The organism is Pseudomonas syringae (assembly GCF_001698815.1).
Taxonomy (GTDB): Bacteria; Pseudomonadota; Gammaproteobacteria; order Pseudomonadales; family Pseudomonadaceae; genus Aquipseudomonas; species Aquipseudomonas syringae_A.
The window spans coordinates 1-57,067 of the sequence record NZ_LGSI01000012.1 but is presented as its reverse complement, the minus strand read 5'-3'; the positions used below and the strand labels follow the sequence as shown (position 1 = coordinate 57,067).

Genomic DNA, 57,067 nt, shown 5'->3' with positions numbered 1-57,067 from the left:
CACCCCAATCAAGCCGGGCTTTTACGCGCCCTGCCGAGTCGCGAGCAACAGGCTCGTCCGCCGAGCCAACGATGCATGCCCGCTGGATATCCGGCATTGACGGGCGGGCCACGCGCTCAGGCTTGAACACGATTTCCCAGGGCGTTGCCTGAAAGTGGTTGATGTAGAGCGCCGCGTCGTTGCTGCGCCGCGCGCCCAACTGCCGAGGATCGAAGCCGCGATGCTTCACGGCGGTAACCAGCCACAGATGATTGAATGCATCATCGGGATGCCCCTTGAGCGGCAACAGATGCCCGGCCGCCACAAACGGCAACGTGCTTTCACCCGTCGCCACCTGTTGCGATCGATCAGCGCCCGCGATGCCCACGGAAAAACGGCCGACACCGTCCTGCATGGGCATGCCCGAATAACTAGCCGTCGGAGTCGGCCGAAAGCCACGCAAGCCATCACCGAAAATAAGTTCATGGCCGTGAGGCGAATGTCGGAAATGGTAGTGGATGCCCTCTTCACTGCACAGCCGCTGGACCAACTGCAGATCGGTTTCGCGATATTGCGCGCAGTAGCCTCTGACCGGACATTCAGTCTTGAGATCAAAGCGATAGCTGTCATCGCGAATGCCATGTTCCAGCAATACCCGACTGATGATCTGCGGCGTCGTCATGCCCTGAAAGATTCGCGGGTTATATCGCTGGCCCAGACAGGCAAGGCGCGGCCCGATGCTCAGTCGATAACAGGCGGGGCCGGGCCTGAAGTGGCTGCGTTCGGCGCCGTGGATCTGCCCATGAATTCCTAACGTGCGGCCCATGAAATGCAAAAAAACCGCCCGGTACATCAGGCCGTGCAAATCCAGTTCAGGGTCATCGATCAGCACTTCCAGCTCAAAGGCAAACAGTTGGCTGATTGCTTCTGTCCCGGCGAAAGACAGCACCTGCAAGCCGTCCAGCAGATTGGCGACGTCCAGGCGAAAGTGAGGTTCGTCATGCATTGGTCGGTTTCTCTACGTGCTAGCGGCCGGGAATTCTGGCCGAGAACATGCGCGAGGTAGAGAGCCAAACGCAGATTAGGAAGTTGCCTACAACGGAAAGGGGATGGGGATTACACGGTGGGATAGGGCATCGGGCCGTGGGAACGGATTCATCCGGGAAAGCGGTGGTTCAGCCGACAAATAAGTGTCGTCTGAACCACCGCTTTCGGGAATAAATTCCCTCCTACAGGGAATCGAGCAGGACGCCTACATCAAGACGACAGGTACGAGGACCGCGTCAACCCGAGGCGCAATGCGTCCAGGTACTGAGTACGCTCACGCGGGGTGATCTTGGCGCTGGCGACTTTGTCCCGGTAATGGGTCATCAGTTCTTCCGGCGACAAGTGCACGTAACGCAGCATGTCTTCGATGGTGTCGTGGGTTTCGATGCCTGCGTGGTAAACGCTGCCGTCCGGGTTCTGGTAGATGTTCACCGAGTCGGTATCGCCGAACAGGTTGTGCATGTCACCGAGAATTTCCTGATACGCGCCGACCAGGAAGATGCCCAGCAAGTAATCTTCGCCTTCGTTCAAGGCGTGAACCGGCAGGCTGGTTTCAATGCTTTGCTCATCCACGTACTGCTTGATCTTGCCGTCGGAGTCGCAGGTCAGGTCTTGCAGCACGGCGCGACGCAGCGGCTCTTCGTTCAGGCGGTGCAGTGGCAGAATCGGCAGAACCTGGCCAATAGCCCAGGTGTCCGGCAGGCTCTGGAACACCGAGAAATTGCAGATGTACTTGTCGGCGAGCTTGTCGTTGAGTTCGTCCAGCACCTGGCGATGCGAACGCTGGCGTGCTTTGAGCGAGTTATGCAAACGGCGGCAAACCGCAAAGTAGCACTGCTCGGCCAGGGCTTTCTGGGCCAGACCGATCTTGCCATCGGCGTACTGGGTGGCGATGTCGCTCATGTAGTGCGTCGCGCGCCAGTAGGTTTCGGTGACCATTTCAATGTCGGTCGGACCCAGCAGGTCCACCAACCATTGCACGGTTTCCGGCAGGCTTTCCTTGTCTTCGATCTTCGGCACTTCGTCGTTGTGCTTCTCGACGTCAGTGACCTGCACCACCAGAATCGCGTGGTGAGCGGTCAGCGAGCGGCCGCTTTCAGAGAAGATGTTCGGATGCGGCAGGCCCTGCGCGTCGCAGAACTCCTTGAGCATGCCGACCACGACACCGGCGTAATCGTCCATGTCGTAGTTGATGGAGCTGGCGTTGCGCGAGTGAGTGCCGTCGTAATCCACGCCCAGACCGCCGCCGACGTCGATGTGATCCACCGGCAGGCCGAGGTTGCGCAGCTCGCCGTAGTAGCGAATCGCTTCCTTGAAGCCGTGCTGATAGTCAGCCAGGTTGGCGATCTGCGAACCCATGTGGAAGTGCAGCAGACGAATGCCCTGATCCAGACCGGCCTTGCGGAAACGCTCGACCACCGAAAGCAGTTGCGCGGCCGACAAGCCGAACTTGGATTTTTCGCCGCCGGTATCCGCCCATTTGCTGGACGCCAGGGACGACAGGCGCACACGCAAGCCGACTTGTGGCGCGACCTTGAGCTCGGCGGCTTCTTCTATCACCAGCTCAACTTCGGATTCTTTCTCGATCACGATGAACACATTGTGGCCAAGCTTCTGGCCCATCAGCGCCAGACGAATGAACTCACGGTCCTTGTAACCGTTGCAGACGATGGTCCCGCCTTTCGGCGCCAGCGCCAGCACGGCCATCAGTTCAGGCTTGGAGCCGGCTTCCAGACCGATGGAAACGTTCTGCGTGGCGATGATGTTCTCGACCACGGCCTCCTGCTGGTTGACCTTGATCGGATACAGCGCGGTGTATTTGCTCTGGTATTCCAGACGCGCGATGTTCTCGTCGAACGCTCCGGTCAGCTGACGCACACGGTCTTGCAGAATGTCGGGAAAACGCACCAGCAATGGCAGAGACAGGCCGCTTTTACGCAAATCGTCGACCTGCTCGTACAAATCGATGGGCGAGCTTTTCGGCCCATTAGGGCGAACTTCAACGCGACCGGCTTCGTTGATCGCGAAATAACCGGCCCCCCAATGGCGGATGCCATAAACACTGCGGCTGTCCGCCACGGTCCATTGGCTGCCATCGTCTTTGCGTGTGCGTCGTACGGACATCGAAGTCCCCTATAAAAGTCAGATAGCGCCAGCCGGAAATCGGGCTGGGCGCAGTGTAAAGAGTGGAAATGACGATTTGGCGCCAACTCGCTACCGGCAATAGACCGGCAGCGAAGGTCAGAGTTTAGAAACGTCGGTCAACCGCCGGATTTTTTGGCTTTAAAGCCCTGTTTGACCAGTTCGGCCAACAGCAACTCGACATGATCGCCCTGAATCTCGATCACGCCGTCCTTGAGCGAACCGCCGGTTCCGCAACGCTGCTTGAGCGTCTTGGCCAGATCCTTGAGGGCATCTTCGGCCAAAGGCACGCCGGTGATGGTCGTCACCGTCTTGCCGCCACGGCCTTTGCTTTCGCGGCGCACACGAGCGATCCCGTCACCTTCGGGGATGACAGTCTTTTTGCAGATGCAGGCATCGACGGGCTGACGACAGTCGGGGCAATGCCGTCCTGCGTCGGTGGAAAATACCAGGCCACCCAAGGCGGCGAAGGAAGCGGCTTTTTTTGCCACCACAAATCCTCTTGTTGAGGACTGAAGATCAGTCGACATGAGCATGGCGCAGTGTCGACCGCGAAGCCCCACTCAGGCAGGGGCAGCGCAGCGAGGCCAAACGATCGGCCAAGCTTGAAAAGGTCGCGCAGTGTAACGGCAAAAAGCCCGGTTGCTAAGGGCCAATGTGCGCCAATTTACTCAACATTTGCGACGTTACCCAGATAGCGTTTCAACGCCGCCAGAGAGTCCGGGCAATAGGGCTTTTGCGCGGTTTCGCGCAGCACCTCGGCGACCGGGATAAAGCGCGCCTGGAGCACCTCTTCCGGCTGCAGCGTCAACGGGCCGTCCCAGATCGCGGAAAACACCGCGCACCAGAGTCGATTGCCCGGCTGATCGAAGAAAAACTGCTCATGGGCGCGCAAGGTCACGCCGCTGACGCCCAGCTCCTCGGCCAGCTCACGGGCAGCGGATTCGGCGTAACTTTCGTCGGCCTGCACCATGCCGCCGGCGGCCACGTCCCAATAACCGGGATAAATCGCCTTGCTCAAGGTGCGCTGATGCACGCACAGATCGCCCGCCGAATTAAACACCAATATATAAGTGCCCCGGCCAATCAGGCCGCGCTCGCGAAGCTCGGCCCGCTGGATAGAGCCGAGCAGGTTGTCCCGCTCGTCGACCCAGGCGATCTGCTCGGCATCGGAGGCAGCGCGGTGCGCCGCCTCATGGGATGAAAACGGCATCGATCAGCCTTGCGACAGCAGTTGACGAAGGTCAATCACAGCCGCGTTGGCGCGGGAGATGTAGTTGGCCATGACCAGCGAGTGGTTGGCCAGTACGCCAAACGCGCTGCCGTTGAGCACCATCGGGCTCCACAGCGGTTCTTGCGAGGCTTCCAGTTCACGGATTATCTGGCGTACGCCGACGGTCGCGTTCTTCTTGGCCAGTACATCGGCGAAGTCGACTTCAATGGCACGCAACAGATGCGACAAGGCCCAGGCCTGACCGCGTGCTTCGTAGAACACGTTGTCAATCTGCAACCACGGCGTCTCGACGATCTCTTCATCGACCTGTGGCACTTCGCCCGGCTTCACATCAACCATCGCTTCAGTCTTCAACGTGCTGTTGAGCTTGACGCGACCAACGCTGGCCGACAGACGCTGGGACAACGAACCCAAGCGCGTACCGACGTCGCCCAGCCAGTTATTCAGGTTGTCTGCGCGGGCATAAAACAGCGCATTTTTTTGCGTAGGGTCGGACAGGCGCGCCTGATAGCGATTCAACGCCGCGATGCCATCACGGTATTGCGACTCGCTGGACGGCAGCACCCAGCTGCGGTTATCGAAGTTGAACAGCGGCTCGGCCTTGGCCAGATCGCCATCTTCCGCCGATTGCGACTGGGATCGGGCGAAGTCTTTACGCATGGCGCGGCTCAGGTCACGCACCTGGACCAGCACGCCGTATTCCCAGCTTGGAATGTTGTCCAGCCACAGGCCCGGCGGCAGACGGTCGTTGGACAGATAACCACCGCGCTTATCGAGCAGGGTCTGCGCAACGGATTTCAAGGTTTCGACGGTGGTGTAGCCAATCACCATCTGTTTGCCTTCACGCTGGGCCGCAGCCTGAGCGTTCTGCTGGACCGGGAACAGCGCGGGCTCCTGGCTCCAATACCAGCCGATCAGCGCCGTGGCGATCAGATAAATCGCCACCAGCGCGCCCAGCGCACGGCTATAAAACAGCCCGCCCAGATAGCCACGACGCTTCACTGACGCAGGTTCATCGACGCGTTCACTCGCGCTGCCTGCGCGGTTCTTCCAATCCAGCATGGCCATATCCTTTCAATCACGGAGTTCAGTGCTCTGACCGCAACCTTACAGCATGGTGCCTTTTGCGGGTACGTGAGGTGGGAGGTTTTGTTGTTTCCAGGGGACCGCTGGGGGCGAGCTTGCCCGCGAAGACGTCGGGACATCCAGAAATCGTCTGAGTCAGACACATTGCCTTCGCGGGCAAGCCTCGCTCCTACAGGCCCTTCTTTATTAGTGCGATCACAACAAAACCAGAAAAGCCCTACAGCATTGGGCATTGACCCAAATCCTCGGCTCTTTATCATTAGCGGCCTGAGCCTAAGAACTCAAAACCACCGTACACCCGCCACGACAGCTAGCGGTTTTTTTGCGCCTCGCGAATAAGGCTTCTTATCGCCTGCGCGTTACACTTCTGTTCGTCTGTCATGTCGGGAGTCGGCTAATACAAGACCCTTCGGGGGAATAGGCCGGCACTAGTGGTTAGTGTTCTTAGCTCCCGACACCTTTATGCCAAGAGGACAGCCCGCATGGACGCCATCTACGAACCCCTCGTCTTCACCCGCCACAAACTGCCCCTTCATGCCTTGATCATCGAGCGCCAGGCCTGGTTCAGCGCCAGGGATCTCGGACGTCTGGTGGGTATGTTCTTCGAAAACCGCATCACCCGAAAACTCGACAGCGATCAACGGCGCACCGTGCGCTTGATCTGCTACGGCGAAGTGCAGGAAGTCCAGATGATCAGCGAATCCGCCGTGTACGCCCTGCTCATCTACCACCATCACCCCGCCAACAGCCAACTGCGCCAATGGCTGACCTATGACGTGATGCCTATCCTCAACGAAGCCCCTTCCCTCCACACCCACAACAGCCCGACAACGGCACGCCTGGAATGGCAAGGCGCAGAACTGAGCGTGCTGCACTGGCAGAACGAACCGTGGATTCGGTTGCGGGATATGCCGAGTTTGTTGCCGGGGCGGGCAGAGTTGCAGGTCAAGCCGGGCAGCTGGTGGAAAAAAGCCAGAATGTTATTGGGCATCAACAGTAAGGAGCGAGTGCCTTTCTGATGATCCACGGTTTCATTAGCCACATATACCGCGTCCTGCACACTTCAACTGAGAAGAAAAACAGAAAAACCGACCATAAAATTATTTTTTTCAGCCAAGCAGCTTGTTCTGCGCCTGCACCAATGAACATCAACAATATAATCAAAAGAAACCACCTGAGGGGCAGCTGAAAATAAATAACATATTTAACCATAGGCTTATTGAGAAAGAACAATAGACATGATGCGAGAATGGACACATTGGATAGATAACAGGCCCCGAACCACACTATCAACAACCAGTAAACCGAGCTTGACGGATCAGTAAACCACGACACAATTATTTCAAAGTCACTCCAGTAGGGGATGTGATTCAACATCAGGCTTAAAAACCAGTACCAGACAATACAGAGAAGATCATAAATCCCAAACAACAGAAAGGCGCCTCGCTGACTTAGCCAAAAATGCATGATTCACTCCACGACTATTTTATTCTGAAAATGACAAGGAAAACAGAGCAAGCTAATAGCTTTTTATAATCTAGAACTGAACGCACGAGATTCACATCTTGCGCGCACTACAGGCTTTTAACTCATCGGCATGATCCAGATCGGTGACGATGCCCCAGCGATATTTGCAGTAATGAATCAGCTCTTGTTTTTGCTCTATCGTCAGGGCGTCGTAACTCCACGCCCAATGGCTGTACAAGCTTATAAACTCCATCTGAAAGGTGAAATCCTGCTTTAAGAAATACCTTCGGTCATTTGAATTTTCTTCAGCCTCAACATAATAACCAACATTCAACGCCAGAAGCAGGAAAGCGAACACCGATGGAATAAGATATTTTAAATCCCCCCTTAATGCCTTGAATTCATATTTAGCAGTCATAAAGTATCACCACTCCAAAACGTAACACGCTCTCAAACCCAGAACTTAAAAACCATGAAAATCGCATCAAGACCGTACGCAAATTATCGCAATTTTGTTTAACGCTTCGTGCATTTTTTCACGTCATCAGGATGATCCAGTCGCGTTTCAACCCCCAATCTATATTTGCAGTAGTCAACAACTGATTGTCTATTCTCATCCGTTAGCGCCCAATCCGCCCCCCAATGTTCGGTAGCGATATTGATGAACTTGACTTTAAAAGTAGGCACTTTTTTCCAGAAAAAAACGGTAGTATTCGGCGCATCTTCTTGAGAAACATCATAATACCCAACAGTCAGCACCAAAAACAGACCCACTAAACAAACAGCTATTATTTTCATTTTTTTCAACCCTGGGCCCTATGACTCTCCTGACCTCGACAAAATCCATCAAGGTGAACACTACCTCATTCTGCACAATGCACCACAATAACCACAGCCATACACCACACCACACCACACGAAACAAACCATGCCAAGCCGCCGAAAACCTCGCTCTATAAACATGAACGAATGGCATGCGGACGCAGTTCATAAGCTGCCGGCCACTTGGCAAAACGACGACCGTAAAAGGTTCAAACTTGTGACTTATGAGTTGACATCAGAGAAATCAACCTCATCATCTCAGCCACCACAAAAAACACCATTACTAAAATCAGCACCACCTTACCCGTTATGGTTTTGCTGGCAACCACAGCAGTACCTAGCACTATCATCCCAACCAATCTAAATGGCACCTGCGCAAAAACCAGATACAGAACCCGTCTCGACCCACTCAAAAAAAGAACAAAAGATAAAATGACAGATACGTTAAAAATCCATAAAGCAGTAGCAATAGGAACAGCTAGAAACTGCCAGTCACTTTGTGAATACGGCTGCCCCCAAAACATTTGCAGCAGCTGAAATTCATAAAAATATGGAACATGATCGCTCATCACACTTACCAGACAATAAAAAATAATGAATAGACCATCAAAGACCGCCCACACTAGACAGCATCGCCTAAAACTGCCGCTCAACCACCGAAACAAACCCACTGTAGACCTCCAGAAATTTGACGATTACTAAAGAATTCAAAATCGCCGGATCGATCTAACTTCATATTTATCTCAAGCCGACATTTATAGAAATCGATCATGGTTTGCATATCATGCATTTGCAGACTGTAGGTCTGCCCTCGCGGCACGGTAAAAATATTCGTGAACCGAACCCTGAGCGTAAGAAATATCGTAATAGAAGCACTGTAGCATCAGGATAATTCTCAGGCGCGGCGCTGTAGCAACCTACATTCAGAACAAGAACTAGTGCCAATCATACTATGAGGGCTGTCCTTATCCCTAATCAGGAGCTCGAAGCGCTCTCTCCGTTCTTATTTTTCGCGCCAGCTCTAAACCTCCATTGCCCGGACAAACCTTCCCTTCATCAATTTGCTTTGGAAATTCCCGATGGCCACCTAAAACCTCAATGGTGAAAAATGATTGAATCACATCCAGCAACGCATTAAGCGCTTCCACCTGCCGACTGGGAGCTTCACTCTGGGTTTTATAACCCCATACCGCCATAAAATCTTTCGCTTCATCGACCAGATCACCGACCTCATTGGGAGTGGTTAGATCCTCCAACAAGACGATGCCTATAACTTTTGAGTTATAGTGAAGAACACTGCTTCCTTTCAATCTTAAATCGCGACCTTCAAAAATATGCCCCGTGCAATCTATACCAAAGTGGTAGCCAACCTCTCCAAACTTAACCAAATGGCTACTCAAAATCCGCCCCATTTGTAGAGCCCCGAAATCCCCACAACCAAACGTGCGCCCCGCATGATGAAGGGCTACCATCGAATAGTCCCAATCCATCGCCATCGCCGGGGTATTCTTAAGCGCCCCCCAAGCCGAACGCTCCGTGGATAAAAATTCTGAGCGCTTCAAGGTCCGCAAGATGGCTTCACGCGTCATCGCACGATCATCCACTGGAATTTCAATTGGAGGCAACTTTAGATCTAAATTGCGAGCACCTGCCAAGGTAATTAAGCGTTCCCGCTCTTCTTCGCTCACAAACCTATCGATATTTCCTACGGGAGCCTCATATTCGACACGTATAGAGATTCTTGAGCGCTCAGACAACGCAAACAGATGCACGATCCCATCAAAATCCGACTTACCCTTAACTTCCTCTCCATCAACTACAGCAACATAGGGCCTGAGAGGGAGTGGCATTCTTGTTTCACTGTTTAAAACCCGAAAACTCTGACCATATCTGATTTTCACCGATGCCTGAACTGGCGGCGCCCGCAACAACTCCTGCACACGCTGATCAAACACTCGCTTACGCACGGGCTTATCGAACTGCCCCCAATCGAAGGCATAGGCATTGTCTTTGACCAACAGCCATTCGCCGCTTTCAACACGTTCCAATACTTCGCTGTCGAAGTTGATCAATTCACCACGGCGCAACTGACTCAAGCCTTCGATGCTTTCGCGACGCTCAAAAGCTTGACCCAATAGGCCTGCTGCCTCATCGGGCGGGTAAGCATCGCTGAGTTCTTTCGGTAGCGGATACAGAGCGCTTATCAATTTCAAAGCTGACTGTCTCCGCTCCATTCGTCATAACCTGACGTTCCAGCAATTTCATGCCGCCAAGTGATGGTTTCGTAGGCAAAGTGCACTCGTTCAAGCTGGGTAAAATGAGCAGTGCTGAGATCCTGGCAATGAGGAAGGAGTAGGTCGACGCCGATAATGAGGGCGTTTTTCAGTTCAATTGTGTAGAAAAGCTCCTGCCCTCCGCGGCCCGAGTAACGAAAGAATTCAATACGACAGGTTTTCAGCGGTTCTCCATTACTCAGGGCGGTATTGATAAGAGGAGATGATTTATCGAGGGTTTTGGTGATGATTACCGGTTTGTGCATTCTTTGCCCGGTTTGCACGCCGCCGGGTACAGTGATTGCGTGGCTAATCTGCTGGACCAGAATCTGATCCTCATGGCCCTGCTGCCATGTGTTACCTACCGAAGCTTCGCTCAGCGCTCCTTTGGTTAGAAGACCTTGCTGTGTTCCTTCAATAGTCATATAGGCGGGGGTAGGCATCGCAAACACTCCTTTAAAGTCAGTGCGCACCCTACCAGCCCACTACCCGCCTCAACTCACCCACCCAAAAAATCAGAAATGCCTGACACGCCTGCAGCGTCAATTCCCGCATATGCCTGCATGGATGCCCACACAAATCTACGAAACCTCGGTCGTGGCACGTATCGCGCATATCAGGAGGAGGTGCCGCTGCCCAACCCGCAAATACTTGCCAATTAATTGACTTATGACACGCTTGTGCTGGGCAGAGGTGCTAGCATAGCGCCAGCATTCGTCCTCAGTGAACATTCACTACGTAGTCAGCCCATGACCGAGTTGGAAGATCCAAGCCGAGACCGGCTCAAGCATCACTTCGCTCAACGAGTCATCCATCAGGCGCGCCAGATCCTTGAGGCTTGGCAACGGCTGCAACAAAGTGAATGGTCGACAGATGACCTGGCCGAACTCAAGGTTGCCAACGAGCGGCTGATGCGTTTTGCCGAGCGTTTCGAGCAGGTCGAGCATGTGGAGCTGGCGCGGGCGATCAGTCTGACGCTGGATGGGGTCGAAGCCAATCGGGGTCGGCTGAGCAGCGATCTGATTACTGACCTCAATCGTGTCATGCAGCGCTTGTCGCGCACCGGGCTGCGGCATGGCGATCGTTTCGAGCAAACCTCGCTGCCGCCATTGCGCAAGCCGATCTACATTGCATTGCAGGATTTCGAGCGGGCCGAGCGGTTGGCCAAGCAGCTGGAGTTTTTCGGGCTGTTTGCGCAGCCGCTGGGTGACTTGAGCACTTTTCATGAAGCCATGGCTGAGCGCCATCCGGCGGCGATCGTCATTGATGTGGATTTCGGTGGCCCCGGCGATGGCTTGAAGCTGGCTGCGCAGGTTCAGGAAGGGCTTGAGCAAAAGCTGCCTCTGCTGTTCTTCAGCCATCAGGAAACCGATACGCCGACGCGCCTTGCTGCCGTGCGCGCCGGGGGCGAGGAGTTTCTCACCGGTACGCTGGAAGCCTCCAGCCTGCTGGAGAAAATCGAGATCCTGACCTGCGTCGCGCAGTACGAACCTTATAAAGTGCTGATCATCGACGATTCCCGCGCCCAGGCCACGCACACCGAACGCTTGCTCAACAGTGCCGGGATCGTGACTCGTACGCTGCTGGACCCGATCCAGGCGATGGCGGAACTGGCGGATTTCCAGCCTGACCTGATCATTCTCGACATGTACATGCCCGGTTGTACCGGGGTGGAGTTGGCCAAGGTCATTCGGCACAACGACCGCTATGTCAGCGTGCCGATCATTTATCTCTCGGCCGAGGATGATCTGGACAAGCAGCTCGACGCCATGAGCGAAGGCGGCGATGATTTTTTGACCAAGCCGATCAAGCCGCGCCACCTGATCACCACGGTGCGCAATCGTGCGGCCAGGGCGCGCAATCTCAAGGCGCGCATGGTTCGCGACAGTTTGACCGGGCTGTATAACCACACGCATATCCTGCAATTGCTTGAAGACTGCAGCTTCCGCGCTCGACGGGAAAACCAGCAGTTGTGCTTCGCCATGCTCGATATCGATCACTTCAAGAAGGTCAACGACAGCCACGGCCATCCCATGGGCGATCGGGTTATCAAAAGTCTGGCGCTGTTTCTCAAGCAACGGCTGCGCAAGACCGACTATATCGGTCGTTATGGCGGCGAAGAATTCGCCATTGTGATGCCCGACACCAGCATCCAGAACGCCCACAAAGTGCTCGACGAAATCCGCCGCCGCTTTGCGGAGATACATTACCCGGCGCAACCGGTGGATCTGTTTTGCACCTTCAGCGCGGGTGTCGTGGCATTGCGCGATACCGACGACAGCCTGATGCTCGCCTCCCGAGCCGACGAAGCGCTGTACCGCGCCAAGGATGCCGGACGCAATCATGTCAATTCCGAGCATGACGAGCCGTTTCTGGTGAGTTCCACCGAGCAGGCTTGATCCCTGGAATGAAAAAAAGCTTGTTGGAGCGAGCGGGCGGCGTTCCGACTTGCCCGCGAAGAACGATAACGCGGCGATTCTGGCCCAACGAGGTGACTTGATTCGCGGGCAAGCCTCGCTCCAACGGATCAGCCAACGGGTTGGCGCCTACAGTTCACTGTCCTACTCCGCTATCATGCGCGGACTTTTGCGACCCGAGACCGCCATGCGCCGCCTGTTATGCCTGCTGTTGTTGATCCTCGCCCTGCCCGCCTTCGGCGCCGGGTTGCTCGACAGTCGCCCGAACTCGGTTCTGGGTGGTACGACGCTGGATAACAGCAAGGATTTCCTGCCGGTCCGTCAGGCGTTTCAGCTGAACCTGATTGAAACCACGCCCGAGTCGATCAAGCTGCGGTTTGTCGCCACCGAAGGCTATTACCTGTATCGCCACCGTTTCCAGTTCCGCACCGAGCCCGCCGATATTGGCCTGGGCGCTGCGCAACTACCGGCTGGCGAGCAGAAACATGACGAGTATTTCGGCGACGTCGAGGTCTATCACGGCATTCTCGATGTCGACCTGCCGCGCAAACCCGGCGACAACCGCCCGTTCACCCTGCTGGTGACCTATCAAGGCTGCGCCGACAAGGGTCTGTGTTATCCCCCGGAAACCGAGCGGCTGAGCATTGGCGATGTTGCCGCCAGTCCCGCTGACGTTACCCCCGCAAACCCGATCAAAGCCGCGTGGAGCTGGAAAGAGCTGGCGCTGTTTTTCCTCGCTGGCATTGGCCTGACGTTTACGCCGTGCGTGCTGCCGATGTTGCCGATTCTGTCCGGCGTGGTGTTGCGTGGACAGGTCGGCGGGTTGCGCAGCTTCAGTCTGTCGCTGGCTTACGTGCTGCCGATGGCGCTCTGTTTTGCCGCGCTCGGCGCGTTGATGGGCGTGTTTGGCGCCGGACTCAATCTTCAGGCGCGACTGCAATCGGCGTGGGTACTGGTGCCGTTTGCGCTGTTCTTCGTGGTCTTCGCCATTGCCATGTTCGGCTTCTTCGAGTTGCGCTTGCCTCAGGCGATCAGCACTCGTCTGGATCGCATCGCGGGCCGCACCGAAGGCGGTTCGTTGTGGGGCGCGGCGGTGTTGGGCGTGGTTTCCAGTTTACTGGTCTCGCCTTGCGTGTCGGCCCCGCTGGCCGGGGCGCTGCTGTATATCAGTGCCAGCGGCGATGCGCTCGGCGGTGCCATGAAGTTGTTTGCCCTGGGCCTGGGCATGGGCGCCCCGCTGCTGCTGATCGCCACCGGCGGCGCGACCTGGCTGCCGAAAAGCGGGCCGTGGCTGGTGTTGGTCAAAAATGCCATTGGTGTCTTGCTGCTGGCATTGGCAATTGCCTTGCTCAGCCGCGTCCTGCCCGGCGAAATCACCTTGATGCTCACCGGCCTGCTCGCCGCCGGAGTCGCACTGTTTCTGGGTGCGCTGCAATTCACCGAGAAATCCACCCGGCAGCGCCTGGGCCAACTGCTCGGCCTGTTTTTGCTGGTCTATGCTCTGGCCTGCTGGTTCGGCGCGTGGAGTGGGCAAACCGATCCGACCCGTCCGCTGGGCCGCACGTCAGCCACGCTGATCGACGCCAGCGGTGTCACGACTGGCGCCGAATGGCAGACGATCACTACGTCAGCCGAACTGGATCGCGCCTTGAGCGCAGCGAAAAACGCAGGTCAGCCGTTGCTGCTCGACTGGTACGCTGACTGGTGCATCAGCTGCAAGGTGATCGAGCACGAAGTCCTGCCAGATCCGAACGTCGTCAGCCAGCTCAAGGGTTATCGGCTGATTCGTTTCGACATGACCGACAGCAATGCCGAACAACGCGCGCTGCTTGATCGCTACAAGCTGTTCGGCCCTCCCGCGTTGTTGATCTTCGGCAAAAATGGCGAAGAACGCTCCGATGTGCGGGTCGTCGGCGAAATCGATGCAAACGGCCTCGCAGAGCGGCTGATTAGAGCAAATGACCAAATTTAGCGAATGAGTCACAAACTTTTCGCGAATGTCGGTCATCGTGCTGGCTATTGCAGTTAACTGGACAGTCCAATGCGCTTTCCGGCATAGTCGCCGGGCATTAGCGCTCGCAACCATAACAAGGAACACAAGATGGCAACTTTCCTGGTCCTGCATGGCCCCAACCTGAACCTGCTTGGCACCCGTGAACCCGGGATCTACGGCGCGATTACGTTGGCCCAGATCAATCAGAACCTGGAACAGCAGGCCCGTGACGCCGGCCACCACCTGATGTACCTGCAAAGCAATGCCGAGTACGAATTGATCGATCGCATTCACGCTGCGCGCGATGAAGGCGTGGATTTCATTTTGATCAATCCGGCGGCTTTTACCCACACCAGCGTGGCAATACGTGACGCGCTGCTGGGAGTGAGCATCCCATTCATCGAAGTGCATCTGTCAAACGTGCACAAGCGCGAACCTTTCCGCCATCACTCCTATTTTTCAGATGTTGCTGTAGGCGTGATCTGCGGCCTTGGCGCCAGCGGTTACCGACTGGCCCTGGAGGCCGCCCTGGAACAACTGGCCGTGAGTTCCAGGCCTTGATCGGCGAAGCCTGAGGCTGCGTCGAACCATTGCCTGAACCGGCTACTGACTAAGACTTACCCCTGACCGACCCTTGGGAGTTGAAGATTAATGGATATCCGTAAAGTCAAGAAACTGATCGAACTGCTGGAAGAGTCTGGCATCGACGAACTGGAAATCCGTGAAGGCGAAGAATCCGTACGGATCAGCCGTCACAGCAAGACTCCGGCACAGCAGTATTACGCTCCTGCTCCGATGCCTGCTCCAGCCGCAGCGCCTGTTGCTGCTCCGGTTGCAGCCGCAGAAGCGCCTTCAGCGCCTAAGCTCAACGGTACCGTGGTCAAGTCGCCAATGGTCGGTACGTTCTACCGCACCCCTGCGCCGACTTCGCCAGCATTCGTGGAAGTGGGTCAGACGGTCAAGAAAGGCGACACCATCTGCATCGTCGAAGCAATGAAAATGATGAACCACATCGAAGCTGAAGTCAGCGGTGTGATCGAATCCATCCTGGTAGAAAACGGTCAGCCGGTTGAGTACGACCAGCCGCTGTTCACCATCGTTTGAACCGGGGAGAGCCTGCGATGTTGGAAAAAGTTCTGATCGCCAACCGCGGCGAAATTGCCTTGCGCATTCTGCGTGCCTGTAAAGAACTGGGCATCAAGACTGTCGCTGTTCACTCCACGGCAGACCGCGAGTTAATGCACCTGGGCCTGGCGGACGAAACTGTCTGCATCGGTCCGGCGCCCGCCAATCTTTCTTATCTGAATATCCCGGCCATCATTTCGGCTGCCGAACTCACCGGCGCCACGGCGATTCACCCGGGCTACGGCTTCCTTGCGGAAAACGCCGACTTTGCCGAACAGGTAGAGAAATCAGGTTTCGCCTTCATCGGCCCGAAAGCCGAAACCATTCGCCTGATGGGCGACAAGGTTTCGGCCAAGGACGCCATGAAGCGCGCCAATGTGCCAACGGTTCCCGGTTCCGACGGCCCGCTGCCGGAAGACGAAGAAATCGCCCTGCGCATCGGCCGTGAAGTCGGCTACCCGGTGATCATCAAGGCCGCTGGCGGCGGCGGTGGTCGCGGCATGCGCGTGGTGCACAAGGAAGAAGACCTGATCGAAGCGGCCAAGCAGACCCGCGCTGAAGCGGCTGCCTGGTTCAGCAACCCGATGGTCTACCTGGAAAAATACCTGACCAACCCACGTCACGTGGAAGTCCAGGTGATTTCCGACGGTCAGGGCCAGGCGATTCACCTGGGCGACCGTGACTGCTCGCTGCAGCGTCGTCACCAGAAGGTTCTGGAAGAAGCGCCGGCACCATTCATTGATGAAGAAGCCCGTAAAGCGGTGTTCGCAAGCTGCGTCAAGGCCTGCATAGACATCGGTTACCGTGGCGCCGGCACCTTCGAGTTCCTTTACGAGAACGGCAACTTCTACTTCATCGAGATGAACACTCGCGTGCAGGTAGAGCACCCGGTTTCGGAAATGGTCACCGGTATCGACATCGTCAAGGAGATGCTCAGCATCGCCGCCGGCAACAAACTGTCGTTCACCCAGGATGACGTCGTCATCCACGGGCACGCGCTGGAATGCCGGATCAACGCTGAAGATCCGAAAACCTTCATTCCGAGCCCAGGTCTGGTCAAGCATTTCCACGCGCCGGGCGGTAATGGCGTGCGGGTCGACTCGCACCTGTACAGTGGCTACAAGGTCCCTTCCAACTACGACTCGCTGATCGGCAAGCTGATCACCTGGGGCGCGACGCGCGACGAAGCCATGGCTCGCATGCGCAACGCCCTGGACGAAATCGTGGTCGACGGAATCAAGACCAACATCCCGCTGCACCGTGACCTGACCCGTGATGAAGGCTTCTGCGAAGGCGGCGTCAACATTCACTACCTGGAACACAAGCTGGCCAATCAATAAGTCAGTTTGCTCCGGATCAACAAAGCCGCTTTCACAGCGGCTTTGTTGTTTGTGACGCATCACAGTAAACTTGCGCGTTTCCTGCTGCACTGAACCGCAGATCATTTTTCATTCGAAGGTAACCCGCCATGCCTTGGCTGCAAGTCCGTCTCGCCATCAGCCCAGAACAAGCCGAAACCTACGAAGACGCCCTTCTTGAAGTCGGCGCCGTGTCCGTGACGTTCATGGACGCCGAAGATCAGCCGATCTTCGAGCCGGAACTCAACACCACACCGTTGTGGTCGCATACGCACCTGCTCGCCCTGTTCGAAGCCGACACCGATGCCAACCATGTTCTGGCGCATCTGAAGTTGCTCACTGGTGCAGAGCTGCCGGAACACATGAGCGAAGTCATTGAAGACCAGGACTGGGAACGCAGCTGGATGGACAACTTCCAGCCAATGCGTTTCGGTCAGCGCCTGTGGATCGTGCCGAGCTGGCATGCCGCTCCGGAGCCCGATGCAGTCAATCTGCTGCTCGATCCGGGCCTGGCATTCGGCACTGGCACTCACCCGACCACCGCTCTCTGCCTGGAATGGCTGGACGGTCAGGACCTGAAAGACTGCAACCTGCTGGACTTCGGTTGCGGCTCGGGCATCCTGGCCATTGCTGCGTTGCTGTTGGGCGCCAAACAGGCGGTCGGTACTGACATCGACGTTCAGGCGCTGGAAGCTTCGCGGGACAACGCTGGCCGCAACCACATCGAGGCCGAGCGTTTCCCGTTGTACCTGCCGGAAGACTTGCCGCAGGTGCCGGCCGATGTGCTGGTCGCCAATATTCTCGCCGGGCCGCTGGTCGCCTTGGCATCTCAGCTGGCAACCCTGGTCAAACCGGGTGGACGTCTGGCGCTGTCCGGCATTCTGGCCGAGCAAGGCGAAGAAGTTGCCGCCGCTTACACCTCGACCTTTGATCTCGATCCGATTGCCAACCGTGATGGCTGGGTACGCATCACTGGCCGTCGCCGTTAACCGCCGCTTGAACCGGACAGTCGCATGACCGACAGCTTCGTCACCCAGTGCCCGCACTGCCAGACCAGTTTCCGAGTGAGCCACGCCCAACTGAGCGTGGCGCGCGGCGTGGTTCGTTGCGGTGCCTGCCTGCAGGTTTTCAATGCCGCCAAGCAGCTGCTGGAGCAGCGCGGCGATGACTCAGTTGGCGAGGCTGCCAAACCGCCTGCGCCGACGTTTGAGCCTGCGCCAGCGATTGTTGCGCCGCCAGCGGTGCAAGCCCCGCCGGCGCTCGTGGCCGTTGAACCTTCGCCTGAAGCTGAACCTGAAGCGATAGAAATCGTCCCGGCGCCCCGAGACTGGAAAGCCAACGCCCTCGACCTGGACGACATGGACCTGGACGAAGAACTGGCGCGTCTTGAGCAACGGGAAATCCAGCTGCCGGAAACCTTTGGTCGTGAAAGAAGCCGCGCTGATGGCGATGCCAACCTGTCCGCCCATCGCGACAAGGCCCATAGCGAAGAAGACGAGTGGGTCACCAGTCTGCGCAATGACGACGTCAGTCAGCTACCGGAATTGCAGGCCGAAGTCATCCCCGAGCCTCAGCAATCACTGGAGCTCGAACCTGAGCCCGAGCAAGAGCAGACTTCCGGCAACGGCCGAACCGAACCTTCGCTGTCCCTGAATCCCGTCGGACTCGGCGACGAGGAGCCCATGGCGCCTCAGCAGAGCCAGCGCAAGGCGCCGGGCAGCGAGAAGAAGGAACGCTGGTCGGCGCTTGACGATGATGACCACGACCATGAGCAAGACCACGAGCCGCAACCAGAACCCCAAGTTCGCGGCCGACGTAATCGCAGCGAGCCTGCGGTGCGCGACAAGACGCTGGTCGACCTGACCGACGAACCCTTGCAACTGGAATGGCAACGGCCCAAGTCTCACTGGGGGCGACGCCTGATCTGGACGCTGCTGGCGATATTGGCCCTGGCCGGACTGGCAGGCCAATACATCTGGTATCACTTTGACGAACTGGCCCGCCAGGATCAGTACCGCCCGTGGTTTCAGCTGATCTGCCCGCAAATCGACTGCAAGGTTCCGTCCAAGGTCGATATCAAGCTGCTCAAGAGCAGCAATCTGGTGGTGCGCAGCCATCCGGAATTCAAAGGTGCGTTGGTGGTCGACGCGATCATCTATAACCGCGCGTCGTTTTCCCAACCTTTCCCCCTGCTGGAACTGCGTTTTGCCGATACCAGTGGTCAGCTGATTGCCAGTCGTCGCTTCAAACCGGCGGAATACCTGAGCGGCGAGATGGCCGGCAAGGAAGAAATGCCACCGCAGACGCCGATTCACATCGCGCTGGACATTCTCGATCCCGGCGCCAAAGCCGTGAATTACAGCCTGAGTTTCCGCTCTCCAGAATGAAAGCCGCGCGCCGTCTGGCTCGCCGACCTTTATAGACCTGGCGTATCGATTCCGATGCACTCATCGGCAGCAGCCGATGAGGTATTTCAGAACCAGGAAAAGAAGCACGAACGTTTCGCGATAAAAAATAACTGTTCAGATTTTATCCAATTCAGCCTTTATCCAGTCATCGAGAGCGGGTATCATGCCAACCCTTTTTCTTACTCTGGATTCGGTCTGAAAAGCGCTTGAGCACTTGGAAGACCGGACCGGGCAGACCGTGAACATCGAGCAGTCATCACGGCCTGCGATGATTCGGCCCCCACAACAGGCACACCTATGTCGGCGGTACGCATCGGTCCGTATACATTGCACAATGGCTTGATTCTCGCCCCCATGGCGGGCGTCACCGACCAGCCCTTTCGTCAGCTCTGCCGCCAACTCGGCGCGGGTCTGGTGGTTTCGGAAATGGTCACCAGTGACATGAGCCTGTGGAACAGCCGCAAGTCGCGGCTGCGCATGATCCACGAAGGTGATCCCGAGCCGCGCTCGGTACAGATCGCCGGTGGTGACCCGCAAATGCTCGCCGACGCCGCGCGCGCCAACGTTGAACTGGGCGCGCAGATCATCGACATCAACATGGGATGTCCGGCGAAAAAAGTGTGTAACAAGGCGGCGGGTTCTGCGCTGTTGAAAGACGAGCATCTGGTGAACGAGATCCTGCAGGCAGTGGTTGCCGCAGTCGATGTGCCGGTCACCTTGAAGATACGCACCGGCTGGGACCGGGCGAACAAGAATGGCCTGACGATTGCGAAAATCGCCGAGCAGGCCGGGATCCAGGCGTTGGCCGTCCATGGACGCACCCGTGCCGACCTTTACACCGGTGAAGCCGAATACGACACCATCGCTGAAATCAAGCAGGCGATGTCGATTCCGGTATTTGCCAATGGCGACATCGATTCACCCCAGAAAGCCCGGCACGTCTTGCACGCGACCGGCGCCGACGGACTGTTGATTGGCCGGGCCGCTCAAGGGCGTCCATGGATTTTTCGCGAAATAGAACACTACCTGCGAACCGGCGAGACATTGCCGACTCTGCAATTAAGTGAAGTGGAACGCATTCTGCTAGAGCATTTGGCAGCGCTTCACGTTTTCTATGGCGATGTGCTTGGCGTGCGTATTGCGCGCAAGCATGTCGGCTGGTATCTCGCAACCTTGCCGGGCGCCAGGGAGTTTCGCGCCCACTTCAATCGTTTGCAGGATACAGAAGCACAGTGCGCCAACGTCCGCGAGTTTTTCAGCGAACGCTACGAAAGCCCGGATGCAGGGAAAGAAGAAGAGGTGGCCGCATGACGATGATGACCGAGACTTTAGTGAGTGGAACAACACCCGTGAGCGACAACGTCAATTTGAAACAGCACCTCAACACGCCGAGCGAAGAGGGCCAGACCCTGCGCGGCAGTGTCGAGAAGGCGCTGCACAATTATTTCGCCCACCTCGAAGGCGCTCCCGTCACTGACGTCTACAACCTGGTGTTGTCGGAAGTCGAGGCGCCGCTGCTCGAAAGCGTGATGAATTACGTCAAGGGCAACCAGACCAAAGCGTCCGAGCTGCTGGGCCTGAACCGCGGCACCTTGCGCAAGAAACTCAAGCAGTACGATCTGCTTTAAGCATTCAAGACAAAAAGGCGGCCCACCTCAGGGTGTTTGAACACGTAGCGAGCGAAGGCAAGACAAGGCAAAAACAGGCGAGGAAGCGGAGTTTAGGCCCCTAAATTCCGAGCCTGTTTTTAACGCAGTATTGTCGAGCGAAGCAGTGTTCATACAGCCTGACGTCGCCTTTTTTGCTGACAACCTTCGCTTTTGATGGAAATTGAGATGACCGACCAGACCACACGCCTGCCGATCCGCCGCGCCCTGATCAGTGTTTCCGACAAGACGGGAATCCTCGAATTTGCCCGCGAGCTGGAAGCCCTTGGCGTCGAGATCCTTTCCACTGGCGGCACCTTCAAGCTTTTGAAGGACAACGGCGTCGCAGCGGTAGAAGTTGCCGACTACACCGGTTTTGCGGAAATGATGGACGGTCGGGTCAAGACCCTGCACCCGAAAATCCACGGCGGCATCCTCGGTCGTCGCGGTATCGACGACGCCATCATGAACGAGCACGGCATCAAGCCGATCGATCTGGTCGCGGTCAATCTCTACCCCTTCCAGGCCACTGTCGCCAAGCCAGGCTGCGACCTGCCGACCGCCATCGAAAACATCGATATCGGCGGCCCGACCATGGTCCGTTCTGCGGCAAAAAACCATAAAGACGTAGCCATCGTGGTTAACGCCAGCGACTACAGCCAGGTGCTGGAAAGCCTCAAGGCTGGCGGCCTGACGTACGCACAGCGCTTCGACCTGATGCTCAAGGCATTCGAACACACCGCGGCCTACGACGGCATGATCGCCAATTATCTGGGCAGCATCGACCAAACTGCTGAAACCCTGTCGACCTCCGGCCGCAGCGACTTCCCGCGCACCTTCAACAGCCAGTTCATCAAGGCGCAGGAAATGCGCTACGGCGAGAACCCGCACCAAAGTGCAGCGTTCTACGTCGAAGCCAATCCTGCCGAAGTGGGCATCGCCACTGCGACCCAGCTGCAAGGTAAGGAACTGTCGTTCAACAACGTGGCCGATACCGACGCCGCGCTGGAATGCGTGAAAAGCTTCGTCAAGCCAGCCTGCGTCATCGTCAAGCACGCCAACCCGTGCGGCGTTGCGGTTTGCCCGGACGCTGAAGGCGGCATCCGTCAGGCTTACGAACTGGCCTACGCCACCGATACCGAATCCGCGTTCGGCGGCATCATCGCCTTCAACCGCGAGCTGGACGCTGCAACCGCCAAGGCCATCGTCGAGCGTCAGTTCGTGGAAGTGATCATCGCCCCAAGCGTCAGCGCCGAAGCCCAGGCCATCGTCGCCACCAAAACCAACGTGCGTCTGTTGACCACCGGCCAGTGGGCTGCCGAACGTGCAGCGGCCTGGGACTACAAGCGTGTCAACGGCGGTCTGCTGGTGCAGAGCCGCGATATCGGCATGATCGGCGCCGATGACCTGAAAATCGTCACCCAACGCGCGCCGACCGAACAGGAAATCCACGACCTGATCTTCGCCTGGAAAGTCGCGAAATACGTCAAGTCCAACGCCATCGTCTACGCCCGCAATCGCCAGACCATCGGCGTCGGCGCCGGCCAGATGAGCCGCGTCAACTCGGCACGTATTGCCGCGATCAAGGCCGAACACGCCGGTCTGCAGGTCCAGGGTGCTGTGATGGCCTCGGACGCATTCTTCCCGTTCCGCGACGGCATCGATAACGCGGCCAAGGTCGGCATCACCGCAGTCATCCAGCCAGGCGGTTCGATGCGCGACAACGAAGTGATTGCCGCGGCTGATGAAGCGGGCATTGCGATGGTGTTCACCGGGATGCGCCATTTCCGCCATTGATCAATGGCACCCGTGGGATGCGAGCTTGCTCGCGAAGAGGCCGGTACAGTCGACGCATCATTAAATGCCGACACATCGCCTTCGCGAGCAAGCTCACTCCCACAGGAACCGGTTGGCAGCTCCCCTCTACAGAATTAGCGTCATCGAGGTTTTTGAAATGAATGTTTTGATCATCGGCAGCGGCGGACGTGAACACGCTTTGGCCTGGAAAGTTGCCCAGGACCCACGCGTCGTGAAGGTTTTCGTTGCCCCTGGCAATGCCGGCACCGCCATCGAAGCCAAGTGCGAAAACGTCGCCATCGACGTGCTCGCCCTTGAACAACTGGCAGACTTCGCAGAAAAGAATGTTTCGCTGACCATCGTTGGCCCGGAAGTGCCGCTGGTCGCAGGTGTTGTCGATCTGTTCCGCAGCCGTGGCCTGGATTGCTTCGGCCCTACCGCTGGCGCTGCCCAGCTGGAAGGCTCCAAAGCATTCACCAAGGATTTCCTGGCTCGCCACAAGATCCCGACTGCCGATTATCAGAACTTCACTGAAATCGAGCCCGCCCTGGCTTACCTTCGTGAAAAGGGCGCGCCAATCGTCATCAAGGCCGACGGCCTGGCTGCGGGCAAAGGCGTTATCGTCGCCATGACCCTGGTCGAAGCTGAAGACGCGGTACGTGACATGCTGGCCGGCAACGCCTTTGGTGAAGCGGGTTCGCGTGTGGTCATCGAGGAGTTTCTCGATGGCGAAGAAGCCAGTTTCATTGTCATGGTCGACGGCAAGAATGTCCTGCCGATGGCCACCAGCCAGGATCACAAGCGCGTCGGCGACGGCGACAGCGGCCCGAATACTGGCGGCATGGGTGCTTATTCCCCAGCCCCGGTGGTAACCGCCGAGGTGCATCAGCGTGTGATGGATCTGGTCATATGGCCGACCGTCCGAGGCATGGCTGACGAAGGTAATATTTATACCGGCTTCCTCTATGCTGGTTTGATGATCGACAAAGCTGGTAATCCGAAGGTTATCGAGTTCAACTGCCGCTTTGGCGATCCGGAAACCCAACCCGTGATGCTGCGCTTGCAGTCCAGCCTCGTGTTGCTGGTCGAGGCGGCATTGGCGCAGGCACTGGATAAAGTCGAAGCGCAATGGGACCCTCGCCCAAGCCTGGGCATTGTTCTGGCCGCTGGCGGTTACCCTGGCGATTACGCGAAGGGCGCAGCGATCAAGGGTCTGGACGACGCAGCGCAACTGTCGGGTAAGGTGTTTCATGCCGGCACCGCGTTACAGGATGGTCAAGTGGTGACCAGTGGCGGCCGCGTTCTGTGTGCGACAGCCATGGGTGACAGCGTGGGCGATGCGCAACAACAGGCGTATGCGCTGGCAGCAAAGATTGATTGGGAAGGTTGTTTCTATCGCAGTGACATTGGCTATCGCGCCATTGCACGCGAGCGCGGTGAAGAGCAGGAATAAGGCCGTCAGGCAACCAGAGCCGGGCGCAATCCTGCGGGGCGAGACAGATGACTCGCCCCGCAATTGGTCCGATTGTTCGAATTTTTCTGGTTATTTCAGCACCGCGCAGGGTTATCAGGCATTCATCTACGAAGGGATTTCGCCGTGCGCTGGCTCAGGATTGCCAAAAGATTAACCGTCGGGGTGCTGACCCTGCTCTTCATGCTGACTGCGCAAGCGGAGCAGAGTGCGGGCTGGTCAACCTTGCTCGACAGCCAGGCGGATCTGCAACTGAGCGATATCCGCTCGGCACGCTTCGAAAACGCATTCAGCCCCATCGATCTGTCGCATATCACCGCAGCGGATCGAAACAGTGCGCTATGGCTGCACTATCGTTTGCAACCCAACAAGCACGAACAACTGCTGCGTATCTTCGCACCGGATCTGGCCAGCCTGGACATGTATGTCCTGGACGGCGAGCAGATGGTCGACCATTCGCGCACCGGCAATGAGGTTCCGCGCCAAGACCAACTGCTGCATTCCCGAGACTTCATGTTGCCGTTACCTCAGAGTGACGTGCCCCTTGATCTCTACTTGCGTCTGGTTTCGACTCAGCAACTGCGCCCCAACATCACGCTGCAACCCGCAATCGAAAGTGCTGCCGATGAACGTGAACCCTTTCTATTCGGGCTTTTGTTCGGTTCGCTGGCAATGCTGATCCTGCAAAATCTGACCCGCTACGGCCACACACGATCCCCCAGCAATCTCTGGCTGGCAGCCTGCGAGGCGCTGCTGGCGTTGAGTGCGATTCTGCTGCTCAACCTGCTGACGCCTTGGCTCAATACCTGGCATATCCCCCAGACACCCAGCGCGCACCTTACCCTGTTGCTCGCGGCCATTACCGGGCTGATGTACGCCTATTGTTTCTTCCACCATCGCAAGGTCGTGAAGCTGGACCGCTGGTTGCTGGGCAGCCTGCTGGTCATTGCGCTGGGGGGTTTGCTGATTCTGTTCGTCGACACCTTGCCGCTTAACCTGCTGACCTTCGGGCTAGTCAGTCTGGCGACCCTGAGCATCCTGTTTGTCTCGGCGTATCACTGGCAGAAAGGCTACTGGCCAGCGCGGCTGTTCGTGGTTTCAATAATCACGTTCAATATTGGCTGCCTGATCATTCTGCCCGCGTTGCTGTGGCTGACGATGATTTCCCCGCAATGGCTGATTTTCACGTTGCTCGGCGTGTTTTGCGTGAGCGGCTTGCTCATGAGCATCGCACTCAGCGAGCGGCATCGCAGCATCACCGAAGACAACTTCAGCATCAGCCGTGATCAAGCCGCCAGCACCGCGGAAATAAACGCCAAGGCGGAATTCCTGGCCAAGATCAGTCACGAAATCCGCACCCCCATGAACGGCGTGCTGGGCATGACCGAATTGCTGCTGGGCACGCCACTGTCGGTCAAGCAACGCGATTACGTGCAGACCGTGCACAGCGCTGGTAACGAACTCCTCACGCTGATCAACGAGATTCTGGACATTACCAAGCTGGAATCCGGCCAGATCGAGCTGGACGACGTGCAATTCGACCTCAGTGCACTGATCGAAGATTGCATGAATATCTTCAGGGCCAAGGCCGAACAGCAGAACGTCGAACTGATCAGCCTGATCCAGCCGCAAGTGCCCAGGGTGATCAGTGGTGACCCGACCCGCTTGCGTCAGACCGTATTGAGCCTGCTGGAAAACGCCCTGAAGAAAACCGACGAAGGCGAAATCCTCGTGGTGGTCGCCCTCGACTCACGCGCTGGTAAACCACGCCTGCGTATTGCCGTACAGGACAGCGGCGAACCACTGGCGCCTAGTGAGCGCGACGCCCTGCTGCATGCGGAACTGCACAGCAAGAATTTCCTGGCCGCGAGCAAGCTTGGCGGTCACCTGGGATTGGTCATTGCCCGACAGTTGATCCTGCTGATGGACGGCGAGTTCGGCATCCAGACCGGTAGCAGCCAGGGCAGCACGTTATGGCTGAGCCTGCCACTGGACGCTGATCGTCTGGAGCAGCCGCCGCTGGACATGGACAGCCCGCTCAAAGGTGCGCGCGTGCTCGTGGTTGACGACAACGACACCTGCCGCAAAGTGTTGGTCCAGCAATGCACCGCCTGGGGCTTGAACGTTAGTGCGGTACCCTCGGGCAAGGAAGCGCTGGCGCTGCTGCGCACCAAGGCGCACTTGCGCGATTATTTCGATGTGGTCCTGCTCGACCAGAACATGCCCGGCATGACCGGTATGCAGCTGGCGGCCAAGATCAAGGAAGACCCAAGCCTGAACCACGACATCCTGCTGATCATGCTCACCGGCATCAGCAACGCGCCGAGCAAGATCATCGCGCGCAACGCCGGGGTCAAGCGCATCCTTGCCAAACCCGTGGCCGGCTACACCTTGAAGACAACGCTGGCGGATGAACTCACCCAGCGCAATAAAGGTGCAAGCCCGCAGACCATTACGCCGGTACTCAACACTCCGATCAACGTGCCCAGTGACTTCCGCATTCTGGTGGCTGAAGACAACAGTATTTCAACCAAGGTCATTCGCGGCATGCTCGGCAAGCTCAATCTGCATCCCGATACGGCCAGCAACGGCGAAGAAGCACTGCGGGCAATGAAAGCCCAGCGTTACGATCTGGTCCTGATGGACTGCGAAATGCCGATCCTCGATGGTTTCTCTGCCACTGAACAGCTGCGCGCTTGGGAGGTCGGCAATCAGCGTGTACGCACCCCGGTAGTCGCACTGACCGCGCACATCCTGACCGAACACAAGGATCGCGCGCGTCAGGCTGGCATGGACGGCCACATGGCCAAACCCGTCGAGCTGTCCCAGCTGCGTGAACTGGTGGAGTTCTGGGTTGCCCAGCGTGCCAAGACTCATGCACTGACCTCCGACAGCGACCTTTATCAGCAAAACTGACAATCCACAGCAAGGCAGCGCTTGCTGCCTGATAGACTCCCCTCGTCCTTATTCTGCTGCCGCGAGCCCAAGCCATGCTCCACGTGTTGTTCAGCGTTTACCTGAAGATGCTGGTGCTTTATAGCCCGTTCTTCGTCCTGTCCTGCTTCATCAGCCTGACCCGCGGTCATTCACGCAAGGAGCAACGGCGGCTGGCCTGGAAAGTGGCCCTGGCGACGCTGGTTTCCAGCGTGCTGCTGTATTTGTTCGGGCGGGTGATCTTCAGTGTGTTCGGCATCACCGTCGACGCTTTCCGCATCGGCGCCGGCAGCGTGCTGTTTATCTCCGCGCTGGGCATGGCCCAAGGCAAGTCGGCGGTGCAGACCGACAATGTGCAGCAGGACATGACCATCGTGCCGCTGACCATCCCGCTGACCGTCGGCCCCGGCACCATCGGCGCACTGCTGGTCATGGGCGTGAGCCAGCCCCATTGGGACGACAAACTCACTGCGATCCTCAGCATCGCCCTGGCCAGCCTGACCGTTGGCGTGGTGCTTTACCTGTCCAACCACATCGAACGGGTATTGGGCGACCAGGGTTTGCAGATTGTCAGCCGCCTCATGGGGTTGTTCGTCTGCGCGTTGGCCGCGCAGATTATCTTTACCGGTGTTCGGGGTTATCTGGTGCCGTGAAGATCGAGGCCCCTGATTTGGGTTACCCACCCCTTGATTGGTTGGTCTGTGACAGGCTCTCGAAATAAATCCTGGAGTACCTTTCCAGCCCCTTGGTCACCTTGGCGCGGTAGGGTTCGTAGGCTTGAGCGGAATAACGGTAAGCGCCGCCGTCCATTCTTACCGTCATGAGGGACTCAGGGCGTTGCAACCAGGAGCCGTCCGTTACCGCTGTCTGCATCTGCATGCCACACACCATGACATCAATGGTCCCTGTCACATCCTTGTGGCAGGGGACAACTTGAAAACTTTCGCTTTGACCGACGCTGAACGAGTCCTCAAAAAAGGTCTGAACCTGTTGGCTTTGCAGAAGGGTGTTCAACGCGGCATGGGCAAGGTCAGATAATTCCTTGTTACCTGATGCCTGAATCGCAGTACGAGCAACATCAAGCAGCTCACGACGCTCTGTTATTGCAACGACGTTATAGGCCAGCGCACCGCTCAGTTCGAAACCGTTGTTGAATAACCCGGCCTGATAGTAATTGATCCACCTGCGCCAGGCTTGTCGACGGTCACTCTTGCGGTCGGCCCTGATTTCCGAGTAGTTCAGGCAGTCGAGGATATCGACACGTTCCTGCTCAGACATCCCGGACGAAAACGAAACCAGGCTCTGACCTGACAACAGGATATTGGATTGACTATCAGTCATCTGAAGCCTCCTCCGAAGCCTCACAGGATATCGGCAGTATCATTCCTTCCCTTTTGTCTGCCAGAAATGCCTGGATTTTTCCAACAAGGTGCTTATTGTCTGCGTGATTCCATTCACGCTGGCGGAAACGCACCTGAACGTCATCGACAAGCGAGGCCTCAGGAAATGTCTGGTGCCATAGGTCATGCCCGACCTCGCTTGTAGTACCAAATATCACGAACAATGAGGACAGCCGAAGACCCGGGTCCAGAAGATCTATCTGAAGGAAAACATCTGTACGGCCCGGAACCTCTGCCGAAGCTTTCACTGTTTGCTGACGAAACAACAGCGATGCCTGATTGTCCTCAGCAAGACTGCCGATGCAGGTCATCATTTCTTTGACTTCTTCGACCTGCTTGCTTGCCAGATACTTCGACAAAACTTTTTCGACTAACACGCTAATACTAATACAGAGGTCACTCTGCGGTGGGCCCACATCACCTTCATAATCAGAAGTCGTCCACTTCAACTTCAAGACGGCTTGGTCAAAATATTCAAACCAGGCGGCTGACGGATCGAATCGAGAGACTTTGGTGTCGGCATAAAGCTGGAAAAACAATAACGAATCTAGAACATCCTTCATCACTGGCGGGGGAATCCCGGCATCGCTGGAGAGCAAACTCCCCACAACCAGCTTCTTCGTATTAATAACGACCATAATTAGATTCCAAAGCAAGCGAATGAAATGTACGGACCACCCTTGGGTGGCCCATGCATTTATGTCGTTATTTCAGGCCAGCAAAAAAATCTTCAGCATTGCCATCAAGATAATCCAGGACACGTTGTTTATTACGCTCATAAGTGCCCTGGCTGAAATTTACGCCTTTAGCGATATATTCCAGCTTCAACTTGGACACCGACCATTTCCAGAAAAGCGCTCCGCCTGAATCAGTGGAAGACTCACAATGGATGGCCAATAAATAGGTGACCGGAATACCTTGAGCAGACTCCAGGCAAGGCATGATACGAAATGTCGAGCTGGTGCCTTTTTTACGATTACGGTCAAACAGCTCCATCGCTGGTTTATTTTTTTGCAGTTTGTCCAACACAGTGGTCACCAGCTGGATAACGACTTGCGCGTTAGGCCCGGCTACAGCGCTGATCAACTCCAGAACCACTGAATCCATGGTTACGTTCACGTTCGACGAAGTGTATTTATCGGACCGATCCGCAACCAAGAGCCATCCGGCGTGTTTGAGCGCACCTGCATACTGTTTCGTCCATTCAACCACGTCTTTACTAATGTCTACATTTTGGCTGGCAACCGCCTCCGCGAATTCGACCCCAAGCATAACGGCTTCACGATTTTGCGCGCTCACGCCATCAGCAAAAGCAATGACTGCAGGGGCACTTTTACTAACTTCTGCATCGTTGCCAGTGTCAATCCCGCTTTCAGTGACATCGGCAGCCATCAGTGCCTGCGGAGCGGACTTGCGATGTGCACGCTCGATGAGCGGTAAGCCACTGAAATAAGCATCACACTCTTCAGCCGTAGGAAAAGACAGTTGTTCGTTAAGATTCATCATGCGTTCCTTGCATAAGTTTTTAGTTAGCGGCTCAACTGGCCACGCCTTAAAACTAGTCGCTAACCGCGACAGCATCAACTCATCACATAAGGCCAGCTATTTCAAGTTACTACCCACTAATGAACATACAACCAGCAAGCCACCACACCCACTTCCGCCCGCAACGACTGAATTGTATTGTTTTCATTCACTCGGGGAGTTAAAGGCCTTCCGACAAACAGGAAAGAACAGCGGATTTATATCCAGCAATCTTACTGGAGGCGTCCAGCAATTCCACAACACGTGGGTGACGTTTCCGAAGGTTGAATATGATATTTCTTACAACTCCTCGTCCATTCTCGAGCCACTTATACCCGAGAATGGACAAGCGCTGTCAGATCAACTGTTAATCGGGACTGCCGCCCGGCTTTTCCCCATACCAACGCGGCGTATACACCCAGGTACCGCCATCGGCACGCGGAAACACACAGGTCGTCGAAGAGCCGATCAATACCATGGTGCGCATGTCGACCTGCTCCGGCGTCAATTCGCCCAAGGTGATGATGCGCAAAGTCTGGCCCGGACGGCCGATGTCGCGACCCAAGGTTACCGGCGTTTCAGGCGTGCGGTGCTGGCGGACGACTTCCAGCGCGCGGCCCAATTGCCAAGGGCGCGAACGGGAAATCGGGTTGTAGAACGCCAACGCGAGATCGGCTTGGGAGGCCAGGTCCAGACGCTTTTCGATGACGTCCCACGGCTTGAGGTTGTCGGACAGCGACATCACGCAGAAATCATGGCCCAACGGCGCGCCCGCTTGCGCAGCGGTCGCCAGCGAGGCGGAAACCCCCGGCAGGATTTCCAGTTCGACCGTATGCCATTGCGGGTCGCTTGATTCGTGCAAGGCTTCCAGCACCGCCGAGGCCATGGCGAACACGCCGGGATCGCCCGACGACACGACCACCACGCTGCGCCCCGACGCCGCCAGTTCGAAGGCATGTCGGGCGCGCTGCATTTCTTCGCGGTTGTCGGTGCAGTGCAACACTTGATCGGTGCGGAACGGCCCGGCCATGCGCACGTAGGTTTCGTAGCCGAGCACGTCATTGGCGCGGGCCAGTTCGGCCTTGACCGCAGGCACCATCAAATCAGCAGCACCGGGACCGAGGCCGATGACCGCCAGCCTGCCGCGCCCGCGACCAATTTGCTCGACATCCAGCGGCTGCGGGGCGACGACAATGGCCAGGTCTTCGCTGATGCTGATGGGCGGCAACAATTGCAGCACGGCTTGCGCTGCCATTTCGCTCGCGCTGGCTGGCGCCACGAAACGGATGGGCACCGCCAGTTCGGCAGCGGCCTGATGCAGCAGCGGGTCAGCCATTTGCGTGGCGGGCGCCAGCAGGCACGCCAGGGATTGCACGGCGATTCCGGCCTCATGCAGCGCAGCGCGAACGCTGGCGACCAACTCCGGCAGCGTTGCACTGAGGGCCACGGCAACGCTGCGCGGGTATATCAGCAGTTCATGTTCCGAAGGCGCGCGCTCGGCGCTGCCTACGTGAATCGCCAACTGCGCCTGATCATCTTCGGGCAGTTGAGCTTTGGCCAGCCACGGCGCGGCACCTTCGATGCGCACGCTTTCGCCGGAGAGCAAATCAGAGACGAAGCGCTTGCCCAGCTCCAGATCGCCCAAGGCATAACCAGCCGGGGGATTGAGCAGGCAGGTGCCGAAGCGCAATTCGCCGCTGGTGGTAATGGCCGCCGTAATACCCAAACCGGCGGCGATTTCCCGAGCCATGACGTTGACGCCACCCAGCCCGCCCAACAGTGGCACGACGGCGCTGCCGTCTTCGGCGACTGCCAGCACAGCCGGTTCAGCGCCTTTTTCCAGCAACAGCGGCGCGAGGGTGCGGATGACAATTCCTGCCGCGCACAGGGCAATGATCGGCGTGTCTTGTTGATAAATCTGACGCAAGGTGGCGCCGAATTCGCTGTAGGTCCGGTCTGCGCCCTGAACCCGATCCACGAGGCCGTAAATCACTGCGCCAAGGTAAACCTGCTGAATTCGCCGTGCCGTGGCGAGGCTACCGTTGCCGAGAATGACAATCGCCGGAGTGTTATGCACCATCAGCCTTGCCACCTTTCGCCGGGAACGATAATCAGCGAGAAGTACGGCGAGGACATGGGTTCAACCTGATCCAGTGGCACGATTTTCTGATTGGCCATGGTGGCACGCTCGACATACAGCGCGCGCTCGGCGAGGCCGAGTTCTTCCAGCACCAACCGGACTTTCGGGAAATTGCGGCCCAGCTTCATGATCACTGCGGCGTCGGCGTCGGCCAGTTTGCGCTTGAGTTCTTCATGGGACAGCACGCCGGACAACACCGACAAACTCTGATTGCGGTACACCAGCGGCGCGCCCAGCACCGAAGCGCCACCGAGCATCGAGCAAACACCCGGAATGACCTGCGCTTCGTAACGGTCTGCGAGACGATCGTGCAGGTACATGTAGGAACCGTAGAAGAACGGGTCGCCTTCGCAGATAACGGCGACATCACGACCGGCATCCAGATGCGCGGCCACGTCGGCGCTGGAGGCATCATAAAAATCGCTGATCACTTGCTCGTAGGACATCGGCGCGGGCAGCGCTTCGGTGGTGACCGGATAGACCAGCGGCATCAGCGTCTGGGCGTCCTGCAAATGACCTTCAATGATGCCGAAGGCGTTGCCTTTTTTACCCTTGGCGACGAAATAGGCGATCACCGGCGACTCACGCAGCAGGCGAAGCGCCTTGACGGTAATCAGTTCCGGGTCGCCGGGGCCGACGCCCAGGCCAATCAATCGACCGCGTGCCTGCATCATTCGATCTCCGTGGCCAGCGCGTTGACCGCAGCCACCGCCATGGCGCTGCCGCCGCGACGGCCCTGCATGATGACGAACGGCACGCCACGGCTGTCAGCGGCGAGCATCGCCTTGGATTCCGCTGCGCCGACGAAGCCTACCGGGAAGCCGAGGATCAACGCCGGTTTCGGTGCGCCAGCGTCGAGCATTTCCAGCAGATAGAACAGCGCGGTCGGCGCGTTGCCGATCACTACGACACTGCCTTCCAGATGCGGACGCCACAATTCCAGCGCCACGGCGGAGCGGGTGTTACCCCGTTCCAACGCCATTTCCCGCACACCTTCATCATGCAGCGTACAGATGATCTGGTTATTGGCAGGCAACCGCGTGCGGGTGATGCCTTCGGAAACCATGCGCGCGTCGCACAGGATCGGCGCGCCCGCCGCCAAGGCATCGCGCCCGGCCTTGCCCGCTCCGGGCGAAAAGCGCAGGTCTTCGATGACCTCGACCATGCCGCAGGCATGAATCACGCGCACGGCGAGTTTTTCCAGATCCGCCGGAATGGTGTCCAGGCGCGCTTCCGCACGGATGATCGAGAAGGAGTTGCGATAAATCTCCTGCCCGTCGCGGATGTAATCAATCATGGGTGCTGCTCCGTGAGTCGGCGATCAACAATGCGCCGACTGCTTCAATAGTGAGGTCACGCGCCTGCAGAACGCCGAAACCGGGTTGTGCAGCATCGCGAAAATACAGGTCGTAATGGCCGGCGGACACCGCCAGCAAGGTCACCGGCGCGCGATGGGCCGCCGCGCAGGAACGCTGGCACGCCGTCAGATGCACGGCTCGGCTGAGGCCATTGTTTTGCAATTGCGCGGCCAGGATTCGGGCATCGCCCTTGGTATCGGCCAGGCCTTTGCTGCAATCGGTGGAGCCGGTGCAGGCAATCAGCTGCGCCAAGGCCTGCCCGGCGGAACACAGCAGCCCCGCCGCTTGCAGCCTCGCTAGCACGTAGGGCGCCTGTTCTGTCGGGATGTTGGGCAACAGCACGCTTTGCCAAGGAGTAAAACGCACGCTGCCATCGCCCGTTTCAGCGGCCAGCTGCGCAATGGCGGTGAGCATTTCAGGACCCAGTCGGCCCAACGGCGCCACGCCACTGACGGCTACTTTGTCGGTTTCACGCTGCGGATAAATGCCGATGTGCTGATTGGAGGCGATAGCTGGGCGACGCCAATCGGTTATTTTTTGATCAGTCCGCAGCGCTACATTCAAGCGCTTCGCCAACTGCTCGAGCAGCTGTTCAACCGGTATTTCCGCCAGCAACTGGCGCATCCGCACGTGCTCGGGCCGCGCAGTATCCAGAAACAACTCCAGCACGGCCAGTACCAGTTCCAGCCCATGCTCAACGGGAACAGCAGCCAAGGGCGAATCCTGCGCCGGACAACCGGCAAAGCCGAAGGCCAGCAAGGTTTCACCCTCCATCTGCATCGCACAAAGCCATAGATCGTGGGGATGTTCGAGCATCACCAGGCCTTCGCCGCCATCCAGCGATAGGGCGAACTTGGGTGACAGGTCGTGAAAGCGCGTATTGCTTTCCAGTGCCGCGAGGATTTGCGTCGCCAACGGACGCGTATCGAACAACATGTGTGGATCAAGCCCGGCGCTCGGGCTGAGCATCAGGTTGCGCACGTCGTCGCTGTCCAGGTTACTCGGCCCGAGGCCAGCACCCAGCAGTGTCTGGATCAACGCGTCCTGCTGCTCGCCGATGCCGCGAATTTGCAGGTTGCCGCGATTGGTCGCTTCGATCACCCCGTGGGCGTACCGCTGCGCAGCCTGAGCAACGGCCAGCGCTTGCGTTGAACTGATCGAGCCGCCCGCCAGTTTGATCCGGCAGATGCCGCCGTCCAGCGCCGGGACGATACGCAGCAACCCCGGACAGGCCGAGGGGCGAAGAGGTATCGAAGTCGGGCGAGCGGGCGTCGGCTCGGTCAATGGATCACCATGGCTGGAACTGGACTGCACGTGAATAGGCCACTTGTGCCGCTTGGGCGCGGTATTATGCCTGCTTTGTCCGCAGGCATGAAAAGCCGCTCTGTCGGAAGACTCAGATTGAGGGAATTAAATGTCGCCTTGGCTGACAGTCGTGGGAATCGGTGAAGACGGCTACAAGGGCCTGGGCAAGAACGCGCGGCATGCTCTGCTGCGCGCTCATCAGGTATTTGGCGGCCCGCGCCAGCTGGATTTGCTGCCCCCGTGCATTCAGGCCGAACGTCGCGCCTGGCCGAGTCCGTTTTCCCTGAATCCGGTGCTGGAGCAGCGCGGCGCCGAGGTCTGCGTGCTGGCCAGCGGCGATCCGATGCTGTTTGGCGTCGGCGCGAGCCTGGCCCGCGTGGTCGATATCAACGAAATGCTGATCCTGCCTGCGCCCTCTTCGTATTCCCTGGCCGCCGCGCGTCTGGGCTGGCCGTTGCAGGAGGTCGTCACGCTGTCGGTGGTGGCGCGTCCATTGGCCGCACTCAATGCGCAGTTTCATAACGGCGTGCGTTTACTGGTCCTCAGCAATGATGGCAGCAGCCCTGCGGCCATTGCCGGTTTGCTGCGCGAGCGCGGTTTTGGCCCCAGCCGCATGACGGTGCTGGAACATCTGGGCGGAGCCGCCGAGCGGCGCATCGACGGACTGGCCAGCGAATGGGCCAATCCGGACATCGCAGCGCTCAACGTGGTGGCCATTGACTGTCGCGCCGATGCTCATGCCTTGCGGCTGTCACCGCTGGCCGGCTTGCCGGATGCCGCATTCGAGCATGACGGCCAGCTGACCAAGCGCGACGTGCGGGCGATTACGTTGGCGCGACTGGCGCCGGTGCCCGGGGAACTGCTCTGGGATGTTGGCGCTGGTTGCGGCTCCATCGGCATCGAGTGGATGCGCGCCCATCCAAGCTGCCGCACGCTGGCGATTGAAGCGGATGAAGGCCGTCAGCAATTGATTGAATTCAACCGCGACGCGCTGGGCGTGCCAGGCCTGCAATTGGTGCGCGGCAGTGCACCGACTGCGCTGGCGGGGTTGGAGCGACCCGACGCGATCTTCATCGGCGGCGGCGTCACGCGTCCCGGCGTGCTCGATACGTGCTGGCAGCAGCTGCGTTCCGGCGGGCGACTAGTCGCCAATGCCGTCACCCTGCAAAGCGAAGCCACGCTGATGGCCTGGCGCGAGCTGCATGGCGGCGAGCTGACGCGCATTCACATTGCCCACGCCAAACCCTTGGGCGATTTCGATACCTGGCGCCAGGCGCTGCCGATCACCCTTCTGGATGTGGTCAAACCCTGATGCGCGACGAAACCGCCGAACAACCCGCCCCGCTACGCAGCGGCTTGACCACCGGCAGTTGCGCCACGGTGACCAGTCTGGCGGCGGCGCGCTTGTTGCTCGCCGGTCAGGCAAGCGACGCGGTGCACATCGTCCTGCCCAAGGGCAAACAGGTGCAGATGCGCCTGGAGTTCTGCCGCCTGTGCGCTGACGGGGCCGAAGCCGGAACCCTCAAGGACGCGGGTGACGACCCGGACGTGACCCATGGCGCATTGGTGTATTCCAAAGTGCGACTGCTGGACATTCCCACCGTAAGTTTTATTGCTGGCCCAGGCGTCGGCACGGTCACGCGCCCCGGCCTGGTGCTGAAGGTCGGCGAACCGGCGATCAATCCGGTGCCTCGGCGGATGATGATCGAGCACCTGCAAAGGCTGGCTGACGAGTTGGGTTACAGCGGCGGCTTTGAAATCACAGTGAGCGTCGAGGGCGGCGAAGCGCTGGCGCTGAAAACCATGAATCCGCGGCTGGGCATTCTCGGCGGGTTGTCGATTCTGGGCACCAGCGGCATCGTCCGGCCGTTTTCCTGCGCGGCCTACATCGCCTCGATCCATCAAGGCATCGACGTCGCCAAGACCAACGGCTACCTGCATATCGCGGCCTGCACCGGCAACGCCAGCGAAGACACCATGCGCCGTTATTATCAGATGCCGGACATCGCCTTGATCGAGATGGGTGACTTCATCGGCGCCGTGCTCAAGCACCTGCGCAAGGTTCCGGTGAACAAGCTGAGCATCTGCGGCGGCTTCGGCAAGATCAGCAAACTCGCGGCGGGTCATATGGATCTGCACAGCCGCCACTCCAGCATCGACCTGCCGCAACTGGCGCGCTGGGCCGCAGATGCCGGTGCCGATGACGCGCTGCAACAGGCGATTCGCGAGTGCAATACCAGTCAACAGGCACTGGCCATCAGCGCCGCGCTCGGCATTGCGTTGGGCGATGTCGTCTGTCAGCACGCGCTGGCCTTCGCCCGCAGCGTGGTGCCAGCGCAAGTTCAGGTCGAAGTGTTCGCCATTGATCGCCAGGGTGGCATCGTCGGTCAGGCGGGAGTCCTCTGATGCAGCGAGTGTTATTGCTTGGCGGCGTCGCCGATGCTCTGGCGATTGCCCGCACGCTGGGGCCGCAACATATTTATAGCCTGGCGGGCGTTGGGCGGGTGCCGACTGATCTGACCTGCGAGGTGCGCGTCGGCGGTTATGGCGGGGCTGAAGGCCTGGCGCGGTTCATTGTCGAACAAGGCATTGATCTGCTGCTGGATGCGACCCATCCCTACGCCGCGCAAATCAGTCATAACGCCGCCAAGGCCGCCCAACTGAGCGGCATTTCTTGCTGGGCCTTGCGCCGTCCTGCATGGCAAGCCGGACCGGACGATGACTGGCGCGAAGTCAGCGACTGGGCCGAATTGATTCAGGCGCTGGAACCCTTTCATCGACCTTTATTCACCTTGGGCCGCGAGCCGTTGCAGCATCTGGATGAAATCCCGCCTCATCAGTTCTGGACCCTGCGAGCCCTGGAAAGCACCTTGCGCGACTTGCCTGACCACCCGCGCTGCGAAGTGCTCGGCGCGCGCGGGCCGTTTCTGCTGGATGACGAGCGCGCTCTTTTTGTGGAACGCGGCATCGACGTACTGATCAGCAAGAACAGCGGCGGCAGCGCGACTGAGGCCAAGCTGGAAGTGGCCCGGGAGTTGAAAGTGCCGGTGTTGATAGTGAAGCGGCCGCCGCTGCCTGAGGTGGATCGGGAGTTTGGGTCGGTGGAGGATTTGCTAAACGCTCTTGATGAGGGGCAAGCCGCCAGCATTTCGACCCGCCCGTAGGAGCGGCTTCAGCCGCGAGGAATGCGCTCCCGGCTGAAGCCGGTCCTACGGCAAGGCGGTGCCATGCGACAGCGCGCCGCGCTCTGGGCTTTTTACATCTGCAGGCCATTCAGGCTAAATAGCGACACTCCCCCCAGATAGGAACGGAACCCATGTCACAACCACGGACGACATCGGTCTGGATCGCCTGCGTTGCAGCGCTTGTGAGTTTTCTGCTGCCCGCCAGCTTCGCCAATGCCGACGAGAGCAAGGCAGGCGAGTTGAGCGTTTCCCAGCCGTGGTCCATGGAGCTGCCGCCCAATGCGCCAACCGTGGCCGCTTATTTCGTCATCCACAATGGCGGCCAGCAGCCTGACCGCTTGCTCAGCGTCGACACGCCGATTGCCGCCACCGCGCAGCTTCACGAGCACGTGCATGCGAACGGGCTGATGAAAATGCAGCAAGTCCAGCTCGTCGAGATTCCAGCCGGTGGCGATGCGACGTTCGCACCCATGGGTTATCACGTGATGCTGCTGGACCTGAAGGACAAATCGAAGCTCACCGAAGGCGCGCACTTTCCGCTGACGTTACACTTCGAAAAATCCGGCGACGTGACCGTCGAAGTCGCGGTGCTCAAACAAGCGCCAACACCTGCAACGCATAACCATTGATGCCAATCTGATTTGAGCAACCCGCGCCTGCTTCGCAACAGCACCACCTTGCAGCCTCGGAAATCCCGGGGCGCCTGGCTGAGCCTGTTTGCCATGCTGATGATTTTCATCGGCCCGCTGGTTTCGCAAGCGGTGCCTATGGATCAGCATGCAGGCATGAGCATGTCCGTGGACATGCCAATGTCGGCGGCCATGGACATGCCGGCCGAGCACGGGGCTCACCATCAAGCGGATCCGACCGCCGAACAGGCCAGCGTCGATCATGTGCTGTGGGCCAAATGCGGCTACTGCACCTTGTTGTTCAGCTGCCCGGCGATCACCAGCGCGCTGGCCGTCACGGCCTTGGCGCCGCCCAATCCGGCTGACTTCTATCACGCGGCCATTCATACGGGTCACGCTCACAGCAGCATCTTCCCCAACGCCCGCAGCCGCGCCCCGCCGCTCTTCGTCACGCGATAAATCCTATTCGATTACGCACCCGCTCAGGCGCATGAACATTCATGCAGGTTCTGGGCGGGCGGCGTCGTGTGTTATGCCTGATGAGAGCGCTGCAAAAATGTCCATACAGACCGCCTCAAAACCGACTGTGTCCTTTTATAACCTCGCCTGGCGCTGGCATTTCTATGCCGGTTTGTTCGTCGCGCCGTTCATGATTCTGCTGTCGCTGACCGGCATCATTTATCTGTTCAAGCCGCAGCTGGACTACCTGATGTACAGCGATCTGCTGAACGTCACGCCGAGCCACCATCAACTCAGCGCCGATCAATTACAGCAACGCGTCCTGAGCGATTTTCCGCAGGCGAAAATCAGCAAATACCTGCCGCCGTTGAGTGCCCAAGGCAGCGCGCAATTTGTCGTGCAGCAGGCCGGCCGTGAAGTGAATGTGTTCATCAACCCCTATGGCGGCGAGATTCTTGGCACTCAGGATGCGAAGGACAACCTGCAAGCCATCGCCCGCGCGCTGCATGGCGAACTGATGATCGGTACGATTGGCGACCGGCTCGTCGAACTGGCTGCCGGTTGGGGGATCATGCTGGTGGTGTCCGGGCTATATCTGTGGTGGCCACGCGGCAGTTCCGGCGCGGGCGTGCTTTGGCCGCGCCTGAGCAAGCGCGGTCGGTTGATGTGGCGCGACCTGCATGCGGTGACGGGTTTCTGGGGTTCGGCGTTTTTGCTGTTCATGTTGATCAGCGGCATGACCTGGACCGGCATGTGGGGCAAACAATACGCCGACCTGTGGAACACCTTTCCGGCGGCGATGTGGAATGCCGTGCCCAAGTCCGACAAGCAAGCGGGCGAGTTGAACACCGCAACCGTGCAGACCGTGCCCTGGGCGCTGGAAAACACGCCCATGCCAGTCTCGACCGGCGAGCATGCCGAACACATGAACCATGCGGGTATGTCCGCCGCGCCCGCCGCGCCGAAAGTGTCGCTGCAACAGGTGGTGGGCATTGCCACCGAACGCGGTATCGAGCCGGGTTATAGCATCACGCAACCGAAAACCGCTGATGGCGTGTTCACCGTTTCGGTGTTCGCCGACGACCCACGCAACGACGCGACGCTGCATATCGATCAATACAGCGGCAAGGTTCTGGCCGACGTGCGCTGGGCCGATTACAGCACTGTGTCCAAAGCCACCGAACTGGGCGTGATGCTCCATGAAGGCAAGTTTTTCGGCTGGATCAACCAGCTGTTGATTCTGCTGGTGTGCCTGATGATCCTGCTCGGTTCGGTTAGCGGCCTGGTGATCTGGTGGAAACGTCGCCCCCAAGGCAAATTGGGCGTCCCGCCACTGCGCCACGATTTGCCGCGCTGGAAATCGGCGATGGTCATCATGTTTGTCCTCGCCGTGGCCTTCCCGCTGGTGGGCGCGTCGCTGGTGGTGGTTTATCTTCTGGATCGGTTGGTGTTGGCGCGGTTTGGCAAGGAATCCGTGCCAGCCTGAGCGAGTGCAAATCCTGNGGTTGGTGTTGGCGCGGTTTGGCAAGGAATCCGTGCCAGCCTGAGCGAGTGCAAATCCTGTAGGAGGGGACTTGTCCCCGAAGAGGCCAGCTCAGACGACGTTAACGTCTGAATTTTCTTGTTGCCCGACCTATCGCATTCGGGGACGAGTCCCCTCCTACCGTTCTTTAGCTGGCCTGCGCACCAATTCCGGTCGCTTGCCGCACCACGGCTTTTTAAAAGCGCCATCACGGTGCGCCACTCTCTTTCGCCAACCGCTCTGGATCGCTAATTGGCTCCACTTGGCCAGCTGGGCATAGCCTTTGCTTAAAAGCTTTCAGGCAATTGACCCGCCCTCCTAAAAAAACCAAGTGAATGGAGCTAGCCCAATGAAGCGTCGCAGTCTGATCAAAGCTTTCACCCTGTCCGCATCAATCGCCGCCATGGGCATGACATGGACCGTTCAGGCCGCCGAGACGATCAAGGTCGGCATCCTGCACTCGCTGTCCGGGACGATGGCGATCTCCGAGACTTCACTTAAAGACATGGCGTTGATGACCATCGACGAAATCAACGCCAAGGGCGGCGTCAACGGCAAGATGCTGGAACCGGTGGTCGTCGACCCCGCTTCCAACTGGCCGCTGTTCGCCGAAAAAGGCCGTCAGCTGTTGACCCAGGACAAAGTCGCCGTGGTGTTCGGTTGCTGGACTTCGGTGTCGCGTAAATCGGTCTTGCCGGTGTTCGAAGAACTCAATGGCCTGCTGTTTTACCCGGTGCAATACGAAGGCGAAGAAATGTCGCCAAACGTGTTCTACACCGGTGCAGCGCCTAACCAGCAGGCGATTCCCGCAGTTGAATACCTGATGAGCGATGACGGCGGCGCCGCCAAGCGTTTCTTCCTGTTGGGTACCGACTACGTTTACCCGCGCACCACCAACAAGATTCTGCGTTCCTTCCTGCACTCCAAAGGCGTAGCGGACAAGGACATCGAAGAGGTCTACACCCCGTTCGGCCATGCTGACTATCAAACCATCGTGGCCAACATCAAGAAGTTCTCGGCTGGCGGCAAGACAGCGGTGATCTCGACGGTCAACGGCGACTCCAACGTGCCTTTCTATAAAGAGCTGGCCAACCAGGGTCTGAAAGCTACCGACGTACCGGTTGTGGCGTTCTCGGTGGGCGAGGAAGAACTGCGCGGCATCGACACCAAGCCATTGGTCGGCAACCTGGCGGCCTGGAACTACTTCCAGTCGGTTGAGAATCCGGTCAACAAGAAGTTCGTGGCTGACTGGAAGGCTTACGCCAAGAAGAAAAACCTGCCGGGCGCTGACAAGGCCGTGACCAACGACCCGATGGAAGCCACTTACGTCGGCATCCACATGTGGGCGCAAGCGGTCGAGAAAGCCAAGTCCACCGATGTGGATAAAGTCCGCGAAGCCATGGCCGGCCAGACCTACGCCGCGCCGTCGGGCTACACCCTGACCATGGACAAAACCAATCACCACCTTCACAAACCGGTGATGATCGGCGAAATCCAGGATGACGGTCAGTTCAACGTCGTCTGGCAGACCAAGGAGCCGATCCGCGCTCAGCCATGGAGCCCGTACATCCCTGGCAACGACAAGAAGCCGGATCATGCGGTGAAGAGTAACTAAGCAAGGCGTCGGGCCTTAGGCCTGACATCCCCTGTAGGAACAACCGGGGCGCGTAGCCTTGTTGGCGATCCGTAGGACCGGCTTTAGCCGGGAGCACTCTCGCGGCTAAAGCCGCTCCTACGGATCACCGCTCCGGTCCCGCCTACAGTTTCCGCGTAACTCATGCGGACGCTTTTCAGGACACCCGACATGCCCAACGCTTTCTACCGTTTGATATTCACCCTGGCCCTGCTGCTGCCGATGGCGGCTCACGCCAGCGATGCCGGTGATTTCGTCGCGGCCAGTTCCACGCAACAAGCCGAGCTGCTCGAAGCCTGGGCTGCCAAGCCTGTGCCCGAACGCGTCGAGCTGATCAACGCGTTGCGAGATGGCCGAGTAGCGGTCGACAGCAGCAAACGCGCGTACATCGAAAGCAACGATAAATTCGTTGCCGTGGATGCCAACGCCGTAGCGGCACCTGATGCGGCAACCCCTGATGAACCGCGCAAATTGCGCCTGAACAATCGCCTGCGCGGCTTGGTCGATACCGCGCTGGCCAGTCACCAACTGCTGGCAGCGGATGCAAAACTGCGTCTGGCCGCCGCGCTGCAACTGCAAAAAAGCGCGCGTCCGGCACAACTGGCGTTTATCGGCCAGCAAGTCGCCGCCGAACAGGACGACGCCGTACACACCGCGCTGACCCTGGCGCTGGCCAATCTGCAACTGGTGGACTCCAGCCCGACCGTGCGTCTGGCGGCAGTGCGCCTGCTGGGCGAAACCGGCGATCCGCTGGCCCGCACGCGCCTTGAAACCCTGCTGTCGCCCGGCGTTGAAACCGACGCCAGCGTGAGCATGGCGGCGCAAACCAGCCTCGCCCAAGTGAACCGCAAACTGCTGATCGGCGAGATTCTCGGTCAGGCCTTCAGCGGCATGTCCCTGGGCTCGATTCTGCTGCTGGCGGCGCTGGGTCTTGCGATCACTTTCGGCCTGCTCGGCGTGATCAATATGGCCCACGGCGAAATGCTGATGCTCGGCGCGTACTCGACGTATGTCGTGCAGCTGATGTTTCAGCGTTATGCGCCCGGCGCCATCGAGTACTACCCGTTGATCGCGCTGCCGGTGGCGTTTTTTGTCACGGCGGTGATCGGCATGGCGCTGGAACGCACGGTGATTCGCCACCTTTATGGCCGCCCGCTGGAAACCCTGCTCGCCACCTGGGGCATCAGCTTGATGCTGATTCAAGCGGTGCGGCTGGCGTTCGGTGCGCAGAACGTTGAAGTCGCCAACCCGGAATGGCTGTCCGGCGGCATTCAAGTGCTGCCCAACCTGGTGCTGCCGTATAACCGCATCGTCATCATCGCTTTCGCGTTGTTCGTGGTGGTGCTGACCTGGCTGCTGCTGAACAAGACGCGGTTGGGCCTGAACGTGCGGGCGGTGACCCAGAATCGCAACATGGCCGCCTGCTGCGGCGTGCCTACCGGGCGCATCGACATGATGGCTTTCGGGCTCGGCTCCGGCATTGCCGGGCTGGGCGGCGTGGCCTTGAGTCAGATCGGCAACGTCGGCCCGGATCTGGGCCAGAGCTACATCATCGACTCGTTCCTGGTGGTGGTGCTCGGCGGTGTCGGGCAACTGGCCGGTAGCGTGATGGCGGCCTTCGGGCTGGGCATCGCCAACAAGATTCTCGAACCGCAAATCGGCGCCGTGCTGGGCAAGATCCTGATCCTGGCGCTGATCATTCTGTTTATCCAGAAACGTCCGCAAGGCCTCTTCGCGCTCAAAGGACGGGTGATCGACTGATGAATCAACCATTGATGGTCACTGCCGCACAAAAAATCGGCCCCAAGGGCACGATTGCCGTGGGCGTGCTGGTCCTCGTCGTGCTACTGGCGCTGCCGCTGCTTTCGCTGCTGCCCGCCGACAACGGCTTGCAGGTCTCGGCCTACACGCTGACGTTGGTGGGCAAGATTCTCTGCTACGCCATCGTGGCGCTGGCGCTGGATCTGGTCTGGGGTTACGCCGGTCTGTTGTCCCTGGGCCACGGCCTGTTCTTCGCCCTCGGCGGCTATGCCATGGGCATGTACCTGATGCGCGAAGCAGCGGGCGATGGTTTGCCCGCGTTCATGACCTTTTTGTCGTGGACCGAGCTGCCGTGGTACTGGACCGGCACCGATAATTTCCTCTGGGCCATGTGTCTGGTGGTCCTGGCGCCGGGCTTGCTGGCGCTGGTGTTCGGCTTCTTCGCCTTCCGCTCGCGGATCAAGGGCGTGTATTTCTCGATCATGACCCAGGCGCTGACCTTCGCTGGCATGCTGCTGTTCTTTCGCAACGAAACCGGCTTCGGCGGCAACAACGGCTTCACCAACTTCCGCAGCATTCTTGGTTTCAGCATCAGCTCCCAAGGCACGCGGGCGACGTTGTTTCTGGCCACGGTGATCTTGCTGGTGGCGAGCCTGTATGTCGGCTGGCGTCTGGCGCAAAGCAAGTTCGGCCGGGTGCTGACCGCCCTGCGTGACGCGGAAAACCGCCTGATGTTCTGCGGCTACGATCCCCGTGGCTTCAAGCTGTTCGTCTGGGTCTTGAGCGCGGTGTTGTGCGGTCTGGCTGGCGCGTTGTATGTGCCACAAGTGGGGATCATTAACCCCAGCGAAATGTCCCCGACCAACTCCATCGAAGCTGCCGTCTGGGTCGCCCTTGGCGGACGCGGCACGCTGATCGGCCCGTTGCTGGGCGCAGGTCTGGTCAACGGCATGAAGAGCTGGTTCACCGTGGCCTTCCCGGAATACTGGCTGTTCTTCCTCGGCGCGCTGTTCATCATCGTCACGCTGTATCTACCCAAAGGCGTGATCGGCCTGCTCAAGAAAAGGAGCGAGCAATGAAAACCACACCGACGCCCGCTTTCATGCTCGAACCGATCCTTAATCCCAACTCCGACATCGGCACCAGCCGCGATGCCATCGGTCTCGGGCAAGCGGCTGGCCAAGGCCTGAATACGCGGCACGGCACGATCCTCACGCTGGAAGACATCAGCGTCAGCTTCGACGGTTTCAAGGCGCTCAATGACCTGAATCTGTACATCAGCGTTGGTGAACTGCGCTGCATCATCGGCCCCAACGGTGCGGGCAAGACCACGTTGATGGACGTGATCACCGGCAAGACCCGCCCAAGCCATGGCAAGGCGTGGTTCGGTGAAACCCTGGACCTGACGCAGATGAGCGAAGTGCAGATCGCCCAGGCCGGGATTGGTCGGAAATTCCAGAAACCTACGGTGTTCGAAGCCTTGAGCGTGTTCGAAAACCTCGAACTGGCGCAGAAGACCGATAAATCGGTGTGGGCCAGCCTGCGGGCGAAACTCAGCGGCGAACAGCGCGACCGTATCGACGAAGTGCTGGAAACCATTCGCCTGACCAGTTCCATGCAGCGCCCGGCCGGTTTGTTGTCCCACGGCCAGAAGCAGTTTCTGGAGATCGGCATGCTGCTGGTCCAGGACCCGCAATTGCTGCTGCTGGACGAGCCAGTGGCGGGCATGACCGACGCCGAAACCGAATTCACCGCCGAATTGTTCAAGAGCCTGGCGGGCAAGCATTCATTGATGGTGGTCGAACACGATATGGGCTTCGTCGGCTCGATTGCCGATCACGTCACCGTTTTGCACCAGGGCAGCGTCCTGGCCGAAGGCTCGCTGACGGATGTGCAGGCGGATGAGCGGGTGATTGAGGTTTATCTGGGAAGGTGAGTATCCCTCTTGCGTAGGACCGGCTTTAGCCGGGAGCACTGTGTCAGGCGCGAGAGATGTATGGGTTGTACTGGCCTCCTCCCGGCTAAAGCCGGTCCTACGGCGAACGCAATAGCGAGAACGAATTAATGCTCCAGGTCGAAAAGCTTCATCAGTACTACGGCGGCAGCCACATCCTGCGCGGCTTGTCTTTCGACGTGAAAGTCGGCGAGGTGACGTGCCTGCTGGGGCGTAACGGCGTGGGCAAGACCACGCTGCTCAAGGTGCTCATGGGGCTGCTGCCTTCCAAGGAAGGCGCGGTGCAATGGGAAGGCAAGGCCATCACCGGTTTCAAGCCGCATCAGCGGGTGCATGCCGGTATCGCTTACGTGCCCCAAGGTCGGGAGATTTTCGGGCGGCTGACGGTGGAAGAAAACCTGCTGATGGGCCTGTCGCGGTTCCCCGGTTCTGAAGCCAAGGAAGTTCCAGCGTTCATCTACGAGCTGTTTCCGGTGCTGCTACAGATGAAGCATCGACGCGGCGGCGATTTGTCCGGCGGTCAGCAACAGCAGTTGGCCATTGGTCGTGCGCTGGCCAGTCGGCCACGTTTGCTGATCCTCGACGAACCCACCGAAGGCATTCAGCCTTCAGTGATCAAGGAAATCGGCGCAGTGATCAAGAAGCTCTCGGCGCGTGGCGACATGGCGATCCTGCTGGTTGAGCAGTTTTATGACTTCGCCGCCGAGCTGGCCGATCAGTACCTGGTGATGTCCCGTGGCGAAATCGTCCAGCAGGGGCGCGGCGAAAACATGGAGGCCGAAGGTGTGCGCGGCCTGGTGACCATCTGACCTGCAGTCCGTTAAGGTGCAGGCCCACGACATTGCGATAGAACTCACATGAACCTTCCCGCCCACACCGCGTTGTTCACTCCCAGCTGGCATGCCGAGCTGGAGCTGGGCTATGGGCGTTTCGGCGACAGCACGCGCCCGGTCCAGCGCCGGCACAAAGGCCCGCTGCGGGTGCAGAAACATCTGTATGCCGAAGGCCCGCAAGTCTGCCAGCACATCATCGTGCATCCACCCGGTGGCATTGCCGGTGGCGACCGTCTGGATATCAGCGCTCACGTCGGAGCTGACGCCTGGGCGCAACTGACCAGTCCCGGCGCGGCCAAATGGTATCGCGCGGCCGGTCCGGCGTATCAGCAGCTTGATCTGACGGTCGCAGCCGGCGCGACGCTGGAATGGCTGCCGCAGGAAACCATCGTATTCAGCGCCGCACAGGCCGAACTGACCACGCGCATCGAGCTGCAAGGCGACGCGAAGCTGATGTATTGGGACGTCGTGGCGCTGGGTCGACCGGCGAGCGGCGAGCGTTTTACCAGCGGCCATTTTCAGTCGCATTTGGATATCCGTCGTGATGGCCGGTTGCTCTGGCATGAACGGCAACGCATCATCGGTGGCGATGGCTTGCTCGACTCGCCGATTGGTCTGGACGGCAAGACCGTATTCGCCACGCTGCTGATTACCGGCGAAGTCGACAGTGAATTGCTTGAAGCCTGCCGCTCGCTGAGCCACCCGGTGCGCGGCGACCTGACGCAATTGCCCGGCTTGCTGGTGGCACGTTGCCTGGCCGACGAAGCGCTGCATGCCCGGGCCTGGCTGATCGAATTATGGAAGCTGCTGCGCCCGGCGTTGTTGGGCCGTGAGGCGTTGGCGCCGAGGATCTGGAGCACCTGACACAAAACCTGTTGGAGCGAGGCTTGCCCGCGAATCTTTGTAGGACCGGCTTTAGCCGGGAGGCAATTGAGCGGCTCGCGACTGAAGTCGCTCCTACGGTCGCTCCTGCGGTCGATTCGCGGGCAAGCCTNCCGGCTTTAGCCGGGAGGCAATTGAGCGGCTCGCGACTGAAGTCGCTCCTACGGTCGCTCCTGCGGTCGATTCGCGGGCAAGCCTCGCTCCAACGGTCCTCGAGCGAACCCATCACTTTCAAACTGGAAAAAAAATGGACCTGACACCCCGCGAAAAAGACAAGATGCTGATTTTCACCGCTGGCCTGGTTGCTGAAAGGCGTCTGGCCCGAGGTGTGAAGCTCAACTACCCGGAAGCCATGGCGTTTATTTCCGCTGCGCTGCTCGAAGGCGCGCGTGACGGGCAGACCGTGGCCGACCTGATGCATTACGGCACGACGCTGCTGACCCGCGAGCAAGTCATGGAAGGCATTCCGGAAATGATCCCGGAAATCCAGGTCGAAGCGACGTTTCCCGACGGAACCAAGCTGGTTACCGTCCATCAACCGATTGCCTGACCCCATAGGGAATTGTGGAACAGACCATGACTGACTTGATTCGCGATGCACTGGCGACCGACTTGCCCGGCATCCTGAGGATTTACAACGACGCGGTGCTCAACACCACGGCGATCTGGAATGAACAGCCGGTGGATCTCGCCAACCGTCAGGCGTGGTTCGATGCGCGGCAGGCGCAGGGTTATCCGATCCTGATCGCGGTCGATGCCGACAGTGAGGTGCTGGGTTATGCGTCGTTTGGCGATTGGCGGCCGTTCGAAGGTTTTCGCCATACCGTCGAGCATTCGGTGTACATCCGCGCCGACCAACGCGGCAACGGGCTTGGTCCGTTGCTGATGAAAGCCTTGATCGAACGCGCCCATGCCTGCAACAAGCACGTAATGGTCGCCGCCATCGAAAGTGGCAATGCCGCCTCAGTGCGCCTGCATCAGCGACTAGGCTTCATCGTTTCGGGGCATATGCCGCAGGTTGGCACCAAGTTCGGCCGCTGGCTGGACCTGACCTTCATGCAACTTGATCTGACACCGGGCGCTTCGGCCCCGGCTTCGCTGGCCCCTACCTTAAACATCTAGAGAGGCGCTCATGAACCCTGCCCAGTTACGGCGCGTCAATACCGAAAGCTTTGCACACTATCGCCATGGTTTGGTCGAGTTGCTATTGGACGCTGTGAAGAACGGCGCCTCGGTGGGTTTCATGGCTGATCTGGACGTCGAGCAGGCCTACGCCTGGTGCGACGGGCTCAAGACCGACCTGGAAAATAACAGCCTGTTGCTGTGGGTCGTGGTCGAGGACGAAAAGGTCCTGGCCAGCGCGCAACTGTCGCTGTGCCAGAAACCCAACGGCCTGAACCGCGCCGAAGTGCAGAAACTGCTGGTGCGCAATGACGCTCAGCGACGCGGGCTGGGCCAGCAATTGATGCAGGCCGTCGAGAAAGCCGCCGCGCAGTATCAGCGCGGCCTGCTGCATCTGGACACCGAAGCCGGCTCGCCTGCCGAAGCGTTTTATCGCTCCCTGGGCTACGTTCGCGTCGGTGAACTGCCGAACTATTGCCAAAGCCCGGACGGTCGTTACACGCCGACCGCCATCTATTTCAAGACTCTGGGACAACCTGCATGATTCCTGGCCAATATCAGATTCAACCCGGCGAGATCGAACTCAACGCCGGTCGCCGTACCCTCAGCCTGAACGTCGCCAACAGTGGCGATCGGCCAATTCAGGTCGGCTCGCACTTTCATTTTTTCGAGACCAACGACGCCCTGACCTTTGACCGTGCCGCCAGCCGCGGCATGCGCCTGAACATCCCGGCCGGCACCGCCGTGCGTTTCGAGCCAGGCCAGTCCCGGGATGTGGAGTTAGTGGATCTGGCCGGCCATCGCCGGGTGTTCGGCTTTGCCGGGCGGGTGATGGGGGATCTGGATTGAAACGACACATCTTTAACGGCCACATCGCCTTCGCGGGCAAGCCTCGTTCTCCTCAAGCAACACAACACACAACCATTGAATTGAAATGCGATTCGTTGGAGCGAGGCTTGCCCGCGAATCAGGCGCATCGGTGGTCCAGATCCACCGCGTCATCGTTCTTCGCGGGCAAGCCTCGCTCCAACAGCTACGAATTTGCCGTATTCAAGGAATCACTATGAAGATCAGCCGCCAAGCCTACGCCGACATGTTCGGCCCTACCGTTGGCGACCGTGTCCGGTTGGCCGACACCGAGCTGTGGATCGAGGTCGAGAAAGACTTCACCACCTACGGCGAAGAAGTGAAGTTCGGTGGCGGCAAGGTCATCCGTGATGGCATGGGCCAGGGTCAGTTGATGGCCGAAGATGTGGTCGATACGCTGATCACCAACGCGCTGATCATCGATCACTGGGGCATCGTCAAGGCCGACGTCGGCATCAAGAACGGCCGTATTGCAGCTATCGGCAAGGCCGGCAACCCGGATATCCAGCCTGACGTGACCATCGCCATCGGCGCGGCCACCGAAGTCATCGCCGGTGAAGGCATGATTCTGACCGCAGGCGGCGTCGATACCCACATTCACTTCATCTGCCCACAGCAGATCGAAGAAGCGCTGATGAGCGGCGTCACCACCATGATCGGCGGCGGCACCGGGCCGGCGACCGGCACCAACGCCACCACCGTCACGCCCGGCCCATGGCATCTGGCGCGCATGCTGCAGGCGGCGGATTCGTTCCCGATGAACATCGGTTTCACCGGCAAGGGCAACGTCAGCCTGCCGGGACCGCTGATTGAGCAAGTCAAGGCCGGCGCCATCGGCCTGAAGCTGCATGAAGACTGGGGCACCACGCCAGCGGCCATCGATAACTGCCTGAGCGTTGCCGACGACTACGACGTGCAGGTGGCGATCCATACCGACACGCTGAACGAATCCGGCTTCGTGGAAACCACGCTGGCGGCGTTCAAGAATCGCACGATTCACACCTATCACACCGAAGGCGCGGGCGGCGGTCATGCGCCGGACATTATCAAGGCCTGCGGCTTCCCGAACGTGTTGCCCAGCTCGACCAACCCGACCCGGCCGTTCACCCGCAACACCATCGACGAGCACCTGGACATGCTGATGGTTTGCCATCACCTGGACCCGAGCATCGCCGAAGACGTGGCCTTCGCGGAAAGTCGTATTCGCCGGGAAACCATCGCCGCCGAAGACATCCTTCACGATCTGGGTGCGTTCTCGATGCTCAGCTCCGACAGCCAGGCCATGGGCCGGGTGGGCGAAGTGATCATGCGCACCTGGCAAACCGCCGACAAGATGAAGAAGCAACGCGGCCCGCTGCCCCAGGATGGTGAAGGTAACGATAATTTCCGCGCCAAGCGTTACATTGCCAAATACACCATCAACCCGGCGATCACCCACGGCATCAGCCATGAAGTGGGTTCTATCGAAGTGGGCAAGTGGGCGGATCTGGTGCTGTGGCGTCCGGCGTTTTTCGGCGTCAAGCCGAGCCTGATCCTCAAGGGCGGCGCTATTGCGGCCAGTCTGATGGGCGATGCCAACGCGTCGATCCCGACTCCGCAGCCGGTGCATTACCGCCCGATGTTCGCCAGCTATGGCAGCTCGCTGCACGCGACCAGCCTGACCTTCATCAGCCAGGCGGCGTTCGACGCAGGCATTCCCGAATCACTGGGCCTGAAAAAGACCATCAGCGTGGTCAAGGGCTGTCGCAACGTGCAGAAGAAAGACCTGATCCACAACGATTACCTGCCCAACATTGACGTTGATCCGCAGACGTATCAGGTCAAGGCCGATGGCGTGTTGCTGTGGTGTGAACCGGCGGATGTGTTGCCGATGGCGCAGCGCTATTTTCTGTTCTAGGAAACAACCGGGCCTTGTTTGAACAAGGCCCCGTTGTACATCAACGGCGCGACTCGAGCTCTTTAATCAGCTGCTTGTACCTCTTCGCCTCCGCTTCCACGTCCTCCTCAAGAAACCCTGTCTCTCTATGCACCACATTTCCGTTCTTGAAGAAAAACACCGTGGGAACACTTTCGACTCCGTAGTTTTCAGCCGTGGCTTCACAGCTGTCCTTATGGATTCGCAATACCGGCACCCGCTCATCAAAAGCCAGCAGGTCCATGACTTCACCTGCTTTTGAGCTGTCGTTCGGATCGCCGTGCTCATCCATTCCCGGCCCGCTGAATTCGGCTATTACCAGCTTGTCCTCGTTCTCTTCAGAGAAAACTTTCTCTTGAAAACTGTCATCATCCACTTCAATTACGCGCATGGTTAACTCCTTGTAGTTGCTTCGAAATGGAGCATCCCTTCCTGATCAGGCCCCGCTTCCAAACCTACAACCGCCTTGATGTCACGTCTACCTGTCATAAATGACAGTAGCGGGTAAGACGATTGAACCGGATGTTTGTCGAGCCGGACAAAGGCGGTAAGATGCGCGTCATCTCTTCTCACCGCTCCCGCAGCAAGGTACTCGGCCATGCGCCTTTCCGACTTCATCGTTGCTCACGTGGATCGTATCGTCGATGAGTGGGAGAGCTTCGCCAAGACCATCAAGCCGGCTGCCGACCTGATGAGCAGGGAAGAGCTGCGCGATCATTCCAGGGCTATTCTGCTCGCCGCCGCGCGTGACATGAAGACCGCCCAGACCAAGAGTGAGCAGGCCGCCAAGGCCAAGGGCGAGGACCTGAATAAAACCCCAAGCCTGGACGAAGCAGCCGCCAGCCATGGTGAACTGCGCCACGTCGTGGGTTTTGATCTGGTGCAGATGACGTCCGAGTTTCGGCACTTGCGCGCCAGCGTCATTCGGCTCTGGGTTGAAAGCCTGAAAGAGCCCGAGCTGGCTTACTTCACCGACATGATTCGCTTCAACGAAGCCATTGACGAGGCGCTCGCCGAATCCACGGCTGCGTATGCCGAACAGGTGGCACGCTCGCGAGATATCTTCCTGGCGATTCTCGGTCACGACCTGCGTGCGCCGCTGCAAGCGGTGAGCATGTCCGCTGACCTGCTGGAGCGCAAAGCCAAGCTGGACGACGCAGCGCAAACCTATCTGGCGCGCATCAAGAGCGGCACGCGGCATATGGGCGCGATGGTCAGTGATCTGCTGGAGTTCGTGCGTAGCCGACTGGGCGCCACCTTGCCCGTGGAACGCAAGCACATGGATCTGGCCGCCGTCTGTCGCGAAGCCATCGAAGAAGCCTGCGCCGGACAGCCCGAATGCAATCCGGTGCTGAACGTGCACGGCGATACGACAGGCAATTGGGATCCGGGCCGCATCAATCAGCTGCTGCAAAACCTGATCGGCAACGCCTTGCAGCACGGCTCGGCAAACCAGGAAATCTCCATCCGCATCACCGGCGAAGACAACAACGTCGAGCTGGTGGTGCATAACGTCGGCAACCCCATCGACGAGAACGCCATCGGCAGTATTTTTGATCCGCTGGTGCGCAATCCCAGTGCCGAACAAGACGCCAAAGGCCCGTCCACCAGCCTTGGCCTGGGCTTGTTCATCGTCAAGGAAGTGGTCAACGCCCACGGCGGGAGCATTACCGTCACGTCCAATGTCGATGACGGCACGACGTTTACGGTGGTGTTGCCGAAAAGTATTTGATACTGCGCTGCCCCGTTGGAGCGAGGCTTGCCCGCGAAGAACGATAACGCGGTTTATCTGACCCACCGAGGCGCCCGGTTCGCGGGCAAGCCTCGCTCCAACGAAGTTACTCCTGCAAAAACCGCCCAAGCCGCTGCTTGAGCATGCGGTTTTCCGCGCGGACCTGCTCCAGCTCGTTGAGCAGATCAAGCGCCAGGGCAACGCCTTCCCACTCCAGCTCCAGATCCCGTTGCAGTTTCGCCGCACGCCGGGCAACGATCAGCGCCTGATCGTCGAATAGCCACTCATCCGGCTTTCGGCCCTGAGGTTCAAGAATGCCGTGTTCGACGATTTCGATCACGTAGGCGGCCGACATGTCGGTCACCTGACAGAATTGCTTCATATCCAGCTCAACGATCAGGGTGTGGCTCATGATCAGTTACTCCATTGGGCCCGCGGATCGAATGCCGCCTTGTCAGCCAGCGTTTGCCAGAGCACCTTGGTGGCCTCGTCGGTGGACGGCGGCATGACGACTTTGATCTGCGCGTACAGGTCGCCGCGCTCGCCTTTCTTGTTCATCAGACCATTACCTTTGACCCGCAATCGCTGACCGGTCTGGCTGTCCGGACGGATGGTCAGGTTGATCTTGCCGGTCAGGGTCGGCACGGCAACCTTGGCGCCCAGCGCAGCTTCCCACGGCGCAAGCGGCACGGTGATGATCAGGTCATGGCCTTCCACATCGAATTTAGGGTGCGGCGCCAATCTGATAATCAGGTATAGATCACCATTCTCGCCCCCGGCAACTCCCGGTGCGCCCTGCCCTTTCAGACGAATACGCTCGCCATCGACCACACCGGCCGGGATCTTCACGTTCAAAGTCTTGGTGATATCAGCCATGCGCTGGCCGGCAGGGTTGTACTGCGGCACCTTGAAGCTGACCTGCTTGGATTCCGCCGACAGGGTTTCCTCGAGGAAGATCGCGAGTTCCATTTCCACATCTTGTCCTCGGCGACCGGTGCTGCGCGCACGACCGCCCTGCTGCGCCCGACCACCAAAGATCGAGCTGAAAAAATCCGAGAAATCACCCGTATCGTCGCCGAAACCACCCGTTCCCGCGCCCGCACGACTCTGCCAGCCCGGCGGCCCCTGAAACGGTCGGCCCTGCTGCCCGTACTTGCGCAGCTCATCGTATTCAGCACGCTTTTCCGGGCTTTTCAGCACCTCGTAAGCCTCGTTGGCCTCTTTGAATTTCTCTTCCGCGCCCGCTTCTTTGCTGACGTCGGGGTGATACTTGCGCGCCAGCTTGCGGTAAGCGACCTTGATCGCTTTGTCGTCCGCAGTCGGCTCAAGCCCAAGAATCTTGTAATAGTCTTTAAAGTCCATCTAACAGTCGTCCCCGGTTATCCAGCGCAGCCTGGTGCGCTCTATTCTGCGCACAGCATCCTCGCATTTGAGGCATCTGGATCAATTAACGTCTTGATATATCGGCCGCCGATCCTTCTGACTTGATGCTTGAAGCGTTCGACGGCCTGCGTAGCTGACAATTCCCTGAAGATTGGGGGTAACGGCGCACAGTTCAAGTCGGTCAGGAAGATAACTGTGTATAACCGACGTTTCGCGCTACGCATCCGCGATCCACTGGCATACACTGCGCGGCCGTTTTTTGACTGGAACGTAAAAGACATGAATGACCAATCCCCAGCACGTGCCTGTGGTATCGACTTTGGCACGTCCAATTCCACGGTCGGCTGGCTGCGACCGGGCATGGAATCGCTGATTGCGCTGGAGGACGACAAAATCACCCTGCCATCGGTGGTGTTCTTCAACATGGAGGAGCGCCGTCCGGTGTATGGCCGCCTCGCGCTGCACGAGTATCTGGAAGGCTACGAAGGCCGCCTGATGCGCTCGCTCAAGAGTCTGCTGGGTTCCAAGCTGATCAAGCACGACACCAGCGTGCTCGGTACGGCCATGCCGTTCAAGGATTTGCTGGCGCTGTTCATCGGCGAGCTGAAAAAGCGTGCCGAGGACACCGCCGGGCGTGAGTTCGAGGAAGTGGTGCTGGGCCGCCCGGTGCATTTCGTCGATGACGACATAGGCGCGGATCAGGAAGCCGAAGACACTCTGGCCGAGGTCGCACGCAAGATCGGTTTCAAGGATGTCTCGTTCCAGTACGAGCCGATTGCCGCAGCGTTCGACTACGAGTCGACCATTACCCGCGAAGAACTGGTGCTGATCGTAGACATCGGTGGCGGTACGTCGGACTTCTCGCTGGTGCGTCTGTCGCCGGATCGTCGCTTCTATGACGACCGCCACGAAGACATTCTGGCCACCGGCGGTGTGCATATCGGCGGGACTGACTTCGACAAGCAGCTGAGCATTCAGGGCGTTATGCCGCTGTTCGGCTATGGCAGCCGCATGAAAAGCCAGGCTTACATGCCCACTAGCCATCACATGAACCTCGCGACATGGCACACCATCAACTCGGTGTACTCGCAGAAATCCCAGCTGGCATTGGGCAGCATGCGTTACGACATCGAAGACACCCAGGGCATCGACCGCCTGTTCAAGCTTATCGAACAGCGCGCGGGCCACTGGCTGGCCATGGAAGTGGAAGAAACCAAGATCCAACTGACCCACGCTGAAAGCCGTCATCTGCCGATGGATCGCATTGAACCGGGGTTGAGTGTCGATCTGAGCCGCGTGATGTTCGAAGCGGCCATCGACTCGCAACTGGAGCGGGTGCGCAACAGTGTTTCGGAGTTGTTGACCAAGGCCGGTGCGCGTGTCGATCAGGTCGATACGGTGTTCTTCACCGGCGGTTCCAGCGGCATCCCCGCGCTGCGCAACAGCATCTCGGCGATGCTGCCCAACGCCCGTCACGTCGAAGGCAATATCTTCGGCAGCATCGGCAGTGGCTTGGCGATTGAGGCGAAGAAGCGCTACGGCTAGAAATGTATTTGGCTCGGTAGGACCGGACTTGTCCGGGAAGGCGGAGGATCTGCAGAGGAATATCTTCAGCGTTCACACCAACCTCTTCGGGGACAAGTCCCCTCCTACCGGATTCTGTGTTGCTCGGTAGGACCGGACTTGTCCGGGAAGGCGGAGGATCTGCAGAGGAACATCTTCGGCGTTCACACCGACCTCTTCGGGGACAAGTCCCCTCCTATGTATGGACTCGCCCACACTTTCAACCTGCTTTTGAACACTGCTACCCGGTTGCATCTATGTATAAGGCCTGTTCGAGGAAGCATCATCGGCTTCTGGCCAACATTGGGTAAGCTCGCGGTATGCCGATTACAGTAAGGCCTCAAAGGGCCAGTAGGAGGGCAGGCATCTATCCGCGACGGTCTGACCTGGGGTCAATGTTCTTCAGCAGCGGTTGAGGTGACTCAGCACCCCGGTGGCAGAACTCTGTCGATTAATGGCTCATCGTCGCCTCCTGGCAACCCGCTGGCTGGCGACGATAGGTCTGATCATTTTGCAGCAGCACCCAAACGATCCGCAGGTTGCGGTTGGCCAACCGTACCGCGGCTCCTTTTTGACCGTGGCGACTTAACCAGCGCCGCAAGCGGTGGTCATCCGGATGCTCCGAATCAGGCCGCACCTGCCTCAATACCGCGTGTGCCCCTTGAATAGCCAAGCTGCGCAGGTAGGCATCACCGCGTTTA

The 57,067-nt window shown here is 58.7% G+C and carries 53 protein-coding genes and 1 pseudogene (1 of these 54 cut by a window edge); 33 read left to right on the top strand and 21 right to left on the bottom strand.

Annotated features, from left to right (window positions below):
* From AFK24_RS03210 to AFK24_RS03190, 5 genes are all read right to left on the bottom strand, one after another.
* Positions 1–985: the 5' portion of a contractile injection system protein, VgrG/Pvc8 family gene (locus tag AFK24_RS03210; RefSeq protein WP_065831860.1), read on the bottom strand. The gene continues 443 nt to the left of window position 1, outside the view; the window shows 985 of its 1,428 coding nt (coding positions 1–985); the start codon lies at positions 983–985; its stop codon lies beyond the left edge, outside the window.
* A gap of 251 nt (positions 986–1,236) precedes the next feature.
* A complete protein-coding gene (speA, locus tag AFK24_RS03205) occupies positions 1,237–3,150 on the bottom strand; it encodes an arginine decarboxylase (protein WP_065831859.1) in 1,914 nt (637 codons plus the stop codon).
* Positions 3,151–3,287: 137 nt separating this feature from the next.
* Entirely contained in the window at positions 3,288–3,659 is a 372-nt protein-coding gene (locus tag AFK24_RS03200; RefSeq protein WP_020292717.1) for a translation initiation factor Sui1, read from the bottom strand.
* Positions 3,660–3,835: 176 nt separating this feature from the next.
* Entirely contained in the window at positions 3,836–4,381 is a 546-nt protein-coding gene (locus AFK24_RS03195) for an NUDIX hydrolase (protein ID WP_065831858.1), read from the bottom strand.
* A 3-nt stretch (positions 4,382–4,384) separates the two neighbouring features.
* On the bottom strand, positions 4,385–5,464 hold the full coding sequence (locus AFK24_RS03190; RefSeq protein WP_065831857.1) for a DUF2333 family protein: 1,080 nt from the start codon (positions 5,462–5,464) through the stop codon (positions 4,385–4,387).
* 506 nt (positions 5,465–5,970) lie between these two features.
* On the opposite strand from AFK24_RS03190, the gene AFK24_RS03185 reads away from it, so the two are divergent.
* Positions 5,971–6,507 (top strand): BRO-N domain-containing protein, encoded by a 537-nt coding sequence (locus tag AFK24_RS03185; protein WP_065831856.1) that lies wholly within the window; start codon positions 5,971–5,973, stop codon positions 6,505–6,507.
* A 539-nt stretch (positions 6,508–7,046) separates the two neighbouring features.
* Here AFK24_RS03185 and AFK24_RS03175 read toward each other — a convergent pair.
* From AFK24_RS03175 to AFK24_RS03155, 5 genes are all read right to left on the bottom strand, one after another.
* Positions 7,047–7,373 carry a hypothetical protein gene (locus tag AFK24_RS03175; RefSeq protein ID WP_065831854.1) on the bottom strand — a complete coding sequence of 109 codons (327 nt, stop codon included), beginning with the start codon at positions 7,371–7,373 and terminating at the stop codon, positions 7,047–7,049.
* Positions 7,374–7,471: 98 nt separating this feature from the next.
* Positions 7,472–7,753 carry a hypothetical protein gene (locus AFK24_RS03170; RefSeq protein WP_065831853.1) on the bottom strand — a complete coding sequence of 94 codons (282 nt, stop codon included), beginning with the start codon at positions 7,751–7,753 and terminating at the stop codon, positions 7,472–7,474.
* A 233-nt stretch (positions 7,754–7,986) separates the two neighbouring features.
* Positions 7,987–8,346, bottom strand: coding sequence for a hypothetical protein (locus AFK24_RS03165; RefSeq protein WP_065831852.1), 360 nt, complete (start codon positions 8,344–8,346; stop codon positions 7,987–7,989).
* A 402-nt stretch (positions 8,347–8,748) separates the two neighbouring features.
* Positions 8,749–9,990, bottom strand: a complete 1,242-nt coding sequence (locus AFK24_RS31455) for a peptidoglycan recognition protein family protein (RefSeq protein WP_240500326.1) — start codon at positions 9,988–9,990, stop codon at positions 8,749–8,751.
* Positions 9,987–10,493, bottom strand: coding sequence for an Hcp family type VI secretion system effector (locus AFK24_RS03155; RefSeq protein ID WP_065831851.1), 507 nt, complete (start codon positions 10,491–10,493; stop codon positions 9,987–9,989). The genes AFK24_RS31455 and AFK24_RS03155 overlap by 4 nt, the downstream gene beginning before the upstream one ends.
* 306 nt (positions 10,494–10,799) lie before the next feature.
* Between AFK24_RS03155 and AFK24_RS03150 the strand changes: the two genes are divergently transcribed.
* The 13 genes from AFK24_RS03150 to AFK24_RS03090 all read left to right on the top strand — a co-directional run bounded on the left by AFK24_RS03150 (position 10,800) and on the right by AFK24_RS03090 (position 27,852).
* Entirely contained in the window at positions 10,800–12,449 is a 1,650-nt protein-coding gene (locus AFK24_RS03150; RefSeq protein WP_065831850.1) for a response regulator, read from the top strand.
* 205 nt (positions 12,450–12,654) lie between these two features.
* Positions 12,655–14,439: a protein-disulfide reductase DsbD gene (locus tag AFK24_RS03145; RefSeq protein ID WP_276204928.1), complete on the top strand. Its 1,785-nt coding sequence runs from the start codon at positions 12,655–12,657 to the stop codon at positions 14,437–14,439.
* Between the two features lie 129 nt (positions 14,440–14,568).
* Positions 14,569–15,021 (top strand): type II 3-dehydroquinate dehydratase, encoded by a 453-nt coding sequence (aroQ, locus tag AFK24_RS03140; protein WP_065831849.1) that lies wholly within the window; start codon positions 14,569–14,571, stop codon positions 15,019–15,021.
* Positions 15,022–15,111: 90 nt separating this feature from the next.
* On the top strand, positions 15,112–15,564 hold the full coding sequence (accB, locus tag AFK24_RS03135) for an acetyl-CoA carboxylase biotin carboxyl carrier protein (RefSeq protein ID WP_020292703.1): 453 nt from the start codon (positions 15,112–15,114) through the stop codon (positions 15,562–15,564).
* A gap of 17 nt (positions 15,565–15,581) precedes the next feature.
* Positions 15,582–16,925, top strand: a complete 1,344-nt coding sequence (gene accC / locus AFK24_RS03130; protein ID WP_065831848.1) for an acetyl-CoA carboxylase biotin carboxylase subunit — start codon at positions 15,582–15,584, stop codon at positions 16,923–16,925.
* 128 nt (positions 16,926–17,053) lie between these two features.
* On the top strand, positions 17,054–17,932 hold the full coding sequence (gene prmA / locus AFK24_RS03125; protein WP_065831847.1) for a 50S ribosomal protein L11 methyltransferase: 879 nt from the start codon (positions 17,054–17,056) through the stop codon (positions 17,930–17,932).
* A 24-nt stretch (positions 17,933–17,956) separates the two neighbouring features.
* Positions 17,957–19,330 carry a DUF3426 domain-containing protein gene (locus AFK24_RS03120; protein WP_065831846.1) on the top strand — a complete coding sequence of 458 codons (1,374 nt, stop codon included), beginning with the start codon at positions 17,957–17,959 and terminating at the stop codon, positions 19,328–19,330.
* Between the two features lie 318 nt (positions 19,331–19,648).
* Positions 19,649–20,662, top strand: a complete 1,014-nt coding sequence (gene dusB, locus AFK24_RS03115; protein WP_065831845.1) for a tRNA dihydrouridine synthase DusB — start codon at positions 19,649–19,651, stop codon at positions 20,660–20,662.
* Positions 20,659–20,979 carry a DNA-binding transcriptional regulator Fis gene (gene fis, locus AFK24_RS03110; RefSeq protein WP_020292698.1) on the top strand — a complete coding sequence of 107 codons (321 nt, stop codon included), beginning with the start codon at positions 20,659–20,661 and terminating at the stop codon, positions 20,977–20,979. The genes dusB and fis overlap by 4 nt, the downstream gene beginning before the upstream one ends.
* 207 nt (positions 20,980–21,186) lie before the next feature.
* On the top strand, positions 21,187–22,794 hold the full coding sequence (gene purH / locus AFK24_RS03105; RefSeq protein ID WP_065831844.1) for a bifunctional phosphoribosylaminoimidazolecarboxamide formyltransferase/IMP cyclohydrolase: 1,608 nt from the start codon (positions 21,187–21,189) through the stop codon (positions 22,792–22,794).
* 157 nt (positions 22,795–22,951) lie between these two features.
* Entirely contained in the window at positions 22,952–24,247 is a 1,296-nt protein-coding gene (gene purD, locus AFK24_RS03100; RefSeq protein ID WP_065831843.1) for a phosphoribosylamine--glycine ligase, read from the top strand.
* Between the two features lie 144 nt (positions 24,248–24,391).
* Entirely contained in the window at positions 24,392–27,181 is a 2,790-nt protein-coding gene (locus AFK24_RS03095; protein WP_065831842.1) for a hybrid sensor histidine kinase/response regulator, read from the top strand.
* Positions 27,182–27,255: 74 nt separating this feature from the next.
* On the top strand, positions 27,256–27,852 hold the full coding sequence (locus AFK24_RS03090) for a MarC family protein (RefSeq protein WP_020292694.1): 597 nt from the start codon (positions 27,256–27,258) through the stop codon (positions 27,850–27,852).
* A gap of 22 nt (positions 27,853–27,874) precedes the next feature.
* Here AFK24_RS03090 and AFK24_RS03085 read toward each other — a convergent pair whose 3' ends face one another.
* From AFK24_RS03085 to cobG, 7 genes are all read right to left on the bottom strand, one after another.
* Positions 27,875–28,540, bottom strand: a complete 666-nt coding sequence (locus AFK24_RS03085) for a hypothetical protein (RefSeq protein ID WP_065831841.1) — start codon at positions 28,538–28,540, stop codon at positions 27,875–27,877.
* Positions 28,533–29,237, bottom strand: coding sequence for a hypothetical protein (locus tag AFK24_RS03080; protein ID WP_065831840.1), 705 nt, complete (start codon positions 29,235–29,237; stop codon positions 28,533–28,535). The genes AFK24_RS03085 and AFK24_RS03080 overlap by 8 nt, the downstream gene beginning before the upstream one ends.
* 67 nt (positions 29,238–29,304) lie before the next feature.
* Positions 29,305–30,102 (bottom strand): hypothetical protein, encoded by a 798-nt coding sequence (locus AFK24_RS03075; RefSeq protein WP_065831839.1) that lies wholly within the window; start codon positions 30,100–30,102, stop codon positions 29,305–29,307.
* A gap of 388 nt (positions 30,103–30,490) precedes the next feature.
* The gene (gene cobJ, locus AFK24_RS03070) at positions 30,491–32,203 is read right to left on the bottom strand and encodes a precorrin-3B C(17)-methyltransferase (RefSeq protein WP_065831838.1); all 1,713 of its coding nucleotides are present in this window, start codon (positions 32,201–32,203) and stop codon (positions 30,491–30,493) included.
* Positions 32,203–32,937: a precorrin-2 C(20)-methyltransferase gene (locus AFK24_RS03065; protein WP_414705926.1), complete on the bottom strand. Its 735-nt coding sequence runs from the start codon at positions 32,935–32,937 to the stop codon at positions 32,203–32,205. Before AFK24_RS03065 ends, cobJ begins: the two co-directional genes overlap by 1 nt.
* Positions 32,934–33,560, bottom strand: coding sequence for a precorrin-8X methylmutase (locus tag AFK24_RS03060; protein ID WP_065831837.1), 627 nt, complete (start codon positions 33,558–33,560; stop codon positions 32,934–32,936). Before AFK24_RS03060 ends, AFK24_RS03065 begins: the two co-directional genes overlap by 4 nt.
* Positions 33,553–34,905 (bottom strand): precorrin-3B synthase, encoded by a 1,353-nt coding sequence (cobG, locus tag AFK24_RS03055; RefSeq protein ID WP_080482024.1) that lies wholly within the window; start codon positions 34,903–34,905, stop codon positions 33,553–33,555. Before cobG ends, AFK24_RS03060 begins: the two co-directional genes overlap by 8 nt.
* A gap of 130 nt (positions 34,906–35,035) precedes the next feature.
* Here cobG and AFK24_RS03050 point away from each other — a divergent pair, with 130 nt between their 5' ends.
* The 17 genes from AFK24_RS03050 (at position 35,036) to ureC (ending at position 51,670) form a co-directional block, all read left to right on the top strand.
* Positions 35,036–36,238, top strand: a complete 1,203-nt coding sequence (locus tag AFK24_RS03050; RefSeq protein ID WP_065831835.1) for a bifunctional cobalt-precorrin-7 (C(5))-methyltransferase/cobalt-precorrin-6B (C(15))-methyltransferase — start codon at positions 35,036–35,038, stop codon at positions 36,236–36,238.
* A complete protein-coding gene (locus tag AFK24_RS03045) occupies positions 36,238–37,332 on the top strand; it encodes a cobalt-precorrin-5B (C(1))-methyltransferase (protein ID WP_065831834.1) in 1,095 nt (364 codons plus the stop codon). Before AFK24_RS03050 ends, AFK24_RS03045 begins: the two co-directional genes overlap by 1 nt.
* Positions 37,332–38,090 (top strand): cobalt-precorrin-6A reductase, encoded by a 759-nt coding sequence (locus AFK24_RS03040; RefSeq protein ID WP_065831833.1) that lies wholly within the window; start codon positions 37,332–37,334, stop codon positions 38,088–38,090. The genes AFK24_RS03045 and AFK24_RS03040 overlap by 1 nt, the downstream gene beginning before the upstream one ends.
* 152 nt (positions 38,091–38,242) lie before the next feature.
* Positions 38,243–38,740, top strand: a complete 498-nt coding sequence (locus tag AFK24_RS03035; protein WP_065831832.1) for a copper chaperone PCu(A)C — start codon at positions 38,243–38,245, stop codon at positions 38,738–38,740.
* A 12-nt stretch (positions 38,741–38,752) separates the two neighbouring features.
* On the top strand, positions 38,753–39,199 hold the full coding sequence (locus AFK24_RS03030; RefSeq protein ID WP_080482023.1) for a DUF2946 domain-containing protein: 447 nt from the start codon (positions 38,753–38,755) through the stop codon (positions 39,197–39,199).
* Positions 39,200–39,296: 97 nt separating this feature from the next.
* The gene (locus tag AFK24_RS03025) at positions 39,297–40,685 is read left to right on the top strand and encodes a PepSY-associated TM helix domain-containing protein (protein WP_065831831.1); all 1,389 of its coding nucleotides are present in this window, start codon (positions 39,297–39,299) and stop codon (positions 40,683–40,685) included.
* A gap of 385 nt (positions 40,686–41,070) precedes the next feature.
* Complete coding sequence (urtA, locus tag AFK24_RS03020) at positions 41,071–42,336, top strand: urea ABC transporter substrate-binding protein (protein WP_065831830.1); 1,266 nt, start codon at positions 41,071–41,073, stop codon at positions 42,334–42,336.
* 189 nt (positions 42,337–42,525) lie between these two features.
* Positions 42,526–44,115 carry an urea ABC transporter permease subunit UrtB gene (gene urtB / locus AFK24_RS03015; protein WP_065831829.1) on the top strand — a complete coding sequence of 530 codons (1,590 nt, stop codon included), beginning with the start codon at positions 42,526–42,528 and terminating at the stop codon, positions 44,113–44,115.
* On the top strand, positions 44,115–45,194 hold the full coding sequence (urtC, locus tag AFK24_RS03010; protein ID WP_065831828.1) for an urea ABC transporter permease subunit UrtC: 1,080 nt from the start codon (positions 44,115–44,117) through the stop codon (positions 45,192–45,194). Before urtB ends, urtC begins: the two co-directional genes overlap by 1 nt.
* Positions 45,191–46,051 carry an urea ABC transporter ATP-binding protein UrtD gene (gene urtD, locus AFK24_RS03005; RefSeq protein WP_065831827.1) on the top strand — a complete coding sequence of 287 codons (861 nt, stop codon included), beginning with the start codon at positions 45,191–45,193 and terminating at the stop codon, positions 46,049–46,051. The genes urtC and urtD overlap by 4 nt, the downstream gene beginning before the upstream one ends.
* Before the next feature lie 128 nt (positions 46,052–46,179).
* Positions 46,180–46,878, top strand: a complete 699-nt coding sequence (gene urtE / locus AFK24_RS03000) for an urea ABC transporter ATP-binding subunit UrtE (protein ID WP_065831826.1) — start codon at positions 46,180–46,182, stop codon at positions 46,876–46,878.
* A gap of 48 nt (positions 46,879–46,926) precedes the next feature.
* Positions 46,927–47,766, top strand: coding sequence for an urease accessory protein UreD (locus AFK24_RS02995; protein ID WP_065831825.1), 840 nt, complete (start codon positions 46,927–46,929; stop codon positions 47,764–47,766).
* A gap of 265 nt (positions 47,767–48,031) precedes the next feature.
* Complete coding sequence (locus AFK24_RS02990) at positions 48,032–48,334, top strand: urease subunit gamma (RefSeq protein ID WP_020293711.1); 303 nt, start codon at positions 48,032–48,034, stop codon at positions 48,332–48,334.
* Between the two features lie 26 nt (positions 48,335–48,360).
* Entirely contained in the window at positions 48,361–48,906 is a 546-nt protein-coding gene (locus AFK24_RS02985) for a GNAT family N-acetyltransferase (RefSeq protein ID WP_065831824.1), read from the top strand.
* A gap of 10 nt (positions 48,907–48,916) precedes the next feature.
* Complete coding sequence (locus tag AFK24_RS02980) at positions 48,917–49,450, top strand: GNAT family N-acetyltransferase (RefSeq protein ID WP_065831823.1); 534 nt, start codon at positions 48,917–48,919, stop codon at positions 49,448–49,450.
* Complete coding sequence (locus tag AFK24_RS02975; RefSeq protein ID WP_065831822.1) at positions 49,447–49,755, top strand: urease subunit beta; 309 nt, start codon at positions 49,447–49,449, stop codon at positions 49,753–49,755. Before AFK24_RS02980 ends, AFK24_RS02975 begins: the two co-directional genes overlap by 4 nt.
* 214 nt (positions 49,756–49,969) lie before the next feature.
* On the top strand, positions 49,970–51,670 hold the full coding sequence (ureC, locus tag AFK24_RS02970) for an urease subunit alpha (protein ID WP_020293707.1): 1,701 nt from the start codon (positions 49,970–49,972) through the stop codon (positions 51,668–51,670).
* A 40-nt stretch (positions 51,671–51,710) separates the two neighbouring features.
* Here ureC and AFK24_RS02965 read toward each other — a convergent pair whose 3' ends face one another.
* Entirely contained in the window at positions 51,711–52,079 is a 369-nt protein-coding gene (locus tag AFK24_RS02965) for a thioredoxin family protein (protein WP_065831821.1), read from the bottom strand.
* Between the two features lie 207 nt (positions 52,080–52,286).
* Between AFK24_RS02965 and AFK24_RS02955 the strand changes: the two genes are divergently transcribed.
* The gene (locus AFK24_RS02955; RefSeq protein WP_065831819.1) at positions 52,287–53,420 is read left to right on the top strand and encodes a sensor histidine kinase; all 1,134 of its coding nucleotides are present in this window, start codon (positions 52,287–52,289) and stop codon (positions 53,418–53,420) included.
* Between the two features lie 106 nt (positions 53,421–53,526).
* Here the strand turns inward: AFK24_RS02955 and AFK24_RS02950 are convergent, their stop codons facing one another.
* Both AFK24_RS02950 and cbpA read right to left on the bottom strand, forming a co-directional pair.
* Positions 53,527–53,832: a chaperone modulator CbpM gene (locus AFK24_RS02950; protein WP_065831818.1), complete on the bottom strand. Its 306-nt coding sequence runs from the start codon at positions 53,830–53,832 to the stop codon at positions 53,527–53,529.
* A 2-nt stretch (positions 53,833–53,834) separates the two neighbouring features.
* Positions 53,835–54,782, bottom strand: coding sequence for a curved DNA-binding protein (gene cbpA, locus AFK24_RS02945; RefSeq protein ID WP_065831817.1), 948 nt, complete (start codon positions 54,780–54,782; stop codon positions 53,835–53,837).
* 300 nt (positions 54,783–55,082) lie between these two features.
* Between cbpA and AFK24_RS02940 the strand changes: the two genes are divergently transcribed.
* Entirely contained in the window at positions 55,083–56,348 is a 1,266-nt protein-coding gene (locus AFK24_RS02940; protein WP_065831862.1) for an Hsp70 family protein, read from the top strand.
* A 469-nt stretch (positions 56,349–56,817) separates the two neighbouring features.
* Here AFK24_RS02940 and AFK24_RS02935 read toward each other — a convergent pair.
* Positions 56,818–57,067 (bottom strand): annotated as a pseudogene (locus AFK24_RS02935) (IS110 family transposase); the annotation flags it as partial.

What these genes read in the sequence shown, in the direction of transcription:
- AFK24_RS03195 (WP_065831858.1), bottom strand. Translation starts at nt 4,381, where the DNA reads ATGCCGTTTTCATCCCATGAGGCGGCGCACCGCGCTGCCTCCGATGCC.
- AFK24_RS03170 (WP_065831853.1), bottom strand. Translation starts at nt 7,753, where the DNA reads ATGAAAATAATAGCTGTTTGTTTAGTGGGTCTGTTTTTGGTGCTGACT.
- cobJ (WP_065831838.1), bottom strand. Translation starts at nt 32,203, where the DNA reads ATGGTGCATAACACTCCGGCGATTGTCATTCTCGGCAACGGTAGCCTC.
- AFK24_RS03175 (WP_065831854.1), bottom strand. Translation starts at nt 7,373, where the DNA reads ATGACTGCTAAATATGAATTCAAGGCATTAAGGGGGGATTTAAAATAT.
- speA (WP_065831859.1), bottom strand. Translation starts at nt 3,150, where the DNA reads ATGTCCGTACGACGCACACGCAAAGACGATGGCAGCCAATGGACCGTG.
- AFK24_RS03050 (WP_065831835.1), top strand. Translation starts at nt 35,036, where the DNA reads ATGTCGCCTTGGCTGACAGTCGTGGGAATCGGTGAAGACGGCTACAAG.
- AFK24_RS03040 (WP_065831833.1), top strand. Translation starts at nt 37,332, where the DNA reads ATGCAGCGAGTGTTATTGCTTGGCGGCGTCGCCGATGCTCTGGCGATT.
- dusB (WP_065831845.1), top strand. Translation starts at nt 19,649, where the DNA reads ATGTCGGCGGTACGCATCGGTCCGTATACATTGCACAATGGCTTGATT.
- AFK24_RS03065 (WP_414705926.1), bottom strand. Translation starts at nt 32,937, where the DNA reads ATGATGCAGGCACGCGGTCGATTGATTGGCCTGGGCGTCGGCCCCGGC.
- AFK24_RS03190 (WP_065831857.1), bottom strand. Translation starts at nt 5,464, where the DNA reads ATGCTGGATTGGAAGAACCGCGCAGGCAGCGCGAGTGAACGCGTCGAT.
- AFK24_RS02965 (WP_065831821.1), bottom strand. Translation starts at nt 52,079, where the DNA reads ATGCGCGTAATTGAAGTGGATGATGACAGTTTTCAAGAGAAAGTTTTC.
- AFK24_RS02940 (WP_065831862.1), top strand. Translation starts at nt 55,083, where the DNA reads ATGAATGACCAATCCCCAGCACGTGCCTGTGGTATCGACTTTGGCACG.
- AFK24_RS03165 (WP_065831852.1), bottom strand. Translation starts at nt 8,346, where the DNA reads ATGAGCGATCATGTTCCATATTTTTATGAATTTCAGCTGCTGCAAATG.
- AFK24_RS03035 (WP_065831832.1), top strand. Translation starts at nt 38,243, where the DNA reads ATGTCACAACCACGGACGACATCGGTCTGGATCGCCTGCGTTGCAGCG.
- urtB (WP_065831829.1), top strand. Translation starts at nt 42,526, where the DNA reads ATGCCCAACGCTTTCTACCGTTTGATATTCACCCTGGCCCTGCTGCTG.
- prmA (WP_065831847.1), top strand. Translation starts at nt 17,054, where the DNA reads ATGCCTTGGCTGCAAGTCCGTCTCGCCATCAGCCCAGAACAAGCCGAA.
- cbpA (WP_065831817.1), bottom strand. Translation starts at nt 54,782, where the DNA reads ATGGACTTTAAAGACTATTACAAGATTCTTGGGCTTGAGCCGACTGCG.
- AFK24_RS02975 (WP_065831822.1), top strand. Translation starts at nt 49,447, where the DNA reads ATGATTCCTGGCCAATATCAGATTCAACCCGGCGAGATCGAACTCAAC.
- AFK24_RS03090 (WP_020292694.1), top strand. Translation starts at nt 27,256, where the DNA reads ATGCTCCACGTGTTGTTCAGCGTTTACCTGAAGATGCTGGTGCTTTAT.
- AFK24_RS03145 (WP_276204928.1), top strand. Translation starts at nt 12,655, where the DNA reads ATGCGCCGCCTGTTATGCCTGCTGTTGTTGATCCTCGCCCTGCCCGCC.
- AFK24_RS03075 (WP_065831839.1), bottom strand. Translation starts at nt 30,102, where the DNA reads ATGAATCTTAACGAACAACTGTCTTTTCCTACGGCTGAAGAGTGTGAT.
- accB (WP_020292703.1), top strand. Translation starts at nt 15,112, where the DNA reads ATGGATATCCGTAAAGTCAAGAAACTGATCGAACTGCTGGAAGAGTCT.
- AFK24_RS03155 (WP_065831851.1), bottom strand. Translation starts at nt 10,493, where the DNA reads ATGCCTACCCCCGCCTATATGACTATTGAAGGAACACAGCAAGGTCTT.
- urtE (WP_065831826.1), top strand. Translation starts at nt 46,180, where the DNA reads ATGCTCCAGGTCGAAAAGCTTCATCAGTACTACGGCGGCAGCCACATC.
- purH (WP_065831844.1), top strand. Translation starts at nt 21,187, where the DNA reads ATGACCGACCAGACCACACGCCTGCCGATCCGCCGCGCCCTGATCAGT.
- AFK24_RS03120 (WP_065831846.1), top strand. Translation starts at nt 17,957, where the DNA reads ATGACCGACAGCTTCGTCACCCAGTGCCCGCACTGCCAGACCAGTTTC.
- AFK24_RS02990 (WP_020293711.1), top strand. Translation starts at nt 48,032, where the DNA reads ATGGACCTGACACCCCGCGAAAAAGACAAGATGCTGATTTTCACCGCT.
- AFK24_RS03025 (WP_065831831.1), top strand. Translation starts at nt 39,297, where the DNA reads ATGTCCATACAGACCGCCTCAAAACCGACTGTGTCCTTTTATAACCTC.
- accC (WP_065831848.1), top strand. Translation starts at nt 15,582, where the DNA reads ATGTTGGAAAAAGTTCTGATCGCCAACCGCGGCGAAATTGCCTTGCGC.
- urtD (WP_065831827.1), top strand. Translation starts at nt 45,191, where the DNA reads ATGAAAACCACACCGACGCCCGCTTTCATGCTCGAACCGATCCTTAAT.
- ureC (WP_020293707.1), top strand. Translation starts at nt 49,970, where the DNA reads ATGAAGATCAGCCGCCAAGCCTACGCCGACATGTTCGGCCCTACCGTT.
- AFK24_RS03085 (WP_065831841.1), bottom strand. Translation starts at nt 28,540, where the DNA reads ATGACTGATAGTCAATCCAATATCCTGTTGTCAGGTCAGAGCCTGGTT.
- AFK24_RS02985 (WP_065831824.1), top strand. Translation starts at nt 48,361, where the DNA reads ATGACTGACTTGATTCGCGATGCACTGGCGACCGACTTGCCCGGCATC.
- AFK24_RS03045 (WP_065831834.1), top strand. Translation starts at nt 36,238, where the DNA reads ATGCGCGACGAAACCGCCGAACAACCCGCCCCGCTACGCAGCGGCTTG.
- AFK24_RS03185 (WP_065831856.1), top strand. Translation starts at nt 5,971, where the DNA reads ATGGACGCCATCTACGAACCCCTCGTCTTCACCCGCCACAAACTGCCC.
- AFK24_RS03060 (WP_065831837.1), bottom strand. Translation starts at nt 33,560, where the DNA reads ATGATTGATTACATCCGCGACGGGCAGGAGATTTATCGCAACTCCTTC.
- AFK24_RS02955 (WP_065831819.1), top strand. Translation starts at nt 52,287, where the DNA reads ATGCGCCTTTCCGACTTCATCGTTGCTCACGTGGATCGTATCGTCGAT.
- AFK24_RS03150 (WP_065831850.1), top strand. Translation starts at nt 10,800, where the DNA reads ATGACCGAGTTGGAAGATCCAAGCCGAGACCGGCTCAAGCATCACTTC.
- AFK24_RS02950 (WP_065831818.1), bottom strand. Translation starts at nt 53,832, where the DNA reads ATGAGCCACACCCTGATCGTTGAGCTGGATATGAAGCAATTCTGTCAG.
- AFK24_RS03080 (WP_065831840.1), bottom strand. Translation starts at nt 29,237, where the DNA reads ATGGTCGTTATTAATACGAAGAAGCTGGTTGTGGGGAGTTTGCTCTCC.
- AFK24_RS02980 (WP_065831823.1), top strand. Translation starts at nt 48,917, where the DNA reads ATGAACCCTGCCCAGTTACGGCGCGTCAATACCGAAAGCTTTGCACAC.
- aroQ (WP_065831849.1), top strand. Translation starts at nt 14,569, where the DNA reads ATGGCAACTTTCCTGGTCCTGCATGGCCCCAACCTGAACCTGCTTGGC.
- AFK24_RS02995 (WP_065831825.1), top strand. Translation starts at nt 46,927, where the DNA reads ATGAACCTTCCCGCCCACACCGCGTTGTTCACTCCCAGCTGGCATGCC.
- purD (WP_065831843.1), top strand. Translation starts at nt 22,952, where the DNA reads ATGAATGTTTTGATCATCGGCAGCGGCGGACGTGAACACGCTTTGGCC.
- urtA (WP_065831830.1), top strand. Translation starts at nt 41,071, where the DNA reads ATGAAGCGTCGCAGTCTGATCAAAGCTTTCACCCTGTCCGCATCAATC.
- urtC (WP_065831828.1), top strand. Translation starts at nt 44,115, where the DNA reads ATGAATCAACCATTGATGGTCACTGCCGCACAAAAAATCGGCCCCAAG.
- fis (WP_020292698.1), top strand. Translation starts at nt 20,659, where the DNA reads ATGACGATGATGACCGAGACTTTAGTGAGTGGAACAACACCCGTGAGC.